This is a genomic window from Salinifilum ghardaiensis, from assembly GCF_054491345.1.
In genome coordinates this window covers 4,221,844-4,278,631 of record NZ_CM137101.1, presented here as the reverse complement: position 1 = coordinate 4,278,631, position 56,788 = coordinate 4,221,844, and the positions used below count along the sequence as shown (strand labels likewise).

The following is a 56,788-nucleotide window of genomic DNA, read 5'->3' as shown; positions in this document are numbered from 1 at the left end:
CTGTCCATGTCGGTGGACGAGCGGGTGGACCTCGACGACGTGGTCGACCGGGTCATCCCGGTGATGAGCGATGTGGCCACCGCGGACACCGGTGTGCAGGTCGCTCGGGAAGGCCGGTTCGGGGTGGTCGCGGCGGAGTTGGCCACGCCGCTGGTGATGGTGTTGACCGAGCTCGTGCAGAACGCGCTGGAGCACGCGTTCGCGGACGGTCAGGGCGGCGAGGTCGTCGTGCGGGCGGAGCGCTCGGCGCGTTGGCTCGACGTCGTCATCTCCGATGACGGGCGCGGGCTGCCGAAGGGCTTCTCCCTGGAGCGCGCCGAGCACCTCGGCCTGCAGATCGTGCGGACGCTCGTGGAGTCCGAACTGCGCGGCTCGCTGAGCCTGCGCACTCGGCAGCAGCAGAGCGGCACCGAAGCGGTGCTCCGGGTGCCGCTCAAGTACCGCCGGTGAGCGCCGCTCCGCGCGGGAACCCGGCGCCGGGTGCGGGCTCCGCCGGTGGATGCGCTGCTCGGTTGCTCCTCGACGGACCCTCGTCGAGGAATCCTCCGATGCAGCGCATCCGCGGGCGAGATCTCGGCTCCGCGGGTGCGGGGCCGGGCGCCCGTGCGTCCGGCGAAGCCCTGCGATGGCGGTCGCATCGCGGTCGGTGGTGCGTCGATGGCTGGTGCGCTCGGAACGGGGTGCGCACCGGAGACCGATCCGCCGCGGCAGCCGCGGCGTCGACGCTGATCGGCCGGGGGTGTGATCGGTTACGGGGGTTCGGTGCCGAGTTCCCTTCAGACGACGTGGGGTCGGGTGTGGACGTCGCGTCCGGCCCCACGTGGGGTGAAGGGACGGCTCAGGCGTTGCTCCGGGTGCGGGTGGTGCGCGAGTTGCGGCGCTTGAGCGCACGCCGCTCGTCCTCGCTCATGCCGCCCCAGACGCCCGCGTCCTGGCCGGTCTCCAAGGCCCAGGCAAGGCACTCGGAGACGACGGGGCAACGGCGGCACACGGCCTTCGCCTCGTTGATCTGCAGCAACGCGGGCCCGCTGTTCCCCACGGGGAAGAACAGTTCGGGGTCCTCGTCACGGCAAACCGCGCGGTCGCGCCAGTCCATCGTCCTTGCTCCTCGCTAGGCGCGCTTGCGCGCGCCGGTCGTCGTTCGGGGTGTTTGTGAATGCTTTCACGGAGTCCGTGCGCTTGTGAATGCTTTCACGAACTGCCGCGATGTCAAGGGGTCGATCTTGTCCGGTGAGCGAGCTCACTCGGATGATCGACGGTGCTTGACCAGGGGTTTGTTCGACGATGGTGCACACGTGGGAGCCCCGTGCGCACGTCGAAGCGCATCCGTTGCGGGAAGGTTATACGGCGACGCGGAGTGCGGCCGGTGCTGAGCGGAAGACCACCTCGGACCGCTCACCCGCGCTGTCGCCGTCGACCTGAAGCCGCGACGGCACATGACAGGTTACGCACAGACGTGCCACGTTCGCACGCCAAAATGAGTTTCTCCCGTGTGGTTTCCCTCTATCGCGGAGTGCTGTCGCGACACATGACAACACTGCGTGAGCACGCATGCTGCGCAGGCCGACGACACCGAGGCCGTCGTCAAAGCTCGTACCAGGAGAAATGCGCACAGGGCGGGAGCCGAGGTAGGTCCACGGGTCCGTGTTGGCCACGAAAACTGTGCGCAAGTCGTCCACCGGCGGAGTGTCATCAGCACGAACCGTGATCATCTCCGCGCGGCGGGCCACGTGGAAGTAGCGCTCCAGCGCGGTGCGCGCGTAGAGCCCGGGCGTGACCGGGCGTCCCCGCTCGCGGTGCCGTTCGACCGCGGCGACGACCTCGGCGTCCCAGCCGATGCCGGCGTTGAAGGTGAACCAGCGCTCGTCGGCGCGGCCCAGGCTCACCCAGCGGGTGCGGCCCTCGTGCAGCGCGCGCAGCAGCCAGTGCGTCGCCTCGATCGGATCGCGGGGCATGCCGAGCGCGCGGGCGAAGACGTTCGCCGAGCCACCGGGCACCACGCCGAGCAGCGGCAGCGCGGGGTCGCCCGGCTCGCGCTCGGCCAGCACGCCGTTGACCACTTCGTTGACCGTGCCGTCGCCGCCGTGGGCGATGAGCGCGTCCACGCCCTCGCGGGCGGCCGCCTGCGCCGTCTCGGCGGCGTGGCCCGCGCAGCGCGTCTCCACCACGTCCAGCTCGAGCTCGCTGGCCAGCGCGTGGGCGAGCACGTCGCGCCCCGCCGCGGTGGTGGCGGTCGCCTGCGGGTTGACCACGAGGATGGCACGCACGGGCAGCAGCCTATGCCAGCGCGCGTCGATCTCCGGGACCGGGAAGCGGGTGCCGGGGAAGCGGGCCCCGCAGACGGTGCTGGTGCCGGAGGGGCGGTGTCGGCGCGCGGCGGGCGGTGCACCCCGGAGCACGCCCGACGCGCGACACCCGACAACCCGGTCACGACGGTGCGGAACACCCCGAAAGCCCGCCTGTGCGCCGTGACCTTGCCCCCATCATGGACCGTGCGGACGCTCGCAGTCATGCGGCGTTCGGGCGTATTACCATCGAGGAGTGCGCACGTTCAGTGACCACCGGGCCCAGTGGTACCCGCGATCCAGTGGCCCCCGCGATCCAGTGGCACCCGGGCCCGGTGACCGCTGCGCCTCCCACCTCCGCGATGTCCGGAAAGGCGTGTTCCCGTGTCCGCTGAAGCATCCGCGCCCGGCCCCTCGATTCCGCGGAGCGTGCGGGTCGCCGGAGCGATCACGACCCTGCAGGCGCTCGTCGGGTGGGGGTTCGTCGTCGCCCTGCTGATCCGCGGCACGTCCGACGAGCTCGGCGCGGTCGGCACGCTGCACCGGCAGCAGACCTACGGCGAAGCCGGCTACTACGCCTTCCTCGCCGCCTGCGTGCTCGCCGCGGGGATCGGACTGCTCACGGGCAAGCACTGGGCGCGCACGCCCGCGCTGCTGCTGCAGCTGCTGCTGCTCGGCACGGCCTGGTACGCGATGGGGCCCTCCGACCGCCCGTCCGTCGCGTTCGCGCTGGCGGTGCCCGCCGTGGCGGTGCTGTACTTCCTGTTCAACCGCGACGGGCGCGCCTGGTCCTGGAACGCGGGGATGGCGCCGGACGCGGAGCGCTCCGAATCGGGGTAGGTGTTCGACGTGTCCGACCGGCACCTCCGCCCCGGCGCGCACGCCCCGGGGCGGCGCCACCCCGCACGATCGGGCCGCCCCGCGCGGGTGGGACCGCGGTGACCGCCCCCGGTTCGGACCTGCGCGTCGCGCGGCGGCTGGTGATCGCCCGCGGTGAGCTCGCCGAGCGGTTCACCCGCTCGTCCGGGCCGGGCGGGCAGGGCGTCAACACCACGGCCTCGCGCGTGGAGCTGTCGCTCGACCTCGCGCGTTCGCCGTCGGTTCCCGAGGACCTGCGGCAGCGGATCCTGGCGCGGTTGGCCCACCGGCTCGCCGGCGGGGTGCTGACCATCGCCGCGAGCGAGCACCGCGAGCAGCGGCGCAACCGCGAAGCCGCCAGGGCCCGCCTGGTCGCCGTGCTCCGCGAGGCCGCGGCGCCGCCGCCCCGGAAGCGCCGCCCGACGAAGCGCACGCGCGGTTCGCAGGAGCGGCGGATCGCGGCGAAGAAGCACCGCGGACAGCTCAAGCGCGGCCGCAGCGGCCGCTACGACGACTGACCGCCCTGCTCGGCGAACGCCTGCAGGGCCCGCCCGGTGAGCCGGTAGCCCGTCCACTCGTCGAGCGCGCCGGCCCCGGCGGCCTCGTAGAAGCGGATGGCGGGTTCGTTCCAGTCGAGCACCGACCACTCCAGCCGGGCGTAGCCGTGCTCGAGGCACTCGCGGGCGAGCGCCCGCAGCAGCGTCCGGCCGAACCCGTGGCCGCGGTGCTCCGGGCGGACGTAGAGGTCCTCCAGGTAGATGCCGTGCACGCCCTCCCACGTGGAGAAGTTCAGGAACCACAGGGCGAAGCCGGCGACCCGGCCCCCGTGCTCGGCGACGTGGCCGAACAGCGCCGCGTCCTCGGCGAACAGCGCGTTCTTCAGCGCCTCGGTGGTGAGGTGGCACTGCTCGGCGGCCCCCTCGTAGTGCGCGAGCTCGTGCACCAGCTCGACGACGGCGGGCGCGTCGGCCTCGGTGATCCGGCGAATCATGCTTCCCTCCGCGGTCAGTCCGCGCGTTCAGTCCACGGGCGGAACGTTGGCGTGCACGAGCTGCGGAACGCCGCGCTCGTGGCCGAGCACGGTGATGCAGGCGGCGTCGAGCGCGAAGCGGACCCCGTCGGGGACCGGGCGGTCCAGCCAGCGCGCGACCAGGCAGCGGCTGAAGTGGCCGTGCCCGACGAGGACGACGTCGGAGCCGGCGGTGCGGGCGCGGGAGAGCACCGCGTCGGCCCGCTGCGCGACCTGCTCGGCCGTCTCCCCGCCGGGCACCCCGTGCGTCCACAGCGTCCAGCCGGGCACCTCCTCGCGGATCTCCGGGGTGGTGCGGCCCTCGCAGTCGCCGTAGTCCCACTCCGCCAGCCGCGGTTCCACCGCGGAGGGGTCGAGCCCCGCCAGCCGGGCGGTCTCCTGCGCGCGCTGCCGCGGGCTCACCAGCACCAGCGCGGGGGCGGTGCCGCGCAGCGCGGCCAGGGAGTGGCCGGCGCGCTCGGCGGCCCGCTCGCCGGCGGGGGTGAGCGGGATGTCGGTGCGGCCGGTGTGCCGGCCGCTGCTGGACCACGCGGTCTCGCCGTGGCGCAGGAGGTAGATGCGGTGTTCTGCCACGCCCGGAGAGCGTAGAGAACGGCGCGGAGCGGAGCGTTCGGTGGCACCCGGTCCGCCCGCGGTGGTCCGCCGGGCGCGGTGCGAGGCGTCCCGCGCCGGCTCCGAACTCCGTCGCCAGTTCCTCCGGACGAGGGGCCGGAACGTGTTGACAGGTGCCCTCGTCCAAAGAGGACACTACGGGTGGTAGTCGGTTGCTACTGAGGGTGAGGCCCGTCATGACTACCTCCACTGCCCCGAATTGGCGGCTCAAGGGCGTGTGGTTCGACGCGTGCAAGTGCGAGATCCCCTGCCCCTGCTCCTTCGCCCAACCCCCCACCTACGGCGATTGCAGCGGCGTCCTGCTCTGGCACGTCCGTGAAGGCGCCTACGGCAGCACCGGGTTGGACGGTCTCAACGTCGTGATGCTCAGCTCGTTCGTCGGCAACGTCTGGAGCGGGGAGCACGAGGAGGCGTACGCGGCGGTGTTCCTCGACGAACGCGCGGACGAGGACCAGCGCGCGGCGCTGCACGCGATCTTCGGCGGCGAGGCGGGCGGCTGGCCCGCGCAGTTCGGAGCGATGTTGGGCCCGGAGATCCTGGGGATGGAAAGCGCGCCCATCGAGGCGGTGATCGAGGACGACCTCGCGCGGTGGAGCGTGCGCATCCCGGGCAAGGCCGAGGCCGCCGTCGAGGCGTTGAGCGGTCCGACCGCGACCGCGGGGGAGCGGGTGCAGGTGCACAACCTGCCCGGAGCCGAAGTGGGGCCGGGGCAGGGACCGGCGACGTGGGGCAGGGCCACCGCTGATCGCGCCGATGCGTTCGGCTTCTCGTGGGACCGCTCCGGCCGTTCCAGCAAGCTCATACCGTTCGAGTGGTCGGGTCCCGATACGCCGTGACCGCGCGGACGGGCGCGCGGCGGCCGCGTGCGCGGTCGGGCGCGGAACTGCTCCTGGTGGGAACGCTGCTCGTGCTCGCCGGGCTGGCCTGGCTGCTGACCAGCGACCTCGCCACGCCCGGCATGCGGCTCGGGATCCTCACCGGAGCTCGGCCCGTGCGGTCGCACGGGGCCGAAGGGATCCGGTTCGGCCTGTTCCTGGTGACGTGGGTGGTGATGATGGCGGCGATGATGCTGCCCGCCATCACGCCGTTCACCGTGGGCATCGGCCGCGTGATGCGGGCCCGGCGCGCGGGCACCGGCACCGCGGCCGCGTTGACCACCGGCTACCTGCTGGCGTGGGGCACGACGGGCCTCGTCGCGTACCTGCTGCTGCGCGGGTTCGACGCGGTCGCTGCCGCGGGCGGCACGACGGCCGTCCGGGCCGGTGCGGTGGTCCTGCTGGTCGCGGGCGCGTTCCAGTTCACCCGCTTCAAGCAGTGGTGCCTGGTGCACTGCCGATCGCCGATGGCCCTGCTCGTCCAGCACGGCGAGCGGGCCACCCGCAGCCGCGGCGGAGCGCTGCTGGTGGGTTCCGGTCACGGCGCTTACTGCATCGGTTGCTGCTGGGCGCTGATGCTCGTGCTGCTGGCCGCCGGGATGATGAGCCTCGTCTGGATGGCGGGCGTCGCGGCGCTGGTGACCCTCGAGAAGGTCCTCCCCCGCGGCCAACTGGTCAGTTTCGCGATCGGCGCGTTGCTGGTCGGCGCCGCTGTCGTCCTGCTCGCCGGCCCCGGGCTGGTGAGCGCCGCGAGCTAGGCGCGCTGTCCGGGCGCGTCGGGGCGGTCCGGCGCGCCAGTGGGGATCGTGAAACGGGTGAGGGCCTCCGGGGTGCCGGCGCCCCCACCGGGCCGGTGCGAGCAAGATCTCAGGCAATTGAGAAGAAGTTGCAATAATGTCTAACGTGCAGCTGTGCTGACTCGTCGAAGCCTGTTCGCCGCCCTCCCGCTGGCCGCCGGCGCCGTGGCCGCCGGTTGCTCGGCCCCCTCGCAGCCGGGCGCCCGGCGGGACTCGCTGCTGCTCGCCGACGGGTTCGAGCCGGAGAGCCTCAACCCGCTGCTGGGCTACGCGAGGCAGGGGGCCGCGAAGTTCTACGACGGCCTGCTGGCCTTCGACGGGAAGTCGCGGCTCGTGCCCGCGCTGGCGGCCGAACCCCCGCAGTCCACACCGGACGCCAGGACCTGGACGGTCAAGCTGCGCGAGGGCGTGCGCTTCCACGACGGCACCCCGTTCGACGCCGAGGACGTGGTGGCCACCTACCGCGCGGCCATCGACCCCGCCTACGCCTCGACGGTGAGCTCCGACTTCGACGTGCTCGCCGACGTCGAGGCGGTGGACCCGCGCACCGTGCGCTTCCACCTGACGATCCCGTACGCGGCGTGGCCGTCCAGGATGACCACGGGCATCGTGCCCGGCGAGGCGCTGGCCGGGCCCGCCGCGCTGGAGAACTCGCCGCTGAACACCGAACCGGTGGGCACCGGCCCCTACAAGCTCGTCGAGTGGCGCCAGGGCGACCAGATGGTCTGGGAGGGCAACCCGGACTACTGGGGCGGCGCCCCCGAGATCGGCAGGATCACGGTGGTGTTCGCCGAGGACGACAACACGCGCGCGCAGCGGCTGATCTCCGGCGAGTTCGACGGCACCGTGCTCCCGCCGGTGCTCGCCGAGCGCGTCGGCCGCGACGGCTACCGCACGGTGCACCACAGCACCGCCGACTACCGCGCGATCTCGCTGCCCAACGACCACCCGGTCGCGGGGGACCGCGCGGTGCGCACCGCGCTGAACCTCGCCGTCGACCGCGAGGGCATGATCAAGGCCCTGCTGGGCGGGCACGGCACGCCCGCCCACACGCCGATCCCGGCGATCATGGGCGACAACCACGAGCCGCGGGCCCGCTTCGCCTTCGACCGGGACCGGGCCCGCGAGGTGCTCGACGAGGCCGGTTGGCGCGCCGGGCCCGACGGCATCCGCGAACGCGACGGGCGGCGCGCCAGGTTCACCGTGCTGTACTTCGCGGACCGCTCGTTGCGCCGCGACCTGGCCACCGCGTTCGCCTCGGACGCCCGCTCCGTCGGCATCGAGGTCGAGCTCGCCGGGGTGGACACCTCCGCGGTCGAGGGCCGGCTGGGCACCGACGGCCTGGTGCTCGGCGACGGCAACCCGATCGACCCGGATCCGCAGGCCTACAGCAGCCTGCACTCCTCGATGATCGGGACCGGCACGTACAACAACCCCGGCCGGTACCGCAACGCCGAGGTCGACGCCGCTCTCGACGCCGCCCGGCAGGAGCTCGACCCGGCGAAGCGCGCCGAGCACTACCGGCGGATGCAGCGCGCCTACGTCGCGGACCCGGGCCTGGTGTACCTGGCCTTCATCGACCACAGCTACGTGCTGCGCGAGGGCGACTGGACCGGGTACCGCGGGCCGGTCGAACCGCACACGCACGGCACCACCTGGGGACCGTGGTGGAACATCGAGGACTGGAAGCGGCGGGACGCATGAGCGCCGCGATCGGACGTCTGGTGCTGCGCCGGCTGGCGTTCGCGGTCCCGGTGCTGCTGATCGTCTCGCTCGGGGTGTTCCTGCTGGCAGCGGCCTCCCCGTTCGACCCGATCACGCAGTACTTCGGGGTGCAGCTGTTCGACGCCTCCGCCGCCGACGTCGCCCGGGTCCGCGCCGAGCTGGGGGTGGACGAGCCGGTGCTGCTGCAGTTCTGGCACTGGCTGACCGGGGCGCTCAGCGGCGATCTGGGCGTGTCGCGGTCGATGCGGCAGCCGGTCGGCCAGGTGGTCGCCGAGCGCCTGCCGTGGACGGCGCTGCTGGCCGTCACCGGTCTGGCGCTGGCGGTGCTCATCGCCCTGGTGCTGGGCACCGCGGCGGCCTGGCGCCAGGGCGGGGTGCTCGACCGGTTCGTGACCGCCGTCGGGCACGCCCTGGAAGGGGTGCCGCCGTTCGTGCTGGCGCTGCTGGCGATCGCCGTGTTCTCCCTGGGGCTGGGCTGGCTGCCGGTGGCCGGGCTGACCGACGGCGGCGCGGCGGTCTCGGTCGGCGAGGTCGCCGAGCACCTGGCGCTGCCCGCGCTGGTGCTGGGGGTGTCGCAGTCGCCCTGGCTGGTGCTGCACGTGCGGCAGTCGATGCTCGCCTCGCTGGCCGAGGACCACGTGACCGGTGCGCGGTCCCGCGGGCTCGCCGAGCGCGTCGTCGTGCTGCGGCACGCGCTGCCGACGGCGCTGCTGCCGTTCGTCACCCTCATCGGCGCGCGCATCCCGGAGCTGGTCACCGGTGTCGTGCTGGTGGAGGAGGTCTTCTCCTGGCCCGGCCTGGCCGGGGCGGTCGTCACCGCTGCGACCGCCGTGGACTACCCGCTGCTGGCGACCGTGACGCTGGTGGCGACGGCCGCCGTGCTGCTCGGGTCGCTGCTGGCCGACATCGCCGCGATCCTCCTCGACCCCCGGGTGGCGACCGATGGCTGAGCCCACCGCGGCGCGCACCACCGCGTCCGACGAGCCCGGCCCCTGGCGGCCCGCGGGCCGCGCGCGGCGCACGCGCGCGCATCCGCGGGCGCGGTTGTGGGCCTCGGTGGCGGTGCTGGCCGCGCTGGTGGTGGGCGCGATCGCGGTTCCCGCCCTGCTGGGGGCCGAGTCGGTGCGCTACGACGCGATCCGGCTCGCACCGAGCCCGGCCCACCCGTTCGGCACCGACTCCGGCGGCCGGGACGTCTTCGTCCGCTCGCTGGCCGGGCTGCGGGTCTCCCTGCTGGTGGCCGGGTTCAGCGCGCTGGTGTCCACCGTGCTCGGTTCCGCGGTCGGCGTGGCGGCGGGCGGCCTGGGCGGCTGGCCGGACCGGCTGCTGATGCGCCTGGTCGACACCGTCAACTCGGTGCCGCACCTCCTGCTGGGCGTGGTGATCGTCGCGCTGTACCGGGGAAGCCTGACCGCGGTGGTCTGCTCCATCGCCCTGACCCACTGGACCACGGTGGCGCGCCTGGTGCGTTCCGAGGTGCTGTCCCTGCGGCAGCGGCCGTACGTCGACGCGGCGATCGCCGGCGGGTCCTCGCGGTGGCGGATCCTCGTGCGGCACCTGCTGCCGGCGGTCGTGCCGCAGGCAGCCCTCTCGGCGGTGCTGCTGGTGCCGCACGCGGTGTGGCACGAGACGGCGCTGAGCTTCCTCGGGCTCGGGCTGCCGCCGCACCTGGCCAGCATCGGCAACATCCTGGGCGACGGCCGCGAGGCCGTGCTGCTGGGCGGCTGGTGGATCGTGCTGTTCCCCTCGGCACTGCTGGTCGCGACCACGCTGGCGGTCTCCGGGCTGGCGGCGACCTGGCGCGACCGGATCGTGCCCCGGAGGCGATCGGAGTTGGCGCTGTGACGGAAGCGGACGTGCTGACCGGACCGACCGCCGCGACCGGGTCCCTGCTGTCGCTGCGGCGGATGTCGGTGCGGTTCCGGCTCCGGCGGCGCGCCGTCGTGCGCGCGGTCAGCGACGCGACGCTGCGGCTCGAGCGGGGCCGGGTGCTGGCGCTGGTCGGCGAGTCCGGGTGCGGCAAGTCGGTGCTCGCCTCCGCGCTGCTGGGGCTGCTGCCGGACAACGCCGAGGTGCGCGGCAGCGCGCTGCTGGCCGACGGCACCGACCTGCTCGCCGCGCCGGAGGGAGCGCTGTCCGGGCGGATCCGCGGCCGCAGGATCGGTCTGGTCCCGCAGTCCGCGAGCACCCACCTCACCCCGGTGCGCACCGCGCGCAGCCAGCTCGCGGAGACCGTCGCGGCGCTCGGCGGGCCCAGCGGCGCCGACGAGCTCGCCGAACGGGTCGGCCTGGCGCCGGCGGACCTGGACCGCTACCCGCACGAGCTCTCCGGTGGCATGGCGCAGCGCGCGGTGCTCGCGCTGGCGCTGGCGGGTGATCCGACGGTCCTCCTCGCCGACGAACCGACCACCGGCCTGGACCGGCCGCTGGTGCACCGCACCACCGACCTGCTGGCCGAGGCCGCCGCGGAGGACCGCGCCGTGCTGCTGATCACCCACGACCTGGCCGCGGCGCGGCGGGTGGCCACCGACGTCGCCGTGATGTACGCCAGCCGCCTCGTGGAGGGCGGACCCGCCGAGGAGGTGCTGGCCGACCCCTGGCACCCCTACACCGCGGGGCTGCTGGCCGCGCTGCCCGAGGGCGGGTTCACGCCGATCCCCGGCCACCCGCCGGCGTTGACCGAACTGGACCGCATCGAGGAGGAGTGGGGCTGCGTGTTCTGCCAGCGATGCCCGGACGTGCCCGGGTTCGCCCCGTGCACCGGCGATCCGGAACCGATCGAGCACGGCGACCGGTGGGTCGCCGCCCACCCGCCGTGCTGAGCGGCGCGGGCCTGGTCGCCGGTTACCGGCGCGGCGCGCCCGTGCTCGACGGCGTGGACCTGGACGTGCCTGCTGGGGAAGTCGCCGGTCTGGCCGGACCGAGCGGGTGCGGGAAGTCCACCCTGGGCAGGGTGCTGGGCCTGCTGCACCGGCCCTGGTCCGGGCAGGTGTCGCTGGACGGCGAACCGGTCGCGGAGTTCCGGCACGCCACGCCCAGGGGAGTGCGCACCGCGGTCGGTCTCGTCTTCCAGCACCCCCGGCCCGCGGTGGACCCGCGGTTCACCCTGCGCGAGGCCATCGCCGAACCGCTGCTGGCCACCGGCTCCGCGGGCGAGGTCGCCGAGCTGGCCGAGGAGACCGGGGTGACCACCGAGGTGCTGAGCAGGCGCCCGCACGAGGTCAGCGACGGCCAGCTCCAGCGGGCCTGCCTGGCCCGCGCGCTGGCGCCGGGGCCGCGGTACCTCATCTGCGACGAGTTCACCGCGATGCTGGACGCCTCGACCACCGCGGCGCTGGTCCGGGTCGTCGACCGGCGGGTCCGCGAGCAGGGGCTCGGCGTCCTCGCCATCAGCCACGACGAGGACCTGCTGGGGCACTGGGCGGGGCGCACCGTCCACCTCGACGGGGCCGGTCCCGGCGGGTCCCCGTGATGCGGGGCCGGCTCACTCCCAGGTCACGTCCGACTCCCCGAGCACGTCCGCGAGATCTTCGTCCCGCTCTCCTCTCCAGCGTCTCCTGCGGGCCCGCCGTTCACGCGCTCGGAGCCGGCGGGAGGAGCACCAGCTTTCCGGGGTGGGCCTTGTCGAGGAAGTCCTGCTGCGCGCGCGTGATCTCGTCCAGCGGATACGTCCGGGAGACGACCGGTCGCACCTCGTCGCGTTCGACGTAGGAGACCAGGTTCTCGAACACCGCGTCCTCCTGGAACGTGCAGCCGAGCAGGGACAGGTCCTCGAGGTAGAGCGTTCGCAGGTCGAGTTCCGCGAGCGGGCCTCCGATGGCGCCGGAGATGGCGTACCGGCCACCGGGTCGCAGCAGTTCCAGCAGGTGCGGGAACTGGGGACCGCCCACGAGGTCGATGACCACGTCGACGGATCCGCTCCCGAGGGCGCTGACGAGGTCCTCACCGCGGTCCACGGTCCGATCGGCGCCCTGCGCGATCACGTCGGCGGACTTCGCTGCCGAGCACACCGCGGTGACCGTCGCCCCGCGGCGTTTCGCCAGCTGCACCGCGGCGAGCCCCACGCCGCCCGAGGCGCCCGTCACCAGCACCCGCTCCGCGGTGGCGGCGGCCCGGTGCAGCATGTTCTCCGCGGTGGAGTAGGCGCACGGTACCGCCGCGAGTTCCGCATCGCTCCAATCGTTGCGGACGGCGTGCGCTTCCCGGGCGGGGGCGACGGTGAACTGGGCGAATCCGCCGTCGCACTCGCTGCCGAGGGTCCAGCACTCGAACGGCCGGTAGTCGACGGGGGTGCGCAGCATGTTCCGCACGAGGACCCGTTCACCGACGCGCTCGGGCGGAACTCCCGCGCCCACGTCCACAACGCGGCCGCAGACGTCCGCGCCCTGGATGCGCGGGAACTCGAGCGCGGCGCCCGACCACGTGGCGTCCCCCTCGTCGACGGCGTCGAAACCCGCTGCTCCGCCGTCGCCCGTCCCCGAGGTGACGGCCTTCGAGTACCACCCCACTCGGGTGTTCACGTCCGTGTTGTTGACCCCGGCCGCGGCGACCTGGATCAGCACCTCGTCCGGTCCGGGCCGCGGAACCGGCACGTCCGTGCGGTACTCGAGCTTGTCCAGTCCACCGTGGCCGGTGAGGAGAACAGCGGCCATCGTCCTCGGCAGCAAGTGCGAGCCCCCTTCTACTGAGTCGAGTCGGGTGCGGGCGCGCTCGTCCGGTGAAGCTCGATCGGCCCCGGAGCACCCCACGCCCACAGCGTGCCGCACAGGGCTGAAAAAACGATCAAACGACGTTCCGAGGATTCGTGCGAAGGCGCTGCACGGTCGAACGTGGCTGTTCCCTCCGCCCGGCGCTCGCTGCCGGGCGGGTCCGTCAGTCCGCTTTCGGCCGGGTGCGGCGGGTGTAGGCGCGGGCTGCGCGGGCGCGGTCGCCGCAGCGGGTGGAGCACCAGTGGCGGCGGCCGCGGCGGATCAGGAAGCGGTTGCAGGGGCTGGAGTCGCAGGCGGTGAGGCGTTCGGCGTCGGGGGAGGTGAGCAGGTCGGCGGCGTCGGCGGCCAGCGTCGCCAGGGCGTGGTCGACGACCTCGGTGGTGGGGTGCGGGCTCGCGCGGTACGGGCCGCCCTTGTCGTCCCAGCACAGCAGCGGGGCGGTGGGAACCCGGGTCAGGGCGTCGTTGATGGCGGACAGGGCCGCGGGCAGGGCGGGCAGTCCAGCGGTGCGGGAGGCGAACAGCGCCCGGATCTGCTCGCGCAGCGAGCGCAACTGCGCCGCGCACATCTCGCGCATGTCGATCTCGACCGATGTCAGGCCGTGCTCGGTCAGCCACTGGTTCGTCTGCGCGGGCGTGCCGAGAAGGTCGATCGTGTGCCCGCCGGGAAGGGCGAGGGCGCTGTTGGCCAGGGCGAGGGCGGGGTGGTGCTCCTCGCCCGGTGCGGGCGGGAGGGCGGTGTCTGCGGTCGTGGTCTCTCCCATGGTTCTCATGGTACTGCTTGCGCGCATCCGTGAGAACAGCTAGCGTGACTTCACGGATTAACCCATTAGAAACCGTGAGGAGCACTGCCATGTCCGCTGTCCCCACCGACCAGTTCCCCGTGCGCGTCTTCGGCGGCCCGACCGTCCTGTTCGAGTACGGGGGCCTGCGCTGTCTGACCGACCCGACCTTCGACGAACCCGGCGACTACCCGGCGGGCAACGGCTCGGTCCTGACCAAGACCGCCCCTGCTGCCGGCACCCCCGCCGACCTGGGTCGCGTCGACGTGGTGCTGCTCTCCCACGACGAGCACCCCGACAACCTCGACACCTCCGGCCGCGCGCTGCTCGCCGACGTCCCGCTCACGCTGACCACCCCCGGCGGCGGGCGACGCCTGGGCGAACGGGCCAAAGGACTGGACGACTGGGAGTCGATCGAGCTGGAGCGTCCCGACGGCGGCACGCTCACCGTCACCGGTGTGCCCGCCCTCCACGGCCCCGGAGCGCGCGAAGAGGTCGAAGCGATCACCGGTGAGGTCGTCGGCTTCGTGCTGACCGCCGAGGATCTGCCCACGGTCTACGTCAGCGGCGACAACGCGCAGCTCGCCCTGGTCGAACAGATCGCCGAGCGCTTCGCCCCGGTGGACACCGCCATCCTCTTCGCCGGCGCACCACGCTTCTCCGCCGTCTACGACGGCGAACCGATCGTCCTCGACAGCGCCCAGGCCGCGGAGGCGGCGACGATCCTCGACGCCCGCCGCGTCGTGCCCGTCCACTGCGACGGCTGGGCCCACTTCACCGAAGGCCGCGACGAGCTGGCGAGCACCTTCACCCGCGCCGGCCTCGCCGACCGCCTCGACTGGGGCCGGACCACCTGAACCGGCCGGCGTTTTCCGCCGCGCGGAGATCGATGACGTGCGCGGCGCGCAGCGCCTCCGCACGGGGTCGGTGAGCTCATCGGACGCGGGGTGCCCGTCGCGGCGCAGGGGGCCCGCCGGGCAGCAGCCGGGGGATGGCTCGCACGTAGGTCACCATGCCGATGACCTCGACGAGCGTCTGGGTCACCACGATGACAGCGGCGATGGCGAGCCCCTCCGGCAAGGCCAGCGCCAGGGGGAGCACGACGAGGGAGTTGCGCGTCGCTCCCGTGAAGACGATGGCTCGGCCGTCCGGGGCGTTCAAGCGGAACAGGCGGGCGACGAGGCGTCCAGCGACCGGCATGACCAGCAGGAAGAGCACGTAGAACGGAACGACGCGGGCGACGTCGCCCAGGTTGTCGCCCACCTCGGGCACCTGGGACGCGACGACGGTCAGCAACGTCGCCGCCAAGAGCGGGACCATGGCCGCGCCCACCGCATCAGCGGTCTTCCGCCCGCTCGGCCGACGAGCGGCCCAAGCCTGGGTCAGCCAGGCCAGCGTGAGCGGGATGACGATCAGCACGAGGAACGCCTCGAGGAACGGTGCCGGCTCGACGACGTCGGCCAGCGCCGAGCCCATGAACAGGTAGAGGTAGCCCGGCAGGAGAACCACCTGGGAGAGCAGCAGCAGCGGTGTAGCCGCCAGCAGTCGTTGGCTGCTGGCTCCGGCCAGGGAGCTGAAGACGATCACGTAGTCGACGCACGGCGTCAGCAGCACCAGCAGCACGCCCATCCGCACCGCCGGCTCGGCGGGGAGGAACGCGAACATCGCCGCCACGACCAGCGGCACCACGAGGAAGTTGACCACCAGGGCGGCGGCCATGAACCGGCCGGCGCGCAGCGAGCGGCCCAGCTCGGCAACGGGCACCTGCAGGAAGGTCACGTACAGCAGAGCCGCGAGCACCGGGTTGATCGCGTGCTCCAGGCCCGGCCCGAGACTCGGGGCGGACCACCCCGCGATGCCCCCGACCGCCATCGCCGCTACGTAGATGGCGACCTGGTGCCGCTCCATCCCCGCCACCAGTCGCGCGCCTGCCGCGGTCACGCGGTGTTCGCGGGTTCCTCGCGGCCGAACGCGGCGGCCAGCTCGGCGAGTGCGGGTGCCCCTTCCACCCCGCCGTCGGCGTGCGCGTAGAGGCGGCAGGCCAGGCCGAACGGTTGCCCCTCCCGCGCGAAGGGGTCGCGGCCGTCGACGAGCAGCGTGGGGGAACCGCGCATGCCCCAGCGCCGCGCCTCGGCGTCGTCTTCCACGATCCGGTGCGCGACGGCGACTTCCGCCCTGCTGGCCAGGACTCGGTCCAGCCGTTCGCGCAGCAGCTGAGCGTTCGGGCACCCCGGCACGGACAGCACGGTCACGGCAGGTGCTTCTCCGGTGCTCATACCTCGCCAGGGTAGACCCCGTACCGCGTGCGTCGTGGGCGCAGCAGCAATCCCGCGCAGAGGTGTTCGCCGCGGAGTTGCCGGGCCGACGCGGCGCTCCGAGCGGGGGAGGGGGGCGACCGCCCCGGCGCGTGCCGCGCGTGGGCACCACGTCAACCGGTCGTCGGTCCGTTCCGCCGGAGCGTGGACTGCAGCGTTTCGATCAGGTACTCCACCAGCTCGCGGAGCTCGGTGTCGCAGGCGCTGACCTGCAGGAGCCGGCGAGCCCGGAGGAGGTGGTCAGCAGCCGTGGTCGTCTGCCGCGCGGACACCGACGACTCCAGGTGGGAGGGGAGGATCCCGGTGGGGGTCAAGCCGACGCGTTCGATCCTGCGCAGCGACTCGACGATGGCTTGACCGAGGTAGGCGGCGTTGTACTCCACGTGGAGCGCGCCGCCCTCTTCGGATTCCCGGCTCGTCCACAACGCGTTGCTCCCGCCCGCCCGCAACGCGTCGAGGCTGCAAACTTCGACTTCTTCGCCGGTGTACACCGTGAACCGATGCAAGGACATCGCGGCCTTCTCGTGCTGTTGCGACCGGCGGCCAACGGAGTGCGCTCGGTCGGATCGCTCGGCGACACGGGTGCACGAACCCACTTTAAGCCGGACGGGGCCCGGGCGTCGGGTCTTTGTGCTCGGTCTGCGCGGCGTCGGCGAATCCCCATCGCTCGGTCGCCCGGTCGCAGCGGCGGGGTCCCTCCACGCGGGACGACCCCAGGTCGTCCGTGGCCGTCCGGGCCGTCTGCGGGCCGTCTCGGGACGCCAAACGACGAAAAAGGCGCTGACCGGCGAAGGGTCGTCCCCGCCGGTCAGCGCCCTGAAGAAGGCTGGTTCGCTCAGCCGTTCTTGGTCTCCCAGAAGATCTTGTCGATCTCAGCGATGTAGTCCAGGAGCTGCTGGCCGGTCGACGGGTCCATGGAACCCTTCGTGCCGGCGGCACCCGCGGCCTTGGTGGCCTTGTTCACCAGCTCGTGCAGCTGCGGGTACTTCTCGAAGTGGTGCGGCTTGAAGTAGTCCGTCCACAGCACCCACAGGTGGTGCTTGACCAGCTCGGAGCGCTGCTCGGCGATGTTGATCGCCCGGGTGCGGAACTCCTGGTCTTCGTTGTTCTGGTACTTCTCCTGGATCGCCTTGACCGATTCGGCCTCGATCCGGGCCTGCGCCGGGTCGTAGACACCGCACGGCAGGTCGCAGTGCGCGGTCGCCTCCAGGCGCGGGCCGAGGATCCGCGACAGTAGCCGCATTGTTCCTCCCTCACAGTGAGTGCTCCGACACCGCAGACCTTACTCTCAAAGATCTACGTTGACCTAGTGGAGGTGCCCCTTGAACTCCCTCGGGTGGCTGCCCTGGCGCAGGCTCCGCGTCCGCGGTCCCTCCATGGCCCCCGCCCTGCGGGACGGGGACGTGGCGTGGGTGCGGCTGCGCGACTTTCCCCGCTCGGGTGATGTCGTGCTGGTGCGCTGGGTCGGACGCCCGGGGCAGCTGTCGGTGAAGCGCGCGGTGCGGCGGGACGGCGCGGGCTGGCACGTGGAGGGCGACAACGCCGCGGGGTCGACCGACTCGCGCCAGCTCGGCCCGGCCGAGGTGCTCGGGGTCGTGCGGTGGCGGCTGTGGCCGCGCCCCGGGCGCGTGCCCTCACCCCTGCCGTAGCTGCGCGTACCGCGCCCGGCAGCTCTCGTAGTCGGGCAGCAGCCCCCGCTCGGCCGCGGCGCGCAGCCCGGGCGCGGCGCGGTCCTTCGCGGACAGCACCGGCTCGCCGCGCAGCCAGTCCGGCCAGGGCAGGCCGAGCTCGGGGTCGAGCGGATCGATCCCGTGCTCGGCGGAGGGGTCGTAGCCGGTGGAGCACAGGTAGACCACCGCGGTGTCCGGGGCGAGGGCGAGGAAGGCGTGGCCGAGGCCCTCCGGGAGGTAGACCGCGCGGTGTTCCTCCGCGTCCAACCGCACCGCGTCCCACCGGCCGAAGGTCGGTGAACCGGTGCGCACGTCCACGACGACGTCGAGGACCTCACCCCGCGCGCAGTAGACGTACTTCGCCTGCCCCGGCGGGACGTCGGCGAAGTGCACCCCGCGGATGACGCCGGTGGTCGAGACGCTGTTGTTCACCTGGGCGATGGTGAGCGGGTGGCCCGTGGCCGCCGCGAACGGCTCGTGCTGGAACGGCGCCACGAACTTCCCGCGGTGGTCGGGGAAGGACGGCGGGGTGAACTCGAGCGCGTCGTCGATGGTGAGTCTCCGTGTCCGCACGGCCCGAGCCTATTAGCGGGCGCCGCCCGACGGCCGGTCCGCTGACTCCTGGCGCCGGGTGCGGCGCGTGCGAGGTGGATGCTTTCAGCGGTGCGCACCGGCGGATTCGCGGCGCGTTGCGGGGGTTTTCGAGAACGCGGCCACCGTCCATGAGGTTGACAAAATGTTGAATAACCTGGTGATATGTGACATCGGTCGCAGACAGCGGGCGGCGCGCGTGTGGCAGACTGGCCGAACCGCAGCGTCCACCCGAGCCGTTGTCCCGCACCAGGGACGGCTGGTCTCGGAAACTCGACGCCCACCGCGCCGCCTACGCCCGGCAGGTCGGCCGCGTCGAGGGCGGTCCCCGGACCGCCCGTCCACCCGGGCCGGGGTCGCCCCGGTCACCGGCATGGCTATAGGAGGGACGCCGTGACCACCGTGAACGAAGGCACCAGCACGTCCGAATCCACCGGTGCCGAACTGACCAACGAGGAAATCTTCGCCGCCCACGAAGGTGGCAAGCTGGACGTCGAGCTCAGCGCCCGGCTGGACACCTCCCGGGACCTCTCGATCGCGTACACCCCCGGGGTGGCGCAGGTCAGCCGGGCGATCGCCAGCGACCCCGAGCTCGCCGACCGCTACACCTGGACCCAGCAGCTGGTCGCCGTGGTCAGCGACGGCACCGCGGTGCTGGGGCTCGGCGACATCGGCCCGCGCGCCTCGCTGCCCGTGATGGAGGGCAAGTCGGCGCTGTTCCGCAAGTTCGCGGGCCTGAACTCGATCCCGCTGGTGCTCGACACCAACGACGTCGACCAGACCGTGCAGACCCTGGTGAACCTGCGCCCCTCGTTCGGCGCGGTGAACCTGGAGGACGTCGCCGCGCCGCGCTGCTTCGAGCTGGAGCGGCGCCTCGTCGAGGCGCTCGACTGCCCGGTGATGCACGACGACCAGCACGGCACGGCGGTGGTCACGCTCGCCGCGCTGCGCAACGCCTGCCGCCTGACCGGCCGGGAGCTCTCCGAGCAGCGCGTGGTCATCTCCGGCGCGGGTGCTGCGGGCGTGGCGTGCGCGCGCATCCTGCGCGCGGCCGGGGTGAGCGACATCGTCGTCGGTGATTCGCGCGGCGTGCTGCACGAGGGGCGCGAGGGCCTGACCCCGATCAAGCAGGAGCTCGTCGAGTACACGAACCCGCGCGGTGTCACCGGTTCGGTCGCCGATGCGCTGCACGGCGCCGACGTGTTCCTCGGGCTGTCCACGGTGCAGGTGCCGGAGGAGCACCTGGCGCGGATGTCGCCGGAGGCGATCGTGTTCGCGCTGTCCAATCCGGACCCCGAAGTTCACCCGGAGGTGGCCGCGAAGTACGCCTCGGTGGTGGCCACCGGGCGCAGCGACTTCCCGAACCAGATCAACAACGTGCTGGCGTTCCCGGGCATCTTCCGCGGTGCGCTGCAGGCGGGTGCGCGGGAGATCACCGACGGCATGAAGGTGGCGGCCGCGGAGGCCGTCGCGGCGGTGGCCGCCGACGACCTCGCGTCCGACTACATCGTGCCGAGCCCGCTGGATCCGCGGGTCGCCCCCGAGGTGACCGAAGCGGTCGCCCGGACCGCGCGGCGGGAAGGCGTGGTGCGGTAAGCGGTTCCGCGGGGACATGTGACCTGATCGGGTGTACCCGGTCACCGCGCGCTGTCCTCCGTTGGGCGACGCCCGGTGATAATTACCCAAAATTGATCACACCGTCAGCGTAGATTCGGCGACTGGGACGCGCGTCCCAGTCGCCGAATGTGTTTCGGGTCCTACCGGTGGGTCCCTCGACAACCCGATCCGGGTGCGACGCGTCATACCCGGGTGCGCGGTTCGTCTCGTCCGGTGCGGTGCGCGACGCGTGGAGCGCGTCGTCGCCGTGGCGAGTATTCCGATGTGTACCGCCGGTAAGGTCACGCGACGGGGCGCTGTGTTGCTGGTCACGGGTCTGGGGATCCGCGGCCCCGGTCGACGTGACCCGGAGCGCAGGAGGTGCTGTGACCGAACGGAGCGAGCGGATGTGGCGTGCGGAGGACGGACCGCGGGGGGAGGCAGCCGGTCCCGCCGGGGGAGCGTACGACGTGCTGCCCGCCGCGCCCGCCCTGCTCAGCGCCGCTGACGGCGCCGTGCTCCGCGCGACGGGCGAACTGGCCGGCCTGGCCGGAGTGCCCTCGGCCGACGACCTCGTCGGCAGGAACCTCAGCCGTCTGCTCAGCGAGGACGGACCGGTCTCCTGGCTGCACGGGGAGCGGCGCCGCGTGCCGGTGCGCGTGGTCAGCTGGCCGCGCCCCGGGAACGCGGGGCAGCGGATCTCGGTGCTGGCCGACGTCTCCGACCTCGCGGTGCACCCGCCGGACGAGGACTCGACCGCGGACGCGCGCGAGCTCTCCGGGGTGGGGCGGTGGATGTACGACCCGCAGGCGGGGGAGATCCACCCCAGCCCGATGGTCGCCGAACTGCTCGGTTCGGACTCCTCGCGCCCGAAGTTCGACGTGCTGCTCGAGGTGACGCACCCCGCCGACCGGGGCAAGGCCGAGGAGTTCTACACGCGCCTGCTCAACGCCACCGAGGGCGTGCTCATCGAGGTCGAGCTGCGCGATCTCGCCGGCGAGCGCGTGTACCTGTGCACCGGCCGGGTCGAGTGCGGACCGGACGGCTGGATCGAGCGCGTGCAGGGAACGGTGCAGGACATCACCGAGCACCGCGTGCTGAAGCGCCAGCTGCACGACGAGCGCCGCAAGCTCGAGGACGCCGAGCGCATCGCGCGGCTCGGCACTTGGGAGTGGGACCCCCGCAGCGATGTCATCCGGCTCTCGGACACCCTGCACGCGCTGCTCGGGCGGCCGCCGAAGACGCACACCACGTTCTCCGGCTATCTCGAGCGGGTGCACGCGGAGGACCGCGAGCGGGTCAGGGAAGCGTGGATGCCGCTGCTGCAGCGGCACGAGACGGTCGAGGTCGAGCACCGCTACTTCTGCGGGGTCACCGGGAAGATCCTGGTGCTGCGGCTGCGCGGCAGCGCCGTGCGCGATGCCGACGGGCGCACCCTGCTGGTGGGCACCGCGCAGGACGTCACCGAGCAGCGGGCGGCCGCCACGCGGCTCGAGCGCTCCAGCCAGCGCTTCACCGACCTCGTCTCGGTCACCCCCGTCGGCATCGGCCTGTTCGACACCGGGGGGCGCCTGGTGGACGTGAACGAGGCGCTGTGCGACCTGTTCGGGTTCCGGGCCGAGCGGTTGCAGGGCAGGTCCATGGACGAGCTGGTGCATCCGGACGAACCCGCGCGCGAGCTCCCGGTTCCCGCGGAGGCGGAGGGGCGGCTGCGCGTGCCGCAGCGGGCGTTCCGGCGCTCCGACGGGGAGGCGGTGGACTGCGAGCTGCACGTGTCCTGGTCCGTGCAGGACGACGGCAGTCAGTTCTGGCTGGTGGTGTTCCAGGACATCACCGAGCGCCGCCGGGCCACCGAAGCGCTGCACTACCAGGCCACGCACGACGAGCTGACCGGGCTGCCGAACCGGGCCGCTGTCAAGGCCATGCTGTCCGGGCTGCTGCCGGCGACGACCGGTGGCGAGCTGCCGGACATCGCGGTGCTGTTCTGCGACATCGACAAGTTCAAGCGGATCAACGACGGCCTCGGTCACGACGCGGGCGACGAGCTGCTCGTGGCCCTGGCGCGCCGCCTGGAGCGCGGTCTGCCCGAGGGGTGCGTGGCCGCGCGCATGTCCGGCGACGAGTACGTCGTCATCTGCCGCGATCTCACCGCCGTCGGCGGGTTGGACGCGCTGGCCACCCGGGTCTCCCGACTGCTGCGCACGGCGGTACCGGTGCACGGCCAGCTCATCCGGGTCTCCGCGTCGATCGGGGCGGTGACCCCGCGCGGGGCCGCGGAGTCCGGTGCCGCGGGCTCGCTCGGCGCCGCGCTGCTGGGGCAGGACCTGCTCCGGTTCGCCGATGCCGCGATGTTCGAGGCCAAGAGCCGCGGGGTGGGCAAGGTGTCGTTGGCCAGCCCGGCGCTGATGGCTTCGGCCGACCGGCAGTTGCAGCTCGAGGGGCAGCTGCGGGAAGCGCTGCACAACGACGGCCTGTCGCTCGTGTACCAGCCGGTGGTGGCCACCGACGGCCGCGTGCTGGGGGCGGAGGCGTTGGTGCGGTGGCCGCACCCGGAGCGGGGGATGCTGGCCCCGGACACGTTCCTGCCCGTGGCCGAGCAGGGCGACCTGCTGCAGGAGCTGGACCGGTGGGTGCTGCGCACGGCGCTGCGGGAGGCCGCCTCGTGGCCCGGGTCCGGCGGGTGCCCGGTGTCGATCTCGGTGAACCTGGGCGGGATGGTGCCGGGGGCGCCGGATTTCGTCCGCAGCGTCACCGAGATCGTCGCGGAGACGGGCATCCAGTGGAACCGCGTGGTGCTCGAGGTGGTGGAGACGGCGCTGGTCGACCTGCCCGCGCACCCCAGGCAGGAGATGGCGGACCTCTCGGCGCGCGGTGTGCGGTTCGCCGTCGACGACTTCGGCACCGGGTACTCCTCGCTGGCCCGGTTGAAGGACCTGCCCGCGCAGATCATCAAGGTCGACCGCCGGTTCGTCTCCGGCGTGGGCGGCGACGCCTCGGACTTCGCGGTCACCCGTGCCGTGGTCGACATGGCGCGTGCGATGGGGCGGCGCTGCATCGCCGAAGGGGTGGAGCACGCGACCCAGTTCCACGTGCTCTCCGGGGTCGGCGTCGACGCCTACCAGGGGTGGCTGTTCTCCTACCCGCTGCCGGCGGCGCGGTTCCGGGAGTTGCTGGAGCGCAGTCCGCTGTCCACGCCGTGACTCGGCGGTGGGGCTCCGCAGCTGCTGAGCCGGGCGGTTGCTGAGCCGGGCGGCTGCTGAGCTGGGAGAGAACCGGGCGAAGTGCGTGCGCGGAACGTGATCAACTTGGCTGGTTTCACACGACCGGGTGATTGAGGGTGGAAGGGGCGGCTCATGCGCACAGCGCTCGGCATGCTGGTCGCCATGTGGGTGACGGCGGGCCGGGACGTCCTTCCGCGCGGCACCGCTCGTGCGACCCGCGGCGCCCTGACGGAGAAGAGGGAGCGAGTCCGTTGCCACGATGGATGGCCGGCGCGGACGAGGACGTGTGGCACAACCCGGTGTCCGGGGGAGAGCACCCGCGTACCGCGTGCGGCAAGAGCCTGACCACGCCGGTGCGCGCCCAGCGCGGTGATCTGCCCCTCGCCTCGGCTGAAGCGCCTCCCGGTGCCGGCGGTGCGGTAGCCGACGCGGGCGGTGCCGTCGTGTGCCCCGTCTGCGCGCGCAAGCTCGGTGTCGACCCGGTCGGTGAGCGGCGCACCCTGCGCGACGCGCGCCTGCAGCGCGCGCTGCAGCAGGCCGAGCACCGCCCCTACGGCCGCGAACGGCCCTGAGCGGCAGCGGTTCCCCGAGCCTGCGCAGCGCGCGCCCGCAGTCGTTGCCCTGGCGCGCGACCAGCGGTGCGGCGTGGGGCACCATGATCGTGATTTCTCCGCGCCCCGGAAGCGGTCAGACCGAGCAGTGGATGTGAGGAACGGCGTGCGCGAATCCGAAGACAGCCGCGAACGCGAGAGCGGTCGCGAACCCCAGGACCGCGACCCCGCGGGCAGTCGCGGAACCGGGCGCAGCGGTGCCACCGTGCGGTGGCACGCCTACGTGGAAGTCCGCGACGAGCTCGGGCTGGAGGAGGCCAGCACGCGCGCCGACCGGCTGGCCCGCACCCCGGAGGCCGTGTTCACCACGCCCGAGCAGGCGGCCCGGTGGGTGGCGGAGGAGACCGCGCAGCGGCTCGTGCCGCGCGCGGTGCACCTGTTCGGTTCCGAGGGCGGTACCGGGGAGCTCGGCGACGAGGCCCACCGCCGCCGCGACTACCGCCGCAACCTCGACGTGCTGGAGCGGGGCGACTCGCTGTACTACGAGTTCCCGAGCAACGGTGAGAGCGTGCGGCTGTGGCTGGAGGCGATCCACAGCGTTGCGGCGGTGCGCCTGCACCCGGACGGGCAGTCGGAGTCCTCGCCCCCCAGCACTCCCTGAGCGCTCCCCTCCCCGGAGCGGCGCTCCGCAGCCTCCCCGGGGACCCCGGGGCGGAAAGCCCGCAGCCTCCCCGGACCCCGGGGCGGAAAGCCCGCAGCCTCCCCGGACCCCGGGGCGGAAAGCCGGAGCGGTCCCCTGCTCGCCATGCCCTCGTCGCGCAAGAACCGTGTCCACACTCGATCGTGTGGGGACAGTTTGCCCCGCGGAGGTGTGGGGACGGAGCGCAATTTTCATGAAAATTGCGCTCTCTGGAAAGGTTCCAGAGAAGTCAGGGGCGTGTGCCCAGGGACGTGAGGAGCTCGGCGAGCCGGTGGCGCGGCAGGTCGACGACACGCAGCTGCGCGTCGTCGGCGGTGGGGAGCAGTTCGGCGGCGCGCTCCTTGGCCTGCCGCTTGGTCAACGGCTCCGCCGCGTGCGCGATGAGCGCCTCGCGGACGGTGTTGCCGAGCTTGCCGTGCGCCCGGCTGAGCACGTCCCGCGCCGCGGAGGGCTCGCCGGCCCGTTCGGCGAGCACCACCGCCGTGCGGTGCTCCGGGAAGCTGCGCAGCATCCGCAGCGCGTACTTCGCTCCGACCAGCCCGGTGAGGTCCTGCTGCGCCGCGGCGCTGGTGATGTCCGGGTGGTTGTTGTCCACCACGCAGGCGAGGCGCGGTGAGTTGCACGCCAGCAGCATCCGCAGCAACCAAGCGCCCGGGTCCGCGCGCAGGTCGAACACCGGGTCCCGCCCCCGGACCGGCTGGGACCAGTCCGCCTCGCGCAACTCCTCCACCGCCGTGCCCAGCCGCTCGCCGAGGCGGGCGCGGAACTCGGCCGACACCTCCGACGCGCCGCCTTCCACCGAGCGGGCGCCGTGCGTGTAGATCGCGGCCTGCTGGTGCCGACCCTGGCGCCGCCCCCGCGAGGTCGGTTGGCACACGTACAGGTCGCTGGCGCTGCCCACGGCCTCCGCACCGCGGTAGCGGTGGAAGTCCGGCAGCACCGCGGTGAACACGAGGCCCAACCGCAGCAGCTCCTGCTGCACCTTGTGACCCAGGGCGGGAGTGCGCTCGCTGAACCCGTAGGCCAGGTGCAGGCGGCTGTGCGGCCCGGCCGCGCTCTCCAGCCCGCGGGCCGCGAACAGCGCCATGCCCTCCGGCGTGTACGGCGGGTCGCTGAACACCAGGTCGGCCCACCCCTCCAGCGCGGGCGGCAAACCTCGGCGCAGGTCGGCGTGCAGCGTGCGCACCGGCAGGCCGTGCTCGGCAGCGGTCGCGTCGATGTGCCGCAGGATGCGGTCGTCCACATCGGCCACGGCCATCACCGCCTCCGGGGCGAGCAGCCCGACCGCCAGCGAGGTCAGGTCGTGGTCGCCGAGGCAGAGCAGGCGGGCCCCGGTGAGGTCGTAGGTGCCGTGCAACCAGCGCGCGCGGGCCAGCACGGTCTCCGCCGTCGCGGTGACGTGGTCCAGTTCCCGGTCGGGAGGCGGCCCCGCGGTGATGAACCCGCGCAGCAGCTCCAGCGGATCGCCGGCCTGCCCCGGACGACCCGCCGCCGCGGCCTCGGCGGACGCCCCGGAAGCGTCCGCCGCCGCGGCGTCCGCGGCCTCCGCGGTCGCTCCGGACTCCCCGGGAGGAGCGGCCTTCGCACCCGCCCCGGAGCCGCTCGCCGCCGCGGGCGAGGCCGGTCCGCCGGCCACCCGCGGGTCGTCGAGGCCGAACCGCGCGCGGTAGCGCCCCACCTGGTCGGGGTGCAGGAGCACCGCGTCCCCGTCGCAGCTCAGGTGCCCGTCCGCGGCGGCGAGCAGCTCGTCCACGGTGCGCCGGGGAGTGGCGGTGCACCGGACCAGTTCGGCGCGCGTGCGCCCGCCCGCGGCGAGCAGCGCGAGCACGCGGCGCAGCGCGAGGGCGTGCACCCCTGCCGCGGCGAGCCGGGCCTCGACCGCGTCGCACGGGTCGGTGGAGGTGCTGCGCCCGCCCGGCTCGGGCTCGCGCTCCGGCGCTCGGTGGGGCCGCTCAGGCTGGTGTGCTGCGGAGTCCATTGCGAGCAGCTTACGAGCCCGACGCCGCTCGCACGTCGGCGCACGGCGGGTGTGGGTGATCACGCGTCGGCTCCGAAACGTCGCACGCGCCGCCCGGGCGAACTAGGGTGTTCTCCCGTCCCGTGGCGGAAAGCAGCTCGCACCGCCCCCGCGGCAGCGGTGGGCGCCGGAGATCCAGGAGGAACCCGCGTGATCGAGTTCCGGGCCGTGAGCAAGGAGTACCGCGACGGCACGGTCGCCGTCGCGGATCTGGACCTGACCGCCGCTGCGGGCGAGATCACGGTTCTGGTGGGACCGTCCGGCTGCGGCAAGACCACCCTGCTGCGGACGGTCAACAGGATGATCGAACCGTCCTCCGGGGTGGTGGCCGTCGACGGCGTGGACGTGCGCGAGCGCGATCCGGCCGCGCTGCGGCGCGGCATGGGCTACGTCATCCAGCAGGCCGGGCTGTTCCCGCACCGCACGGTGCTGGACAACGTGGGGACGGTGCCGGTGCTCGCCGGGCTGACGCGGCGGCGGGCGCGGCGCCGGGCCACCGAGATGCTGGAACTGGTGGGGCTGCCCGCCGAGCTCGGCGACCGCTACCCGGCGCAGCTGTCCGGAGGGCAGCAGCAGCGCGTCGGCGTGGCGCGCGCCCTGGCGGCCGATCCGCCGGTGCTGCTGATGGACGAACCGTTCAGCGCGGTCGACCCGATCGTGCGCGAGTCGCTGCAGGACGAACTGCGCCGGCTGCAGGACGAGCTGCACAAGACGGTCCTGTTCGTCACGCACGACATCGACGAAGCGGTCCGGCTCGGGGACCGCGTCGCGGTGCTGCGCCAGGGCGGGCGGCTCGCCCAGTGCGCCGCGCCGGACGCGCTGCTGGCCGAACCGGCCGACGACTTCGTGGACTCGTTCGTCGGCAGGGACCGCGGTTTCCGCCGGCTGTCCTTCGTGGAACCCGACGGCGTCGCGCCGGAACGCGCCGCGACCGTCCGCATCGGACACCCGGTGCGCCCGAGTCCGCAGTGGCGACTCGCCCTGGACGGCGACGACCGCCCGCGCGGCTGGCTCGCCCCGGACGCGCCTGCCGGCACCGCGCTCACCGAGCAGCACCTCGTGGCGGGCGGCTCGTTGTACACCGAGCGCACCCCGCTGCGGGGGGCGCTGGACGCGGCGCTGTCCTCGCCGTCCGGTCTGGGCGTGGTCGTCGACGAGGCGGGGCGCTACGTGGGAGTGGTGACCGCCCGGCACGTGCTCGACGTGCTGGACCAGCGGCGGCCCGTTTCCGGAGGCGCGCGGTGATCGAGGCGCTGGCGCACTTCTTCAGCAGCCCGAGCAACCGCGAGATGCTCGGCGCGCAACTGGTCGAGCACGCCTACCTGGCCCTGCTCCCGCTGCTGCTCGGCCTGCTGGTGGCCGTGCCGCTCGGGCGGTTCGCGCTGCGCACGCCGTGGCTGCGCGGTCCGCTGCAGGCCGCGGCCAACGCCGTGTACACGATCCCGTCGCTGGCGCTGTTCGTGCTCATCCCCGGCATCGTGGGCACCCCGCTGCTCTCCCCGGTCAACGTGGTGCTGGCGCTGGGCCTGTACACCGCGGCGCTGCTCCTCCGCCCCGTGGTGGACGCGCTGGAGGCCGTGCCCGCGCACGTGCTCTCCGCCGCCACGGCACTGGGGTACCGGCCGGTGCGGCGGTTCTTCGCGGTGGAGCTGCCCCTGGCGCTGCCCGTGCTGGCCCCCGGGGTGCGGGTGGCGTCGGTCAGCAACATCAGCCTGGTCAGCGTCGGCGCGCTCGTGGGCGTCGGCGGGCTCGGCCGGCTGTTCACCGACGGGTACCAGCGCGACTACCTGGTGCAGATCGTCATCGGCATCCTCGGCGTCGTGCTGCTGGCGCTGGTCGTGGACCTGGTGCTGGTCGCGGTGCGGCGGGTGCTCACCCCGTGGGCCCGGTGCGCGGGTGGATCCGGGAGGGACGGCGGATGATCGGCGAACTCTGGGCGTGGCTGGCCGCCCCGGAGCACTGGCGCGGCCCGGACGGGGTCCCGGCGCAGGCCCTGCTGCACCTGTACTACTGCGTGCTCGCGGTGCTGGCCGCCTCGGCCGTCGCCGTGCCCCTCGGCGTCTACCTGGGGCACACCGGCAGGGGCGGGGTGTTCGTCCTCGGGGCGAGCAACGCGATCCGCGCCCTGCCCACGTTGGGGTTGGTGACCCTGCTGGTCCTGGTGTTCGGCCTGGGCACCGGCCCCGCCCTGGCCGGGCTGGTGGTCCTGGCGGTGCCCCCGGTCCTGGCCGGCACCTACACCGGGGTGAGCAGCACGCCGGCGGACGCGGTCGACGCGGCCAAGGGCATGGGGATGACCCCGCTGCAGCGCCTCTGGCAGGTGCGGCTGCCGAACGCGACGCCGCTGATCCTCGGCGGGGTGCGCAGCGCGATGCTGCAGGTCGTCGCCACGGCGGCCGTCGCGGCCTACGTCGGCCTCGGCGGGCTGGGGCGGTTGCTGCTGGACGGTCTGAAGATCAGCGACTACGCGCAGATGGCGGCGGCCGCGATCGCGATCGCCGTGCTCGCCGTGGTCCTCGACCTGGTGCTGGCCGGCCTGACGCGGCTGTGCGTGCCGCGGGGCCTGGTGGTCGCGACCCGGGGCGACCGGCGGTCCACCGGCCGGGCCCGGCCTGTGCGCGCGAAGGGGGTCCGCCCGTGAAGCGCTTGATCGGATGCCTGGCCGCGGCGGTGCTCGTGCTCTCCGGCTGCGCCGGGCACGACCCGTTGCGGGCCAGCAACAGCTCCGACGGCACGCTCGTGGTGGGCTCGGCGGACTTCGCCGAGAGCGAGCTGCTGATGAACATCTACGCCGAGGCGCTGGCCGAGACCGGTGTCGACGTGCAGACGCGTCCCCGCATCGGCGCCCGCGAGTTCTCCGTGCCCGCCGTCCGCCAGGGCGAGCTCGCGGTGATGCCCGAGTACACGGGGAACCTGCTCGAGTACGTCGATCCCGGGGCCGGGGCGACCGCCAGCGGTCCGGTCTACGCCGCGCTGTCGCGGGAGCTTCCGCGGGGGCTGCGGGTGCTGCGGCAGTCCCCGGCGGAGAACTCCGACGTGCTCACCGTATCGCGGGAAACCGCTGCGCAGGGCATCCACTCGCTGGAGGAGCTCGGGCCGCACTGCGGGCGGATGGTGCTCGCCGCTCCCGCGGAGTGGAAGTCGCGGTGGGCCGACACGATCGCCGAGGAGTACGGGTGCCGGTTCGCCGAGATCCGCGCGGTGGAGTCCTCGACGGTCACCGTGGACGCCCTGCTCTCCGACCAGGTCCAGGTGGCGAACCTGTTCACCACCTCGGCGCAGATCCGGCAGCACGACCTGGTGGAGCTGGCCGATCCGCGCGAGATGTTCCCCGCGCAGCACGTGGTCCCGCTGGTGCGTTCGGGGGTGCTGAACGAGCGGCAGGTGGCCGCGTTGAACAGGGTTTCGGCGCGGTTGGACACGGCCACGCTGACGGAGCTGAACCGGCGGCTCGAAGTGGACAAGGCCAACCCGCGGGATCTGGCCGAGGAGTTCCTCGCCGGGATCCGCTGACCCGCCGCGCGCCGGACCGGCTTCGCGGCGGGTGCGGTGCTGACCGCGGCCCGCGGTGAAGACGAGGCGGTCCGGCGGGTGTCGGTGCACCGCGCTCGCCGGTGGTGTGTGGCAGGGTTCCTGGTACCGGGGTGGTCGACGCTCGGTGGCCGGTCGAGCGCGGTGCGGAGCGGGAGCGCCTCGCGGCGGAGGAACGAGCGGGTCCGCGCCGGAAGCGAGCTCTCGCGGAGAGGAGTCCGTTGTGGCCACACCAGACGAGTTGCTGGCGGAGATCGCCGAGGTCGGTGCCGACCCGCGGCGGGGCGGCTACTCGCGGCACGCGTTCGAACCCGCCGAGCGGGAGCTGCGCGCGTGGTTCACCGCGCAGGCCCGCGCCCGCGGCATGCACGTGACCACCGACCGCAACACGAACATCTGGGCCTGGCTGACCGAGCCGGGCGACGACGCCGTGGTCACCGGCAGCCACCTCGACTCGGTGCCGGGCGGCGGAGCCTTCGACGGCGCGCTCGGCGTGGCGAGCGCGCTGGCGGCCGCGGACGTCCTCCGCGCCGAGCAGCTGCGACCGCGCCGGCCGATCGCGCTGCTGGTGTTCACCGAGGAGGAGGGCAGCCGGTTCGGCGCGCCCTGCCTCGGGTCGCGGCTGCTGACCGGTGCGCTGCCCGCCGACCACGCGAGCAAGCTCCGCGACGCCGACGGCACCGCGCTCGCCGAGGTGCTCGAGGACTTCGGTGCGGACCCCGGCGCGATCGGACGCGACGAGGACGCGCTGCGCCGCATCGGCCACTTCGTCGAGCTGCACGTGGAGCAGGGCCGGGCGCTGGCGGACCTGGCACGCCCGGTGGGCGTGGCCTCGTCGGTCCTCGCGCACGGCCGGTGGCGGTTCCGCTTCCGCGGCCAGGGCAACCACGCCGGTGCCACGCGGCTGGAGGAGCGGTGCGACCCGATGCTGCCCGCCTCCCGCCTCGTTTCGGCCGCCCGCCGCGCCGCGTCCCGGGTGGACGGTGGGCGGGCGACCGTGGGGCGCCTCGTGCCCACGCCGGGCGGGACGAACGTGATCCCCTCGAGCGTGGAAGTCTGGCTGGACGCGCGCGGCGCAGGCGACCGCGACGCCCGCGGGATCGTGCGCGAGCTGAGCCACCTGGCCGGCGAGTTCGCGGACGGCGAGGGCGCCACGGTGGAGATCAGCGAGGAGTCCTACGAGGACGCGGTCACCTTCGACGCGGATTTCCGCTCCCGGCTGTCCACCGTGCTCGACCAGGCCCCGCTGGTGCCTTCCGGGGCCGCGCACGACGCGGGGGTGCTCGCCGCCGAGAAATCCGCCGGCATGCTGTTCGTGCGCAACCCCACCGGGATCAGCCACGCACCGGAGGAGCACGCCGAAGCCGAGGACTGCCGGATCGGGGCGCAGGCGCTCGCCCGCGTGCTGACGTGGTTGGCGGGGTGAGGGGTGCCGACGTTCTGGTGCGAGTGGGCGTGGCTGCCCGGCGGTCCCCGCCGTTCCACCGTCTGCGAGGTCGACCAGGGCCGCATCGTCTCCGTCCGGCCGGAGGCCCCCGCTCCGGAGGGTGCCGAACCCCTGCACGGGCTCGTGCTGCCCGGCCTGGCCAACGCGCACTCGCACGCGTTCCAACGCGCGCTGCGGGGACGCACCGGCGCGGCGGCCGCGTTCGGCACGTGGCGGGAGACCATGCACCACCTCGCCGGGCAGCTCGACCCGGACAGCTACCACCGGTTGGCGCGGGGAGCGTTCGCCGAGATGGCGCTGGCCGGGTTCACCAGCGTCGGCGAGTTCCACTACCTGCACCACGCGCCCGGTGGCAGGCGCTACGCCGATCCGAACGCGATGGGCGAGGCGCTCATCGCCGCGGCGCGGGAGACCGGCATCCGGTTGACGCTGCTGGACACGTGCTACCTGCGGGGTGACTTCGACGGGGAGCTCGGCGAGGCCCAGCGGCGGTTCGCCGACGCCGACGTCCAGGCGTGGCTCGACCGCATCGACCGGATCAGCACGGACGGCCGCACCGTGCGGTTGGCGGCGGCGGTGCACTCGGTGCGCGCCGTGCCACCGGCGGCCATCCGGAGCGTCGCCGCGTGGGCGGAGGAGACCGACTCGCCCCTGCACGTGCACGTGTCCGAGCAGCGCTCCGAGAACAAGGACTGCCTGACCGCCTGCGGCCGCACGCCCACCCGGGTGCTCTCCGACGCGGGCGCGCTCGGTCCGCACGTGACGGCGGTGCACGCCACGCACGTCACCGACGCCGACATCGCCCTGCTCGGCAGCAGCGGCACGACCGTGTGCCTGTGCCCCACGACCGAGGCCGACCTGGCCGGCGGGATGGGTTCGGCCGAGGCGCTCAGCGCCGCGGGCGCACCGCTGTGCCTCGGTTCGGACGCGAACACGGTGATCGACCCGTTCCTCGAGGCGCGCACCGTGGAAGGGCTGCAGCGGTTGCGCCACGAGACCCGCGGGCACTTCGCCACCACCGAACTGCTCGCCGCGATCGGCGAGAACGGGCACCGCAGCCTCGGCTGGCTCGACGTGGGCTGGCTCGAAGTGGGGGCCCGCGCCGATTTCGTCGTGCTGGAGCTGGGCGTGCGGCACGCCGGGGTGCCCGTCGCGGAGGTTCCGGCGGTCGCCCGCGGCGACGACGTCCGGCACGTGTACGTCGACGGGCGGTGCGTGGTCCGCGGCGGCCAGCACCGCCACGTCCCCGACGTGGCCGGGGCGCTGTCCGAGGCGGTGGGTTCCCTGTTCGACGGCCCAGGCTGACTGCTCGACGGCCCCGCTGACCGGGCGGCCCGGCTCCGGGGAGCGAGGTGCTCGCCAACGGGGCCCGCCGGTTCGGCGGCACCGGGTGACCGCTCGAAGGTCGCCGGCTCGGCGGGCCCGTCGGCTCGGGGTGCTGGAGGCCCGCGGGTGCTGGGGCCCGCGGGCTCAGAACGGGTACTGGGCGTGGTCCTCGCGGAAGGTGATCCACCGGGTGTCGGTGAACGACTCGACGCCGTGCCGGCCGCCGAAGCGCCCGTAGCCGGAGTCCTTCACCCCGCCGAACGGCGCCTGCGGCTGGTCGCCGACCGACTGGTCGTTGATGTGCACGATCCCGGTGTGCAGGCGTTGGGCCACCGACCAGCCGCGGCGCGTGTCCTCGGTGATCACGCCGGCCGACAGCCCGTACGGCGTGTCGTTGACGACGTCGATCGCGGTCTCCTCCGAGTCGTAGCCGAGCACCGTGGTGACCGGCCCGAAGATCTCCTCGGCGTAGATCCGCTGCTGCGGGGTGACGTTGCTCAGCACCGTCGGCGGGTACACCGTTCCCTCGGCCTGCCCGCCGCCGCAGTGCACCACCGCGCCGTGCTCCACCGCGTCCGCGACGAGCTCGGCGACCCGGTCGGCGGCCGAGCGGTTGACCAGCGGGCCGATGACCGTGCCCGGGTCGGTCGGGTCGCCGGTGGCCAGCCCCCGCACCTTCTTGGCGAAGCGCTCGGCGAAGTCCTCGACCCGGTCGGCGGGGACGAGCACGCGGTCGGCGGACATGCAGATCTGGCCGGCGTTCATGAACGAGCCGAAGGCCACCGCGTCGACGGCGTAGTCCACGTCGGCGTCGTCGAGCACGAGGATCGAGTTCTTGCCGCCGAGCTCCAGCACGGCGGGTTTGAGGTGCTGCGCGGCCTGCACCCCGATCGCGCGGCCCACGCCCGTCGAGCCGGTGAAGTTCACCCGGCGCACCCGGCGGTCGGCGATGAGCGCGCCACCCACCTCGGCGCCGTCCTCGCGGGCGTTGGTGACCACGTTGAGCGCGCCGTCCGGCAGCCCCGCCTCGTGCATGACCTCGGCGAGGAACAGTCCGGCGGAGATCGGCGCCTCCTCGCTGGGCTTGAGCACCACCGTGTTGCCCGCCGCCAACGCGGCAGCGAAGGAGCGCGCGCCCAGGATCAGCGGGGCGTTCCACGGGGCGAACGCGGCGACCACGCCGGCCGGCTGGCGCACCGCGAAGCTCCACTCGCCGGGGTCGGAACCGGCCAGCACCTCACCGCGCGGGGCGGTGAGGCCGCCGGCGGCCTCCCGGAGGACGTCCGCGGCCAGCGCGGCGTTGAACATCGCCCAGGGGCGGGTGCCGCCGACCTCCTGCGCCAGCAGGTCGCAGGCCTGCTCGGTGCGCTGCTCCAGCAGTTCGGCGGCGCGGAGGAACACCCCGCGCCGGGTGGCGATGTCGGAGCGGGACCACTCGGTGAACGCGGCCTCCGCCGCGTCGACGGCCACCGCCGCGTCGGCGGTCGACGCGGCGGCCACCTCCGCGTAGACCTCGCCGGTGTAGGGGTTGATGTCCTGCTCCGCGCGCCGCCCCTCGGCGGGGCGCTGCGCACCGGCGATCAACAGCTGCTTCGTCAGCGGCGCCATGACACCCACTTCCCCGGGCCGCTCGGCCCGGTCGTCTCAGCAATGTGCGTGATGCGCACGCAACGCCGGCATGCGCACCGTTCTCCCGGGAGGCTACGCCGGTTCACAGGTTGAAGACCTTGCGCGCGTTCTCCCCGAGGATGTTCTGCTTGCCCTGCTCGGACAGGAACGGGATGCCCATGATCCGGCCCGGCACGTCGAAGTCCCAGTGCGGCCAGTCCGAGGAGTACATGAGCGTGTGCTCGGCGTCCATCGCCTTGAAGGTGCTCTCCAGCAGCGACATGTCGGTGATCTCCATCGGCTGGGAGGTGTAGTACATCTCGCGCATGTAGTCGCTGGGCAGCTTGGTCAGCAGCGGGGCGTCGGACTGGCGCATCAGGTACTGGTGGTCCAGCCGCTGCATCAGGAACGGGATCCAGGCCAGCCCGCTCTCGATCCAGATCGTCTTCAGCTCGGGGAAGCGCTCCGGGATGCCGTTGATGACCCAGTTCGTCAGGTGCGTCATGTTGCAGGTGGCGAACGACAGCGCGTGGGCCGAGAGGAACCGGTTCATCATCGAGGTCATCGAGTCGCCCTGGTTCGGCCCGGCGTGGAAGCCGATCGGCATCCCGCGCCGCTCGAGCTCGGCGTAGACCTTCATGTAGGAGTTCTGGTGCACCCGCACCGAGCGCTGGCTGGTGACCAGGAAGCCGATCACGCCCGGGTGGTCGGCGTACTCCCGGATGGTCTCCAACGAGGCGTCCGGATCGTCGAACGGCAACCCCAGCATCGTCTTGATCCGGCCGTCCGCGGACAGGATCGTCTCGGTGAACCAGCTGTTGTAGGCCTTCATCAGCTGGGTGGCCACCGACTGCTGCGGGTGCAGCCCGACTTCCAGCATCGGCTGCGGGAACACGACCTGGACGTTGATGCTCATCGCGTCCATCGCGCGGCGGACCAGCGTGACGTCCCGGTGCACCTCCTCGTCCGTCACCGGCTCGGCGAGGCTGGCCTGGTGCAGGATCCGGCCGCTGACGTCCTGCTGGGTCAACCCGGGCGGGTGGTTGCTCAGCGCGACGTTGCTCGCGTTCGGCCAGTTCCGCATCATCTGCTGGCCGCTGTCGCGCAGCACCGGGTCCTCGATGCGCTCGATGATCTGCGGCCACGAGTCGAGTTCGACGTGGTGCGAGTCCACGTCGACGATGAAGTAGTCGTCCAGCCCGTACCGCTCGGTGTCCAGGCGGGCGTTGGCCAGGATCTCCCGCGAGTCGGTGCGGGTGGTGATCTCCTGCGTCGCGCGCGGCTGCGCGGTGTTCGCGTCGGTCACGGCTCCTCCTTCCACCAGTCAGCCGGCCGTGCGGCTGCGGGAGAACCACAGCGCGAGGTCGAACGGGTTGAGGTCCTGGGCCTTGAGCAGCGCGGTGGCGAGCACGACCGCTTCGGTGGTGCTCACGCCGTCCTCGAGCGGGGGAGTCGCCTCGTCGGCGTCCTCGTTGGCCGTGGCGTACAGCCGCGTGGCCGCGCTGACGAGCGCGCGCAGGTCCTCCGCCGGGACGTCGGCCACCCCGCCGGTGCGGAGGAGCTCGTCGGCTCCGTCGCGCACCCGGCGGCACAGCTCGCCGAACTCGGACGCCGGCGCGGAGCCGGATTCAGACGGTGACATAAACGCGGCCCTCCTCCTCGGCGACCGGGACGTCGTGCAGGCGGATCTGCTGCTTGCCCGGGTGGCTGCCGGTGGTGACGTCGTACTCGAAGCCGTGCCAGGGGCAGACGATGTGCAGCTCGTCCTCGTCGAAGTCCATGCCCCGGCTGCGCCGCTCGTCGTCGAGCACTTCGCGGACGCGGGAGACGAGCCGCCCCTGGCACACCGGCCCGCCCTGGTGCGGGCACCGGTTCTCGTAGGCGTAGAGAGCTCCCTGGAAGCGGAAGATGCCGATGGTGGTGCCCGCGACGTCGACGACGTAGCGCCCCCCTTCGGGGACGTCCTCGCTGGTGCCCACCGGATACCGCGTCGCTGCGGTGGTCATGTGGCCTCCGGTCTTCGGGTCGTGCGGCAGTCTTCGGGTTGCCGGGCCCAGCGGGCCCGGTCCTCAGTCTGCGTCGCGGGTGAGGCAGGTCGCATCAGTCGGATGACTGGTCACCGCGGCGGTCCCCGCAGATCGCACGGGTGGGCTAACGTGTGCGCCCGGGAGGTCCTGCGATGAGCACCTTCGGTGACGAGATCCGGTACGCCCGGGACGCGCTCGCCGCGCCCGGCGGCGGTTGGCTCGTCGCCGGCGGCAGGGCGGTCGGCAAGACCGCGCTGCTGCGCGACGTGGCCGAGCACGCCCGCACCGCGCGCGGAGCGGAGGTGCTGTGGGCGGCGGGCGGCCCCACCGAGGCGCGCGCGCCCGGCGCGGTGGCCGGCGCCCTGCTCGGCGCTGAGGTGCGCCCCGGGGACCCGGTGCGGCAGCGGCTGGCCGAGCGCGCACCCGTGCTGCTCGCCGTCGACGACGCGCACCGCGTCGACAGCGCCTCGGCGGAGCTGCTGGCGCACCTCGCGCGCGGCGCGCGGGGCCGGCGCGTGTGGGTCGTGCTCGCCGCCGACGCGCGCTCCCGGCTGCCCGCCGGGCTGGCCCGCCTGCCGCGCCGCGAGCTGTCCGGAGTGGACGAATCCGGGGCCGCGGGGATCGTGCCCGCGGCGAGACCGGCGGTGCGCACCGAGATGCTGCGCCTGGCCCGCGGGAACCCGCTGGTGCTGCGGGAGTTCGCCGCGGAGCTGGGCGAGGCCGAACTCGCCGGGTCCGCGCCGCTGCCCCGGCAGGTCCGGCTCGGCCCGGCCGGGCGCGCCGTGTTCGCCCCCGACTGGGACGTGCTCGACGGGTCCGCGCGCACCTGGTTGCTGCTGCTGGCGCACGGCCCGCCCGAGTACGGCGCGTGCGCGCGGGCGGCGGCGGAGCTCGGGCTGGGACCGGACGAACTGGCGCCGGCCGAACGCGCCGGCGTGGTGCGCGGGGCCGAATGGGCGGAACCGCTGACCGCCGCCGCGGTGCGCCACGCGGGGACCACCGCCGAGACCGAGCGGGTCTGCAGCGCCCTGGTGCGCGCGCTCGACGCCGACGAGTGGCCGGTCGCCCGCGCCCGCGCCCTGGCGGGGGCGGTGCGCGCGCCGGAGCGGGCGGCGACCGAACTGGCCGCGGCGACCGTGCCGCTGGCGCGCGGCGGCCACCTGCTGGACGCCCACGCCGCGGCGGTGCGCGCGACCGAACTGGCCGCCGAGCGGTCCGACCGCGACCGGTACCGCATCATCGCCGCCGAACTCGCCTGGCTGGCGGGCTACAGCGAGCACGCGCTGCGCCTGCTCGACCGCGCGGAGCCGCGCGGCGCGGACGCGCGCACCTCCGCGGCGGTCATCCGCGCGGTCATCCACGGTTTCCGCGACTCGTGGACCCGCGGTTGGTGGCTGCTCCCCACCGAACCCGACCCGGAGCCGGGCGGGGCGGAGCACGCGTTCCGGCTGCTGGTCACCGTCATCAACGCCGGGTGGAACACGGTGTCGGTGGATTCGCTGCACCGGGCGGTGCGCCGCCTGCGCGGTGCCGTGGAACCCGGGTTCGCCGCTGCCGTCGGCGCGTTGGAGCAGGTGCTCGACGGCAACAGCGCACCGGTGCCGGAGCACAGCGCTGCGCTGCGCGAACTGGCCTGGTGGGCGCGCCCGTCGGATGCGCTGCACCCGAAGTCCTGGCCGCCGCCGCTGCTGCCGATGTTCCTCGGCGAGGAGGAGGACTACGCGCGGTTGTTCTCCGCGCTGCTGGACAGCGAGGCGGTGCTGGGCGCGCCGAGCACGCGGGCGCTGCTGCTGCTGAAGACCGCCGCGGCGGAGCTGGCGCTGGGGCGCTGGGACCGGGCCGCGGAGCACGCGGTCGCCGGCGCCGAGCTGGCCGAGGAGCTCGGCCACCACGCGCTGCGGGCGGATTCGCTGCTGTGCCGGGCGTGGATCGCGGCCGCCCGCGGTGCGGAGGAGCACTGCACCGGACTCGTGGACGCAGCGCTGCGCTGCGGCGAGGACGACGCGAACGTGCGCGAACCCGCCATGGTGCCGTGGGTCCGCGGACTGGCCGCGCTGACGCGGGGACGTCCCGGTGAGGCCTGCGAGCACCTGCGGTGGGCGGTGCGGGACCCGGCAACGCCGCAGCGGGCGACGCTGCGGCGCCTGGCCACCGCGGACTACGTGGACGCGGCGGTGCGCGCCGGCGCCGGGGACGAGGCCGCGGCGGCCGTGGAGGACTTCGCGGGCTGGGTGGAGCGCGGCGCGGCCGCGTGGGCGCGGCAGGACCTGGCGCTGTGCCGGGCCCTCCTCGCCGGCGATGACGCGGACGAGTGGTACGCCCGGGCCCTGGAGCTGGCCGCGGACAGCGGTCGGGTGCTGTGCACCGGGCGGGTGGAACTGCGCTACGGGGCGTGGCTGCGCCGCAGGAAGCAGGAGCAGCGGGCCCGCGCGTACCTGCGCGCCGCGGAGGGGCGTTTCGAGCGGCTCGGGGCGGAGGAGTGGCGCCGGGCGGCGCACGCGGAGCTGCGCGCCTCCGGCGAGACGCACCAGTCGGACCCCGGGGCCCCGCTGACCCCGCAGGAGCGGGAGATCGCGCTGCTGGCGGCGGAGGGGATGACGAACCGGCAGATCGCGGCGAAGCTGGCGCTGAGCCCGCGGACCGTGGGCTACCACCTGTACAAGGTCTTCCCGAAGCTCGACATCACCTCGCGGGCGCAGCTGGCGCACGTGCTGGACCGGGACTGAGAGCTCGTTCCTCGACCTCGCGTACCTGCTGCGCGGGGCCGGCGCGGCGCCTCGCAGCGCTGTCGCCGGTCACCGCGGCTCCGCCACGCTTCCCCCCTCCGCCTCGCGAGGCATCCACGCTGAACCCCGCTCGCAACGGAGGGGGTTCAGGAACAGGCTCTGGGGGAGTCCGCGGAGGGGAACCGGTCGCCCGACGCGGAACGGGCCGCCGGTCGCGGTGACCGGCGGCCCGTGCGGTCGCATCACCCGCCGCGCAGCGCGGGGCTCGGCGGCGGTGCGGTGCGGGTCAGGCGAAGGCGTTTTGCACGACCTCGGTCTGCTCGACCTCGTGCACCTTCGCCAGACCGGTGGCCGGGGCGGCCATCGGACGCCGCGACACCCGCTGCAGCTTGCCCTGCAGCTCGGGGAACAGCTCCGGCAGGGACAGGCCGAGGAACGGCCACGCACCCTGGTTGGCCGGTTCCTCCTGCACCCAGCGGACCACGTCGGCGTTGGAGTAGCGCTCCAGCATCTTGCCGATCTTGCGGTGCGGCAGCGGGTAGAGCTGCTCCAGCCGCACGATCGCCGTGTCGGTGATGCCCTGCTCGTCGCGGTGGGCGGCCAGCTCGTAGTAGAGCTTGCCGGAGCACATCACCACGCGCCGCACCTGCGCGGGGTCCGGCTGCGCCGGGTCGTCCAGCACGGAGGTGAACTTGCCCTCGGTGAAGTCCTCCACCGGGCTCGTCGCCGCCTTCATGCGCAGCATCGACTTCGGCGTGAACACCACCAGCGGCCGGTGGATGCCGTCGAGGGCGTGCCGGCGCAGCAGGTGGAAGTAGTTCGCAGGGGTCGACGGCAGCGCCACGGTCATCGAGCCCTCGGCGCACAGCTGCAGCCACCGCTCGATGCGCGCCGAGCTGTGGTCCGGGCCCTGGCCCTCGTGGCCGTGCGGCAGCAGCAGCACCACGTCGGAGCGCTGCCCCCACTTGGCCTCACCGGAGGAGACGAACTCGTCGATGATGGGCTGCGCACCGTTGAAGAAGTCGCCGAACTGCGCCTCCCAGGCCACCAGGGCGTTCGGGTGGGCCACGGAGTAGCCGTACTCGAAGCCGACGGCGGCGAACTCGGACAGCGCCGAGTCGTAGGCGAGGAACTTCGCCTGGTCGGCGGAGAGGTTCTGCAGCGGCGTGTACTCCTCACCGCTCTTGCGGTCGATGAGCACCGAGTGCCGCTGGCCGAACGTGCCGCGCCGCGAGTCCTGGCCGGCCAGCCGCACCGGGCGGCCCTCCACGGCCAGCGAGCCGAACGCGAGCAGTTCGCCGAAGGCCCAGTCGATGCCGCCCTCGCGGCCCATCTTGGAGCGGCGCTCCAGCACGGGCTTCACGCGCGGGTGCGGGGTGAAGCCCGCGGGCAGCTCGGTCTGCGAGTCGGAGATGTGCTCCAGCGTCTCCCGGGAGATCGCCGTGGACAGCCCCGTGGGCACCTGCTGCTCGGACTCCACCGAGGGGCTCGGTTCCGGCGGCTGCTTCTCCAGCTCGCGCACCTCGTTGAACACGTGCTCCAGCTGGCTGGCGTAGTCCTTCAGCGCGGTCTCGGCCTCGTCCACGGTGATGTCGCCGCGGCCGATGAGCGACTCGGTGTAGACCTTGCGGACGCTGCGCATCTGGTCGATCGCGTCGTACATCCGCGGTTGGGTCATCGACGGGTCGTCGCCCTCGTTGTGGCCGCGGCGGCGGTAGCAGACCATGTCGATGACGACGTCCTTGCCGAACGCGCGGCGGTACTCCACGGCCAGCCGGGCGACCCAGACGCAGGCCTCCGGATCGTCGCCGTTGACGTGGAACACCGGCGCGCCGATCGTCTTGGCCACGTCGGTGCAGTACTTGCTCGACCGGCCGTACTCCGGCGCGGTGGTGTAGCCGACCTGGTTGTTGACGATGACGTGCATGGTGCCGCCGGTGCGGTACCCGCGCAGCTTCGACAGGTTCAGCGTCTCGGCGACCACGCCCTGGCCGGCGAACGAGGCGTCGCCGTGCAGCAGGACCGGCAGGACGGTGAAGCCGTCGTTGCCCTTGTCGAGGATGTCCTGCTTGGCGCGGACGATGCCCTCGAGCACCGGGTTGACCGCCTCGAGGTGCGAGGGGTTGGAGGTCAGCGAGACCTTCGTCTCGCCGTCGCCGAACATGCGGAAGTACTTGCCCTCGGCGCCGAGGTGGTACTTCACGTCACCCGAGCCGTGCGCCTGGCCGGGGTCGAGGTTGCCCTCGAACTCGCGGAAGATCTGCGAGATCGGCTTGCCGACGATGTTGGCGAGCACGTTCAGCCGCCCGCGGTGCGGCATGCCGACGACGACCTCGTCCAGCTCGTGCTCGGCCGAGGCGTCGAGCACCGAGTCCAGCAGCGGCACGACGGTCTCCGCGCCCTCGAGGGAGAACCGCTTCTGCCCGACGTACTTCGTCTGCAGGAACGTCTCGAACGCCTCGGCGGCGTTGAGCTTGGACAGGATGTACTTCTGCTCGCTCTGGTCCGGCTTGTGGTGGGGCTTCTCCACCCGCTGCTGGATCCACTCCCGCTCGTCCGGCTCGAGGATGTGCATGTACTCCACGCCGACCGAGCGGCAGTAGGAGTCGCGCAGCACACCGAGCACGTCCCGCAGCTTCATGTACTCCTGACCGGCGAAACCGCCGACCGCGAACTCGCGGTCGAGGTCCCACAGGGTCAGGTCGTGCGAGAGGACGTCGAGGTCCTCGTGCCGCCGCTGGCGGTAGTTGAGCGGGTCGATGTCGGCCATGAGGTGGCCGCGGGTGCGGTAGGCGTCGATAAGCTCCAGCACCCGCGCGGTCTTGTCGACCGCGCCCTCGGGGATGTCCTGGGTCCAGCGCACCGGCTCGTACGGGATGCGCAGCGAGGCGAAGACCTCGTCGTAGAACCCGTCCTCGCCGAGGAGCAGTTCGTGCATCTTGCGCAGGAACTCGCCGGACTCGGCGCCCTGGATGACCCGGTGGTCGTAGGTGGAGGTCAGCGTGACGATCTTGCTGATCCCCATGTCGATGAGGGTCTTCTCGCTGGCGCCCTGGAACTCGGCCGGGTAGTCCATCGCGCCCACGCCGATGATGGCGCTCTGCCCCTTGGTCAGCCGCGGCACCGAGTGGTTCGTGCCGGACGGGCCCGGGTTCGTCAGCGAGATCGTCGTGCCGGCGAAGTCCTCGGCGGTGAGCTGGTTGTTCCGGGCCTTGCGGATGATGTCCTCGTAGGCCTGCCAGAACTGCTGGAAGCTCATCTCCTCGCAGCCCTTGATGGAGGCCACGACGAGGTTGCGCGAGCCGTCCTTGCCGGGCATGTCGATCGCCAGGCCCAGGTTGACGTGCTCGGGGGTGATCGCGGCGGGCTTGCCCTTGGCGTCCTCGCCGTAGTGGCGGTTCATGTTCGGGAAGTCCCGCAGCGCGCGCACCAGCGCGTAGCCGATCAGGTGCGTGAACGAGACCTTGCCGCCCTTGTTGCGCTTGAGGTGGTTGTTGATGACGATCCGGTTGTCGAACAGGAGCTTCGCCGGAACCGCCCGCACGCTGGTCGCGGTGGGCACGGTCAGCGACTGGTCCATGTTCTTGGCGATCGCGGCGGCCGGACCGCGCAGGGTTTGCACATCTTCGCCGGCCGGGGCCTCCTTCACCGGTGCGGCCTTGGCCGCCTCGGTGGGCGAGGGCTTCGCCGCGGACTGGGACGCCGCAGGCTGGGATGCCGCGGACTGGGACGCCGCGGACTGGGAGGGGGATGCGGATTCGCTCGACGCCGCGGACGGGGCGGTCCGGGCCGACTGGTCGGCGGGCTTGCGGCCGTCGGTCGACGTGCCCGTCGAGCCGGTGCTGCCGGCCGCACCGGAGTCGGCCGGACCGGAGGTCGTCGACGTCGAGGGAACCTGACCGTTCGTCCCCGTGCTGGCGGCGGTCGCTGTCGCGGTCTGCGCGCTTTGCTGCGTTGCCGAAGCGCTGGCCGCGGCTTGGCCGGCGGATTTCTCGGTGGATGCTTGGCCCGGCTTGTAGTCAGCGAAGAACTCGTGCCACGCAGAGTCTACGGAGGCGGGATCGCGGAGGTACTGCTCGTACATCTCCTCGATCAACCACTCATTGGGGCCGAACTGTGACGCAGGGCTGCTGCTGGACACGGCTGGCGTTCGCCTCGATCCATATGCTCGGGATTGACAGACACTCACGTACCAGGCTAACGGTCCGATCCGGGTGCGTGTCACACCGCGGCCACCGGGGCCGGGTGGTGCCGACGGAATCGTTCAGGAAACGGGACGTGTCGGGTTGCGCCGTTCTCCGCCTCGCGGAGCCGCGACGGGGAGCCGTCTGCTGTGCGAATCCTGCGCATGACCTCGATCACGTCGGCTGCTGGTACGCGCTGGTGTCCGATTATCGGCCATTCTGGGGGAGGGGTTTCAACAGCGCACCGGTGTGAGCCGGGCCTCCGCTCGGGTGAGGGGCGCACATGCCCGCCGGAATCGGTCCAGCACCCGTTCGGAGTACTGCTTCCGCCTCGGACGTGCCGGCGCGCCGGCACCCGCAGCGAGGCGACGCGGCGAGGCGACGCGGCGAGGCGACGCGGCGAGGCGACGCCGGAGGTTCCTCCCAGCTACCCATCCACCCGCCCTCAACAGCCGATCCGCGGGATCCCGAGTCCCCGGCTCCCGAGTCCCCGGCTACGCGATGTGGGACTCGTCCGCGGCCTCCTCGCCGGCTCCGGCGGTGTCGCTGCCGGAGGAGCGCCACAGCTGCGCGTACCGCCCCCGCCGCCGCAGCAGCTGCTCGTGCGTGCCCTGCTCGGCGATCCGGCCGCCGGCGACCACGACGATGCGGTCCGCCCGCGCCGCAGTGGCCAGCCGGTGCGCCACCAGGAACGTCGTGCGCCGCTGCGTCACGCGCCTGCTCGCGTCGGTCACCAGCGCCTCCGTGGCCGGGTCCAGCGCGGCCGTGGCCTCGTCCAGCAGCAGCACGTCGGGCTCCACGAGCTCGGCCCGGGCCAGCGCCACCAGCTGCCGCTGGCCCGCCGAGAGCTCCCTGCCGCGCTCCCCGGTCCGCTGGCGGAAGCCGCGCTGCAGCTGCGCGATGCCGGGCAGCGCGCCCACGTCGCGAGCGGCGCCCTCGATCCGCGCGGCGGGTGCGCCGGGCCGCCCGTAGGCGATGTTGTCGGCGACCTCCCCGGAGAACAGGTGCCCCTCCTGCGGCACGATCGCCGTCCTCCGGTGGAAGGCGTCCGGGTCGTAGCGCCGCACGTCCACCCCGTCGGCGAGCACCGCGCCCGCGGTGGGGTCGTAGAAGCGGGCGAGCAGCTTGATCAGCGTGGACTTGCCCGCACCGGTGGCCCCCACGAACGCCACCGTCTCGCCGGGGGAGACGTGCAGCGACACCTCGCGCAGCGCCTCCTCCGAGCTGCCCGGGTAGCGGAAGGACACCCCGCGCAGCTCGATCTCGCCGCGCAACTGCTCCGGCACGGGCACCGGGTCCCGCGGCCGCGGGACGGACGTCGGGGTGCGCAGCAGCTCGCCGATGCGCCGCAGGCCCACGCTCGCCTGCTGGTACTGGTCGAACACGCCGGACAGCTGCTGGATCGGGGAGAAGAACTGGGTCAGGTACAGCATGAACGCCACGAGCACCCCGGCCGTCATCTCGCCCGCGGCCACCCGCGTCGCGCCCACGCCGAGCACGACCGCCTGGGCCACCTCGGACAGGAACGCCACGAACGGGAAGTACGTGGCGATGTAGCGCTGCGCCCGCAGGCGGGAGCGGCGGTAGGCGTCGCTGCGCCGCGAGAACTGCCTGGCCGAGTGCTTCTCCCGGCCGTGCGACTGGGCGACCCGCAGCCCGGCCACGTTCTCCTGCATGTCCGCGTTGACCGTGCTCACCCGCTCGCGGGCCTCCGCGTAGGCCACCGAGGACAGCCGGCGGAAGATCACCGTGGCCACCACCAGCACCGGCAGCACCGCCATGGCCACCAGCGCCAGCTCCAGGTCCGTGACCAGCAGCGCGACCGCGATGCCCACCAGCGTGAACAGGCTGACCACCGCCGTGGCCAGACCGGTCTGCAGGAACGTCGACAGCGCGTCGACGTCGGTGGTCATCCGCGTCATGATCCGCCCGCCGAGCTCCCGCTCGTAGTAGTCGAGCCCGAGCCGCTGCAGGTGGGCGAAGCTGCGCAGCCGCAACGTGTACAGCAGGGTCTCCCCGGCGCGCGAGGCCGCGACCGTCTGCAGCTTGACGAACAGCCAGCCCGCCGCCACGAGCACCGCCCCGATCGCGGTGACCAGCCACACCACGTCCGCGTTGCCGCTGGTGACCCCGTCGTCGATGCCCACGCGCACCAGCGAGGGCAGCGCCACCGCTGTCAGCGCGTCGGCGGCGACGAGCAGCACGGTCAGCAGCAGCCCCCACCGGACCAGGCGCAGCGTGCGGCTCAGGCGGAAGTGCGGGTCGGGGGCCGTCGGGTCGGCACCGGGCAGCCGCGGCTCGTCGGTGGCCGCGGGCAGGCGGCGCAGCCCCCGCTCCAGCTCCTCGGTGGAGTGCCCGTCCGCCCCGGGCGCGCCGTGCCCGGAGGAGCCCCCGGCCCCGGCCGCACCCGCGGCCCGGACGGCCTCGACGGTCTCGTCCGGTTCCGGTTCCGGCCACAACCGCGGCGTCGTCCCGTCCGGCCCCGGCTCGTCGAGGCCCGCGGCGTCCTGGTCGTGGCGCGCGTCGAGCGCGCCGTGCGGGGAGGCGAGCAGCGAGCGGAACAGCGAGCACCGCTGCTGGAGCTCCTCCTGCGTGCCCACGTCGACGACTCGGCCCGCGTCGAGCACGGCGATCCGGTCGGCGAGGGCCAGCGTGGACCGGCGGTGCGCCACGAGCAGCGTCGCCCGCGTGCGCATGACCGAGCGCAGCGTGCTGTGGATGGCCGCTTCCGTCGTCGGGTCGACCGCCGAGGTGGCGTCGTCGAGCATGAGCACGCGCGGGTCGGACAGCAGCGCGCGGGCCAGGGCCACGCGCTGGCGCTGCCCGCCCGAGAGGGTGTGCCCGCGTTCGCCGACGACCGTGTCGTATCCCTCGGGCAGGGCGCTGATGAACTCGTGCGCCTCGGCGGCCTCGGCCGCGGCGCGGACCTCGGCGTCGGTGGCCTCCGGCCGCCCGTAGGCGATGTTGCCGCGCACCGAGTCCGAGAACAGGAACGCCTCCTCGAACACCACGCCCACCGCCGAGCGCAGCGAGGCCAGGCGCAGGTCGCGCAGATCACGGTCGCCCTCGCCGGGCGGGCCGAGGCGCAGCGCGCCACCGTGCGGGTCGTAGAAGCGGGGGAGCAGCAGCGAGACGGTGGACTTGCCGGAGCCCGCCGGCCCCACCAGCGCCAGGGTCTCGCCGGGGCGCACCCGCAGCGACACGTCGCGCAGCACCGGCTGGTCGCGGGTGTAGCCGAAGGTGACGCCGTCGAGCCGGACCTCGAGCGGTCCGTCCGGCACGTCGACCGCGCCGGGTCGGTCGGTGACCTCCGGCTGCGAGTCGATGATCTCGTGGATGCGCTCCACGCCCGCCCGGGCCAGCTGGGTCTGGATGATGATGCTGGACAGCATCCGCGCGGGCCCGGCCAGCATCGACACGTAGCCGGCGAAGGCGACGAACGTGCCCAGGCTGACCTGTCCCTGCAGCGCCATCCAGCCGCCGAGGCCGAGCACGCCGATCTGCCCGGCCGAGGGAAGCGCGGACAGGCTCGCCGCGGGCAGGGACGTCATGCGCGCGGCCCGCAGCCGCTCGGCGAACAGCCGCCGGGCGCGGGACTCCAGCGCCCCGACTTCGCGGGCCTGCTGCCCGAAGCCCTTGACCACGCGGACGCCGGTGACGTTCTCCTCGACCTGCTGGGCGATCTCGGCGGCGCGCTGCTGCGCCGACCAGGTCGCGGGGAACAGCGTCTTCTTGCTGCGGGCGGAGACCACGGCGATCAGCGGCGCCACGGTCAGCGAGACCACGGTCAGCAGCGGTGACAGCCACAGCATGGCCCCGAGGGAGATGACGCCGAGCACCAGCGAGCCCAGCGCCATCGGCAGCATGGACAGCAGCGCGTTGATCAGCTGCAGGTCGCTGATGGACCGGGACACGACCTGGCCGGTGCGCATCGCGTCCTGCTTGCCGCCGTCGAGGCGCTGCACCGCGCCGAACACGGCGCGGCGCAGGTCGTGCTGCACGTCGAGGGCGAGCCGGCCCGCGCTGTAGCGGCGGACGAAGGCCGCGCCGAAGCGGAACAGCCCCAGGCCGAGCAGCGCGCCGACGATCCAGGGCAGGCTCCCGGTGGAGCCGCGGACGGCTTCGTCCACGGCGCGCTTGGTCAGCAGCGGGACGAGGGCTTCCAGCCCGACCGCGGTGCCCGCCGCGCCCAGCGCGAGCACCAGCGCCGCGGGGTGGCGCCAGCAGGCGGCGGACAACCGGCGGATCCAGCCCCCCGCCGCCCGGCGCGGGGAAGCGGGTCCGCCGGACTCGTCCTGCGTGGTGTTCGTCGCCTCGATCTGCGCCGTGCCGGAATCCTTCACCTCGCCAGGTTAGGCCGCTTCGCCGACATCGGCGGCCGGCCCGCCGCGGCGGTGTGAGCTCGCCGACCGCGCGCAGCGGCACGGGGGTGCCGCTGGTCCGGGCAGCTGGGCCGCGGAAGCGGTGCGCGGGGAGGAAGTGGCAAACGCTTTTCAGAGGACGTCGCGGCGGCGGCTGGCGGCCCAGCCGAGCAGGACGATCGCCGCGGTGTAGGCGGCGAAGGTCAGCAGGCTCGCCCACCACGGGTGCCCGCTGCTGCCGCCGGCGAACAGGTGCAGCGTTTCGACGACCCCCGGCGGCACGGAGCCCCGCGCGGATCCGGGGAGCTCCGCGGTTCCGGAGAGCTCCGCGAGGAAGACCGGCACGGCGATGTTGCCCACCACGCCGCCCGCCGCGGAGGCGGGCAGGTACGCGCTGATCGCGTTCGCCGTGACGTTGCCGGAGCTCGTCAGGAACGAGGCCAGCATGGACTCCACCGGGAACCGGTACAGCAGGAGGACGAAGATCGAGGCCACGGAGTTGGCGATCAGCGCGCCGAGGCCGACGCCGAGCAGCGTCCACAGGATCATCACCAGCACGCCCGCGCCGCCGACGGTGAACCAGTCGAGCGGGCGGCCGAAGCCCTCCAGGCCCGCGCCGACCAGCGCGCCGATGCTGGAGCACAGGACGTTGACCAGCCCGTAGACCAGACCTGCGCCCGCGTAGACGAGCAGTTTGGCGCCGAGGACGGCGCCGCGCGGGTTGCCGGTGAGGAACGTGGTGGTGATGCTGCGGTTCCAGTGCTCGCCGGAGACGGCCATCGCGCCGAACAGGGCGGCGAAGATCGTGCTGAAGTTCGTCGCCATGGACACCGTCAGCAGCCCGAGCGGCAGCGTCCCCCCGAACGCCTGCTCCAGCTCGTTGAGCGTGCCGAGGGCCGTGCCGAGCCAGCCCGCGAGGAAGCTGAGCACCGTCACCGGGACGAGCAGCGCCCACCACAGGTGCGTGGTGGCGATCTTGCGGATTTCGGCGCGGACGAGCCCGCCCATCACGCGTTACCTCCGATACCGGGACCGTGCGGGGACTGGCCGGACGGGGGCGGTCCGGGAGGTCCCCACGCCCCGGCTCCTCCCTGCGGTGGCTGTCCTCCGTGCGGGGGCGGCCCGTGCGCACCTCCCGGCGGTTGGTCCCCCGCGTACTGGCCGCTGGTGAGCTGGAAGAACAGCTGCTCCAGGTCCACCTGCTCGGTGGCGGCCTCGTGCAGCGCGACTCCGGCGCCCAGGGCGATCTCGGCGATGGTGCGGGAGTCCGCGCCGGTCACGGCGATCCGCCCGTCGGGCAGCTGCTCCTGGCCCAGGCCGTGCTCGGCCAGCGCGGTGACGAGCGCGGCCGGGTCGGAGGCGCGCACGAGCGCGCGGGTGCGCTGCGCGGCGCGCAGCTGGTCGAGGTGCCCGTCGTAGACGCACTGGCCGCGGCTGATGATGACCACGTGGTCCACGGTGTGCTCCATCTCGCGGAGCAGGTGGCTGGAGGCGAGCACGGTGCGGCCGCTGGCGGCGAACGTGCGCAGGAAGTTCCGCAGCCACGCGATGCCCTCGGGGTCGAGGCCGTTGGCGGGCTCGTCGAGCACGAGGATCTGCGGGTCGCCGAGCAGTGCGGTGGCCAGCGCCAGCCGCTGCCGCATGCCGAGGGAGAAGCTTCCGGCCTTGCGCCGGGCGGCGCTGCTGAGCCCGACGAGGTGCAGCGCGTGCCGGGCCTGCTCGTCCGGGACGCCCATGGCGGCGGCGTAGCAGCGCAGGTGGTCGAGCGCGGTGCGCCCGGGGTGGAAGCTCTGCGCGTCGAGCACCGCGCCGACGACCGAGGCGGGCCGCGGCAGCCGGTGGAAGGGCAGCCCGTTCACGGTTGCGGTACCCCCGGTCGGGTTGACCAGGCCGAGGATCATGCGCAGCGTCGTGGTCTTGCCGGAGCCGTTCGGCCCGAGGAAGCCGGTCACGAGGCCGGGGCGGACGGCGAAGCTCAGGTCGTGCACCGCGTGGATCGGACCGAAGCTCTTCGTGAGTCCCTGCACCACGATCCGGCCGCTGTTGTCGTGCACACGCCCCTCCTTGTCCGGACCGGCCCGCGCAGCGGTGCGGGCCGGTGCCCATCCTGCCGGACCGCCGCGGAGTTCCCGGCGGGTGGCGCCGGTGTGTGACGTGCGCCTCACGGGAGGGGGCGCGTTTTCACCCGATAGAACCTGTATCGATTCTGAAGCAAAATCACGCCCCCGAGCGGTTGCTGATTCTCGGCAAACGCCGCCACGTGACCTACACTGAGTGGTGGCGGCCCGCTCCCGGTGACCCCCAGGCCGGTTGAGCGGGCCGCCCTCTTCGTTCCCCGCGTGTTCCCTCCGCAACTGCCGGAGGGGCGACATCACCCGGTGCCGGTGGGGCCCTGCGGTGCGCGCCCGCCGGCGCGGCGGGCCCCTACTCGAGCACGTCGCCCACCGCCGTCGCGGCGATCCCGTGGGCCGTTCCCACCGCCTCGTTCGTCAGCACGCCGTCGTGGGCGTTGAGGCCGTCGGCCAGCGCCGCGTCCTCCAGGCAGGCCTGCCGCCATCCCTGGTCGGCCACGCGCAGCACGTACGGCAGGGTGACGTTGGTCAGCGCGTGCGTGGAGGTGTTCGGCATCGCGCCCGGCATGTTCGCCACGCAGTAGAACACCGAGTCGTGCACCCGGTAGGTCGGCTCGTCGTGCGTCGTCGGGTGCGAATCGGCGAAGCAGCCGCCCTGGTCGATGGCGATGTCCACGAGCACGCTGCCCGGTTTCATCGCCGCCACGAGCTCGTTGGACACGAGCTTCGGCGCCTTCGCCCCCGGGATGAGCACGGCGCCGATGACCAGGTCCGCCTCGCGCACCGCCTGCTCCACGGCGTAGCGGTTGGAGGCCACCGTCGTGATCCGGCCGCCGAACGCCCTGTCGATCTCGCGCAGCTTGGCGACGTTGGTGTCCAGCAGTTGCACGTCCGCGCCCATGCCGAGGGCGATGCGCGCGGCGTTGAGCCCGGCGACCCCGCCGCCGATGACGACCACGCGGGCCGGCGGGACGCCCGGCACGCCGCTGGGCAGCATGCCGCGCCCGCCGCTCGGCCGCATCAGCGAGTGCGCGCCGACCTGCGGCGCGAGGCGCCCGGCCACCTCGCTCATGGGGGCGAGCAGGGGCAGGGTGCCGTCGGCCAGCTGCACGGTCTCGTAGGCGATGCCGGTGACGCCCGCGGTCAGCACCGCCCGGGTGAGCTCCTCCGACGCGGCCAGGTGCAGGTAGGTGAACAGCACCTGGCCCCGCCGCAGGTGCGGGTACTCCTCCGGGATCGGCTCCTTGACCTTGAGGACGAGCTCGCCCTCCGACCAGACGTCCTCGTGCTGCCGCAGCACCTTCGCGCCCGCGGCCAGGAAGTCGTCGTCCGGGATGGACGAGCCCGCCCCCGCCTCGGCCTCCACGAAGACCTCGTGCCCGCGGGTGGTCAGCTCGTGCACACCCGCCGGGGTGAGCGCGACCCGGTACTCGTTGTTCTTGATCTCGCGCGGTACAGCGATGCGCACGGTCGATCCTTTCCCTCGGTGTCGCGTGTCACGATCCGTCGCACCGCTGGGCGACGCATCATTCCCACACGATGAGCGTGCCCGCCTCCGTTTGTGCCGTCAGCACAAAACGCCTGCGCAAGGCGATGTGGGACCGCACGGGCGATGGCGTCGAAGAGGAGCGCGGACCGCCGGTACCGGTCCGCCGAGCGGCCGGTGCACCCGGTGGCGGTCCTCGTGGGGACCGGGGGACACGCGCTCCGCTGCGCACCTCCAGCGCGGAACACCTGCGCAAGAGCGGTGTGGGGCATGATCGGGGGGAGGCCGCGCGTCCGGGGCGCGTCCGCGCGAAGCGCTCGAGGAGGGTGACGATGGCAGAAGCAGGCCGAGGGTTCCGCGTCCGGCAGCCGCGCCCGTCCGACCTGGAAGCCCTCCTCGCCATCCACGGCGATCCGCGGACGAACCGGCACAACCCGCGCGGGCCGCTGCGCGACCGCGAGGAGGGCCGAGCCCTGCTGGAGGAGTGGATCGACGACTGGCGGCGCTGCGGCATCGGTTACTGGACGGTGACGGCCTCCCCGGATGTTCCGGGAGAGACCGGTGCGCCGGGAGAGGTGGGTGCGCGGGGGAACCCCGGAGGGGGAGGTCCCGGGAGCATCGCCGGTTTCGGCGGCCCGCGGTACCTGGCGGCCGGATCGGCGCGGGTGTTCAACCTGTACTACCGGTTCGCCCCGGACCGGTGGGGGCGCGGGTGGGCCTCGGCCCTCGCGCGGCACGCGGTCGGCGCAGCGCACCGCGCCGACCGCGGGACACCGGTGATCGCGCGGATGGAACCCGCCAACCGGGCGTCCGAACGCGTCGCGGAGAAGGCGGGGCTGGCCTTCGCCGGCCACGACCGCAACGGGCGCCGCGTCCTCGCCGACCGCCCGGTCGCGGAGGGGTTCCTCGCGGACCTGCCCCCGTGAGCGCGGGGGGTCAGCGGTCGCTCAGTCGTGCTGGGCCCACGCGCCGGCGAGCAGCTGGACGAGCAGCGCCGCGCGCACGTCCGGGTCGTCCAGGTCGAGCTGCAGGACCTCCTCGACCCGCCGCATCCGGTACCGGAAGGTGTTCGGGTGCACCCGCAGCTCGCGGCTGGCCCGCCGCGGCTCGGCCGGGTGCCGCAGCCAGGCGTGCAACGTGGCCACGTAGTCCGAGCCGTGCCGCTGGTCGTGCTCGCGCAACGCCGCGAGCGGCCCCAGCGCGCCCACGCCCGCGTCCGTGGCGGCCCCGGCCATCCGCGACAGCACCAGCGCTGGCCAGTGCTCCTCGTACACCACCACCCGCGAGCGGGTGAGCCCGCCGCGGGACAGTCCCACGAGCTCGTCGGCCTGGCCGCGGGAGGCGGCGAGATCGGCGACGCCGACGGCCGTGCCCACGCCGATGAGCGGACGCGGGTCGATGTCCCACCCGGCCAGCGCCTCCCGCAGCGTGCGCCACCCGCCGGGACCGGAACGGTCCGGAACCACCGCGTACAGCAGGTTGCCGATCTCCGTGACCAGCGGGTGCGGCCCGATCCCGCGGGTGATCCACTCCCAGATGCCCAGCCGGTGCCCCTCGTCCGGCCCCTCCGGGGCGGGCACCTCGATCGCCACCACCCGGTGCGGTTCGTTCGACACGGCCAGCTCCGTGGCGGCCGCGCGCCAGCCCTCGCCTCCCTGCAGCAGCAGGTGCACCTGCTCGGCCGAGCGCTGCCGCTCCGCGTCGGACACCGCGCGCCAGCGCAGCAGGCGCAGCGCCACGAGCGGGGCGGTGTCGGCGAAGGCGGTGGCGCGCTCCTCGGAGACCTCCTCCGGCACTACGGCCCACATCGATCCCAGCAGCTCGCCGCCCATCCGGATGGGCACCACCAGCCGTGGCAGCGTGCCGTCCTGCTGCGCGGGCACGAACACGGCCGAGCCGGACTTGCTCAGCTGCCGGAACGTGCCGCGGGCGCGGAACTTGGCCAGCACCTCGTCCGGCTGGCGCCGCCCCATGATCGTCGACACGCGCGCCGGGTCGATCCGGTCCTGCCGCGCCGAGTGCGCCAGCACCTGCGAGTGCGCGTCCTCGATCGTGACCGGTGCGTCGACGACATCGGCGACCGCGTCGGCCACGCGGAACAGGTCCCCCAGGCCCGGCAGCCCGGTGAACTCCCGCGCGGAGCCGCCGGCCGCGGGCACCTCCGGCTCCTCCCGGCGGCCGCCGGCCTCCGCCAGCGCGGCGCGCACCAGCCACACCAGTTGCGCCCACGAGGTGCCGGGCAGCACTTCCACGAGCGCGAGCCCGGCCTCCCGCGCGGCCGCGCGCACCGGTTCCTCGTCGGGCCACGGCGCCTTGCACAGCAGACCGGCCGCACCCCGCTCGGCGCACTCGGCGACGAGGTCGAGCGCCTCGCTGCGGTCGTGGCACGCCACACCGAGAACCAGATCACCTTCGGTGATCGTGATGTCGGCCTCAGCGACGACGACGTCGCCCACGCACGGGGTCGCGTCCGGCAGAACCGCTGCGCGCAGCAAAGTCGGGCCCACCCGCTGGACGAGCGCGGGGAGTTCCAACATGAGCTGCCTCACTGGTGCGCGGCCGGTGGTGCGGTGGGGCGTGTTGACAGCCCGCTGCGTCCGTTTATCGTGACCACACCGACAATCGCATAAGCCGATGATCCCGAGCGGGAGAGACCCCGAGTGCCCCTGGGCACCGGGGCGCCGAAGGAGCAAGACTCCCCGCAAACTCTCAGGCCCAGTGACCGCTCGGAGGAGGTGACTCTGGAAAGCGGCATCACCGCAGGTGCCGCACCCACGGTGCAAGTCGCGCACGCGGCGAAGCTCTCAGGTTCCGCAACAGAGGGGGAGGCCCATCCCGGGCAGTGCACTGACCGCGGCCTGCCCGGACGACGAACGGACGGAGCCTCCCGACATGACGTTGCCGAGCGAACTGCACTACACCGAGGAGCACGAGTGGCTCTCCGAGTCCGGTGAGATCACCCGGATCGGCATCACCCAGCACGCCGCCGACGCCCTCGGCGACATCGTCTACGTCCAGCTGCCCGAGGTCGGGGAGCAGATCGAGGCGGGGCAGTCCTGCGGCGAGCTCGAATCCACGAAATCGGTGAGCGACCTCTACGCGCCGGCGACCGGGGAGGTCACCGCCGTCAACGAGGCCGTGGTCGACGATCCTGCGATCGTCAACTCGGACCCGTACGGTCAGGGGTGGCTGCTGGAGGTGCGCGTCACCGAGATGGGCAAGGTGCTCACCGCCGAGGAGTACCAGCAGCTCATCGGTTAGGGCCTGTTCCGGAACCTCCTCCGTTGTGCGCGGGGGTCAGCGTGGATGCGCCGCGAGGCGGCGGAGAACGGCGTGGCGGAGTCCCCTCCGAAAGGGGCGGACGCTGCCCCGCGAGGCGCCACGCTCCCCGCGCAGCAGGTGTGCGAGGTTGCGGAACAGGATCTTGGATCCTGAGGGAGTCCGGGCGGGCGGCCGCCCGCCCGGAGCGACGAGCCCACCGGCCGCCGGTGCACCGTTCCCGCCCGCGTTCACCGCGGTGCCGCTGCACGGGAATGACCAGTGAGACGACACCGCGGTCGCTGGCAGGGCGCGGTCCCGCGGCCTGACAGCACACCAGGGGGACCGATCAATGGCGATCAGCGTCTTCGACCTCTTCTCCGTGGGAATCGGACCGTCGAGTTCGCACACCGTCGGCCCGATGAGAGCTGCCCGCATGTTCGCCGAACGGCTGGAGCGGGACGGCGCGCTGCCCGCGGTCGCGCGGGTGCGGGCCGAATTGTTCGGATCGCTCGGCGCCACCGGAACCGGCCACGGCAGCCCGAACGCGGTGCTGCTCGGCCTGGAGGGCAACGCCCCCGAAACGGTCGACCCGGCCGTCGGCGGCGAGCGCGCGGCGGAGATCCGGCAGAGCGGCAGTCTGCGGCTGGCCGGTTCCCGCGAGATCCCGTTCCCGGTGGACGACGACCTGGTGCTGCACCGGCAGGAATCGCTGCCGGTGCACCCCAACGGCATGCGGTTCTCCGCCACCGACTCCTCCGGTGCGGAGCTGGCCAGCGCCGACTACTACTCCGTGGGCGGCGGTTTCGTCGTCGACGAGCAGGCCAGCGGCACCGACCGCATCGCCCCGGACGCGACCGCCGTGCGGCTCCCGTTCCACAGCGGCGAGCAACTGCTGCACACGGCCGTCGAGCTGGGGCTGCCGATCAGCGAGGTGATGCGGGCCAACGAGATGTCCTGGCGCAGCCCGGAGGAGGTGCGCGAGGGCCTGCTGCACATCTGGCACGTGATGCGCGAGTGCGTCGACAACGGGTGCCGCGCCACCGGCCACCTGCCCGGCGGGCTGAAGGTGCGCCGCCGCGCGGCGGACCTGCGGGCGAAGCTGTCCGACGAGGACGACCCGACCGAGTGGGCGGGGCTGTACGCGCTGGCGGTCAACGAGGAGAACGCGGCCGGCGGCCGCGTGGTGACTGCGCCGACCAACGGCGCGGCGGGGATCGTGCCCGCCGTGCTGCACTACTACGCGCGGTTCGTCCGCGGTGCCGACGAGGACGGCATCGTGCGCTTCCTGCTCACCGCGGGCGCCATCGGCGCGCTGTTCAAGGAGAACGCGTCGATCTCCGGTGCCGAGGTGGGCTGCCAGGGCGAGGTCGGCTCGGCCTGCTCCATGGCCGCCGCCGGGCTGACCGAGGTCCTCGGCGGCACCCCGGCGCAGGTGGAGAACGCCGCCGAGATCGCCGTCGAGCACAACCTCGGACTGACCTGCGACCCGATCGGCGGGCTCGTGCAGATCCCGTGCATCGAGCGCAACGCGGTCGCTTCGGTCAAGGCGATCACGGCGGCGCGCATGGCGCTGCGCGGCAACGGCACGCACTTCGTGTCCCTGGACAAGGCGATCAAGACGATGCGCAACACCGGGCGCGACATGAAGGACAAGTACAAGGAGACGGCGCGGGGCGGCCTCGCGGTCAACGTCATCGAGTGCTGAAGGCCCGCTCGCAACGGAGGAGGTCGCGCACGGGCTCTCAGAGCACGATGTACAGCAGGGCAGCGGCGCCGGTGAGCACCACCGCCGCGGTGACCGCCGCGTGCAGCCCCGCACCGGGCAGCGGGCGGGCGGCGTGCAACCGGCGCTCCTCCTGCAGGTTCCGGCGCCAGGTCAGCCACGTGCTGCCCGCGACCAGCGGCACGAGCACCACCGCGCAGACGGCCGCGGCGAGCACGCTGTGCCAGGCGAGCAGCCGCAGCAGCACGAGGACGCCCACGGTGAACGCCAGCGTGGTGCGCAGCCAGGCCAGGGCGGTGCGCTCGGTCTGCAGCCCGGGGTCCCAGGGCTGCCGGGGGCGCGGTCCGTTCGCCGTCATCGCGGTGCTCCCTCCGCGGCGGGCGCCCTCTCCGCGTCGGGTGTCCGTTCCCTCGCGGTGCGCATCTCAGACGCCGGGCAGGAACATGAGCACGCAGGCGAGCACACCGGCCGCGACGAGGCCGTAGCCGAGCACGGGTCCGAGCCGCGGGGCGGGCAGGGTGCGTCCCGCGCGCAGCGCCCGCTCGGTGGCGAACCAGCGGTGGAACGCCCCACCGGCGCAGGCCACCCCGCCCGCCACGAGGAGCACCGCGAGGATCGTCCGCAGTGGACTCGCGGGTGAGTGCGGTACGACGTTGAGGGCTTCCACGCCGACGCCCGCCGCCATCAGCGCCAGCGCGGTGCG

At 73.4% G+C, this 56,788-nt stretch carries 50 protein-coding genes and 2 riboswitches (2 of these 52 running past the window's edge); of the genes, 26 read left to right on the top strand and 24 right to left on the bottom strand.

Translation table 11 applies throughout. The features are described 5' to 3' along the window. Positions 1–450 carry the final stretch of a histidine kinase N-terminal domain-containing protein gene (locus ACVGV0_RS19480; RefSeq protein ID WP_459157137.1) on the top strand. Its footprint begins 1,044 nt before the window's first position, so 450 of the gene's 1,494 nt are visible here — the last part of the coding sequence; its start codon lies beyond the left edge, outside the window; its stop codon occupies positions 448–450. A 388-nt stretch (positions 451–838) separates the two neighbouring features. On the opposite strand, the gene ACVGV0_RS19475 is transcribed toward ACVGV0_RS19480, so the two are convergent. After that, positions 839–1,096: a WhiB family transcriptional regulator gene (locus ACVGV0_RS19475; protein WP_459157136.1), complete on the bottom strand. Its 258-nt coding sequence runs from the start codon at positions 1,094–1,096 to the stop codon at positions 839–841. A 244-nt stretch (positions 1,097–1,340) separates the two neighbouring features. Then, complete coding sequence (locus tag ACVGV0_RS19470; protein ID WP_459157135.1) at positions 1,341–2,267, bottom strand: diacylglycerol/lipid kinase family protein; 927 nt, start codon at positions 2,265–2,267, stop codon at positions 1,341–1,343. Between the two features lie 402 nt (positions 2,268–2,669). Between ACVGV0_RS19470 and ACVGV0_RS19465 the strand changes: the two genes are divergently transcribed. Both ACVGV0_RS19465 and arfB read left to right on the top strand, forming a co-directional pair. Beyond that, a complete protein-coding gene (locus ACVGV0_RS19465; RefSeq protein WP_459157134.1) occupies positions 2,670–3,125 on the top strand; it encodes a hypothetical protein in 456 nt (151 codons plus the stop codon). 98 nt (positions 3,126–3,223) lie between these two features. Next, positions 3,224–3,661: an alternative ribosome rescue aminoacyl-tRNA hydrolase ArfB gene (gene arfB, locus ACVGV0_RS19460; protein WP_459157133.1), complete on the top strand. Its 438-nt coding sequence runs from the start codon at positions 3,224–3,226 to the stop codon at positions 3,659–3,661. Here arfB and ACVGV0_RS19455 read toward each other — a convergent pair. Together ACVGV0_RS19455 and ACVGV0_RS19450 are read right to left on the bottom strand one after the other, a co-directional pair. Continuing rightward, entirely contained in the window at positions 3,649–4,134 is a 486-nt protein-coding gene (locus tag ACVGV0_RS19455) for a GNAT family N-acetyltransferase (protein ID WP_459157132.1), read from the bottom strand. The genes arfB and ACVGV0_RS19455 overlap by 13 nt on opposite strands. 27 nt (positions 4,135–4,161) lie before the next feature. Continuing rightward, positions 4,162–4,746, bottom strand: a complete 585-nt coding sequence (locus ACVGV0_RS19450) for an acid phosphatase (protein WP_459157131.1) — start codon at positions 4,744–4,746, stop codon at positions 4,162–4,164. A gap of 215 nt (positions 4,747–4,961) precedes the next feature. Between ACVGV0_RS19450 and ACVGV0_RS19445 the strand changes: the two genes are divergently transcribed. From ACVGV0_RS19445 to ACVGV0_RS19415, 7 genes are all read left to right on the top strand, one after another. Further along, positions 4,962–5,621, top strand: a complete 660-nt coding sequence (locus ACVGV0_RS19445; RefSeq protein ID WP_459157130.1) for a DUF1326 domain-containing protein — start codon at positions 4,962–4,964, stop codon at positions 5,619–5,621. A 56-nt stretch (positions 5,622–5,677) separates the two neighbouring features. Further along, complete coding sequence (locus tag ACVGV0_RS19440; RefSeq protein ID WP_459157129.1) at positions 5,678–6,418, top strand: DUF2182 domain-containing protein; 741 nt, start codon at positions 5,678–5,680, stop codon at positions 6,416–6,418. Between the two features lie 153 nt (positions 6,419–6,571). Further along, positions 6,572–8,161 carry an ABC transporter substrate-binding protein gene (locus ACVGV0_RS19435; RefSeq protein WP_459157128.1) on the top strand — a complete coding sequence of 530 codons (1,590 nt, stop codon included), beginning with the start codon at positions 6,572–6,574 and terminating at the stop codon, positions 8,159–8,161. Next, positions 8,158–9,132, top strand: a complete 975-nt coding sequence (locus ACVGV0_RS19430) for an ABC transporter permease (RefSeq protein ID WP_459157127.1) — start codon at positions 8,158–8,160, stop codon at positions 9,130–9,132. Before ACVGV0_RS19435 ends, ACVGV0_RS19430 begins: the two co-directional genes overlap by 4 nt. After that, positions 9,125–10,027, top strand: a complete 903-nt coding sequence (locus ACVGV0_RS19425) for an ABC transporter permease (protein WP_459157126.1) — start codon at positions 9,125–9,127, stop codon at positions 10,025–10,027. The genes ACVGV0_RS19430 and ACVGV0_RS19425 overlap by 8 nt, the downstream gene beginning before the upstream one ends. Further along, positions 10,024–11,004, top strand: a complete 981-nt coding sequence (locus tag ACVGV0_RS19420; protein WP_459157125.1) for an ABC transporter ATP-binding protein — start codon at positions 10,024–10,026, stop codon at positions 11,002–11,004. Before ACVGV0_RS19425 ends, ACVGV0_RS19420 begins: the two co-directional genes overlap by 4 nt. After that, entirely contained in the window at positions 10,977–11,654 is a 678-nt protein-coding gene (locus ACVGV0_RS19415; RefSeq protein ID WP_459157124.1) for an ABC transporter ATP-binding protein, read from the top strand. The genes ACVGV0_RS19420 and ACVGV0_RS19415 overlap by 28 nt, the downstream gene beginning before the upstream one ends. Before the next feature lie 100 nt (positions 11,655–11,754). On the opposite strand, the gene ACVGV0_RS19410 is transcribed toward ACVGV0_RS19415, so the two are convergent. Further along, on the bottom strand, positions 11,755–12,834 hold the full coding sequence (locus tag ACVGV0_RS19410; RefSeq protein WP_459157123.1) for an alcohol dehydrogenase family protein: 1,080 nt from the start codon (positions 12,832–12,834) through the stop codon (positions 11,755–11,757). Between the two features lie 220 nt (positions 12,835–13,054). After that, on the bottom strand, positions 13,055–13,654 hold the full coding sequence (locus ACVGV0_RS19405; protein ID WP_459157122.1) for a CGNR zinc finger domain-containing protein: 600 nt from the start codon (positions 13,652–13,654) through the stop codon (positions 13,055–13,057). 89 nt (positions 13,655–13,743) lie between these two features. On the opposite strand from ACVGV0_RS19405, the gene ACVGV0_RS19400 reads away from it, so the two are divergent. Then, a complete protein-coding gene (locus tag ACVGV0_RS19400) occupies positions 13,744–14,529 on the top strand; it encodes an MBL fold metallo-hydrolase (RefSeq protein ID WP_459157121.1) in 786 nt (261 codons plus the stop codon). A 76-nt stretch (positions 14,530–14,605) separates the two neighbouring features. Here ACVGV0_RS19400 and ACVGV0_RS19395 read toward each other — a convergent pair whose 3' ends face one another. The 4 genes from ACVGV0_RS19395 to sodN all read right to left on the bottom strand — a co-directional run bounded on the left by ACVGV0_RS19395 (position 14,606) and on the right by sodN (position 17,230). After that, on the bottom strand, positions 14,606–15,580 hold the full coding sequence (locus ACVGV0_RS19395) for an arsenic resistance protein (RefSeq protein ID WP_459160066.1): 975 nt from the start codon (positions 15,578–15,580) through the stop codon (positions 14,606–14,608). Positions 15,581–15,609: 29 nt separating this feature from the next. Further along, positions 15,610–15,948, bottom strand: a complete 339-nt coding sequence (locus ACVGV0_RS19390) for a thioredoxin family protein (RefSeq protein WP_459157120.1) — start codon at positions 15,946–15,948, stop codon at positions 15,610–15,612. Between the two features lie 152 nt (positions 15,949–16,100). Continuing rightward, on the bottom strand, positions 16,101–16,499 hold the full coding sequence (locus ACVGV0_RS19385; RefSeq protein WP_459157119.1) for a hypothetical protein: 399 nt from the start codon (positions 16,497–16,499) through the stop codon (positions 16,101–16,103). A 323-nt stretch (positions 16,500–16,822) separates the two neighbouring features. Continuing rightward, positions 16,823–17,230, bottom strand: a complete 408-nt coding sequence (gene sodN / locus ACVGV0_RS19380; protein WP_459157118.1) for a superoxide dismutase, Ni — start codon at positions 17,228–17,230, stop codon at positions 16,823–16,825. A gap of 79 nt (positions 17,231–17,309) precedes the next feature. Between sodN and ACVGV0_RS19375 the strand changes: the two genes are divergently transcribed. Beyond that, positions 17,310–17,636: a S24/S26 family peptidase gene (locus tag ACVGV0_RS19375; RefSeq protein WP_459157117.1), complete on the top strand. Its 327-nt coding sequence runs from the start codon at positions 17,310–17,312 to the stop codon at positions 17,634–17,636. Here the strand turns inward: ACVGV0_RS19375 and ACVGV0_RS19370 are convergent. Next, positions 17,622–18,230: a dTDP-4-dehydrorhamnose 3,5-epimerase family protein gene (locus ACVGV0_RS19370; protein ID WP_459157116.1), complete on the bottom strand. Its 609-nt coding sequence runs from the start codon at positions 18,228–18,230 to the stop codon at positions 17,622–17,624. The genes ACVGV0_RS19375 and ACVGV0_RS19370 overlap by 15 nt on opposite strands. Positions 18,231–18,641: 411 nt before the next feature. Between ACVGV0_RS19370 and ACVGV0_RS19365 the strand changes: the two genes are divergently transcribed. The 4 genes from ACVGV0_RS19365 (at position 18,642) to ACVGV0_RS19350 (ending at position 24,277) form a co-directional block, all read left to right on the top strand. After that, a complete protein-coding gene (locus tag ACVGV0_RS19365; RefSeq protein ID WP_459157115.1) occupies positions 18,642–19,844 on the top strand; it encodes an NAD(P)-dependent malic enzyme in 1,203 nt (400 codons plus the stop codon). Positions 19,845–20,230: 386 nt separating this feature from the next. Further along, on the top strand, positions 20,231–23,044 hold the full coding sequence (locus ACVGV0_RS19360; protein WP_459157114.1) for a sensor domain-containing protein: 2,814 nt from the start codon (positions 20,231–20,233) through the stop codon (positions 23,042–23,044). Between the two features lie 272 nt (positions 23,045–23,316). Beyond that, entirely contained in the window at positions 23,317–23,637 is a 321-nt protein-coding gene (locus ACVGV0_RS19355) for a hypothetical protein (RefSeq protein ID WP_459157113.1), read from the top strand. A 145-nt stretch (positions 23,638–23,782) separates the two neighbouring features. Then, a complete protein-coding gene (locus ACVGV0_RS19350) occupies positions 23,783–24,277 on the top strand; it encodes a hypothetical protein (protein WP_459157112.1) in 495 nt (164 codons plus the stop codon). A gap of 268 nt (positions 24,278–24,545) precedes the next feature. On the opposite strand, the gene ACVGV0_RS19345 is transcribed toward ACVGV0_RS19350, so the two are convergent. Then, positions 24,546–26,294, bottom strand: coding sequence for a bis-aminopropyl spermidine synthase family protein (locus tag ACVGV0_RS19345; protein ID WP_459157111.1), 1,749 nt, complete (start codon positions 26,292–26,294; stop codon positions 24,546–24,548). 189 nt (positions 26,295–26,483) lie between these two features. Here ACVGV0_RS19345 and ACVGV0_RS19340 point away from each other — a divergent pair, with 189 nt between their 5' ends. The 6 genes from ACVGV0_RS19340 (at position 26,484) to ACVGV0_RS19315 (ending at position 32,616) form a co-directional block, all read left to right on the top strand. Further along, the gene (locus ACVGV0_RS19340) at positions 26,484–27,578 is read left to right on the top strand and encodes an ABC transporter ATP-binding protein (protein WP_459157110.1); all 1,095 of its coding nucleotides are present in this window, start codon (positions 26,484–26,486) and stop codon (positions 27,576–27,578) included. Positions 27,579–27,622: 44 nt separating this feature from the next. Then, on the top strand, positions 27,623–28,255 hold the full coding sequence (locus ACVGV0_RS19335) for an ABC transporter permease (RefSeq protein ID WP_459160065.1): 633 nt from the start codon (positions 27,623–27,625) through the stop codon (positions 28,253–28,255). Beyond that, positions 28,252–28,974, top strand: coding sequence for an ABC transporter permease (locus ACVGV0_RS19330; RefSeq protein ID WP_459157109.1), 723 nt, complete (start codon positions 28,252–28,254; stop codon positions 28,972–28,974). Before ACVGV0_RS19335 ends, ACVGV0_RS19330 begins: the two co-directional genes overlap by 4 nt. After that, positions 28,971–29,846 carry an ABC transporter substrate-binding protein gene (locus ACVGV0_RS19325; RefSeq protein WP_459157108.1) on the top strand — a complete coding sequence of 292 codons (876 nt, stop codon included), beginning with the start codon at positions 28,971–28,973 and terminating at the stop codon, positions 29,844–29,846. Before ACVGV0_RS19330 ends, ACVGV0_RS19325 begins: the two co-directional genes overlap by 4 nt. Before the next feature lie 241 nt (positions 29,847–30,087). Then, positions 30,088–31,290 carry an allantoate amidohydrolase gene (locus ACVGV0_RS19320; RefSeq protein ID WP_459157107.1) on the top strand — a complete coding sequence of 401 codons (1,203 nt, stop codon included), beginning with the start codon at positions 30,088–30,090 and terminating at the stop codon, positions 31,288–31,290. Positions 31,291–31,293: 3 nt separating this feature from the next. Next, positions 31,294–32,616, top strand: a complete 1,323-nt coding sequence (locus ACVGV0_RS19315) for a formimidoylglutamate deiminase (RefSeq protein WP_459157106.1) — start codon at positions 31,294–31,296, stop codon at positions 32,614–32,616. A 165-nt stretch (positions 32,617–32,781) separates the two neighbouring features. On the opposite strand, the gene ACVGV0_RS19310 is transcribed toward ACVGV0_RS19315, so the two are convergent. The 4 genes from ACVGV0_RS19310 to ACVGV0_RS19295 form a co-directional block, all read right to left on the bottom strand. Next, positions 32,782–34,245 (bottom strand): aldehyde dehydrogenase family protein, encoded by a 1,464-nt coding sequence (locus ACVGV0_RS19310; protein WP_459157105.1) that lies wholly within the window; start codon positions 34,243–34,245, stop codon positions 32,782–32,784. Between the two features lie 103 nt (positions 34,246–34,348). After that, positions 34,349–35,551, bottom strand: coding sequence for an amidohydrolase family protein (locus ACVGV0_RS19305; RefSeq protein ID WP_459157104.1), 1,203 nt, complete (start codon positions 35,549–35,551; stop codon positions 34,349–34,351). An 18-nt stretch (positions 35,552–35,569) separates the two neighbouring features. Further along, positions 35,570–35,887, bottom strand: a complete 318-nt coding sequence (locus ACVGV0_RS19300) for a hypothetical protein (protein WP_459157103.1) — start codon at positions 35,885–35,887, stop codon at positions 35,570–35,572. Next, on the bottom strand, positions 35,874–36,251 hold the full coding sequence (locus tag ACVGV0_RS19295; RefSeq protein ID WP_459157102.1) for a Rieske (2Fe-2S) protein: 378 nt from the start codon (positions 36,249–36,251) through the stop codon (positions 35,874–35,876). Before ACVGV0_RS19295 ends, ACVGV0_RS19300 begins: the two co-directional genes overlap by 14 nt. Positions 36,252–36,424: 173 nt before the next feature. Between ACVGV0_RS19295 and ACVGV0_RS19290 the strand changes: the two genes are divergently transcribed. Beyond that, entirely contained in the window at positions 36,425–38,998 is a 2,574-nt protein-coding gene (locus ACVGV0_RS19290) for a helix-turn-helix transcriptional regulator (protein ID WP_459157101.1), read from the top strand. 286 nt (positions 38,999–39,284) lie between these two features. Here the strand turns inward: ACVGV0_RS19290 and ACVGV0_RS19285 are convergent, their stop codons facing one another. The 5 genes from ACVGV0_RS19285 to ald form a co-directional block, all read right to left on the bottom strand. Further along, on the bottom strand, positions 39,285–43,082 hold the full coding sequence (locus ACVGV0_RS19285; protein WP_459160064.1) for a multifunctional oxoglutarate decarboxylase/oxoglutarate dehydrogenase thiamine pyrophosphate-binding subunit/dihydrolipoyllysine-residue succinyltransferase subunit: 3,798 nt from the start codon (positions 43,080–43,082) through the stop codon (positions 39,285–39,287). A gap of 594 nt (positions 43,083–43,676) precedes the next feature. Further along, positions 43,677–47,501 carry an ABC transporter ATP-binding protein gene (locus tag ACVGV0_RS19280; protein WP_459160063.1) on the bottom strand — a complete coding sequence of 1,275 codons (3,825 nt, stop codon included), beginning with the start codon at positions 47,499–47,501 and terminating at the stop codon, positions 43,677–43,679. Positions 47,502–47,675: 174 nt separating this feature from the next. Next, on the bottom strand, positions 47,676–48,551 hold the full coding sequence (locus tag ACVGV0_RS19275) for an ABC transporter permease (protein ID WP_459157100.1): 876 nt from the start codon (positions 48,549–48,551) through the stop codon (positions 47,676–47,678). Then, positions 48,551–49,597, bottom strand: a complete 1,047-nt coding sequence (locus ACVGV0_RS19270) for an ABC transporter ATP-binding protein (protein WP_459157099.1) — start codon at positions 49,595–49,597, stop codon at positions 48,551–48,553. Before ACVGV0_RS19270 ends, ACVGV0_RS19275 begins: the two co-directional genes overlap by 1 nt. 370 nt (positions 49,598–49,967) lie before the next feature. Further along, entirely contained in the window at positions 49,968–51,083 is a 1,116-nt protein-coding gene (ald, locus tag ACVGV0_RS19265; protein WP_459157098.1) for an alanine dehydrogenase, read from the bottom strand. Between the two features lie 350 nt (positions 51,084–51,433). On the opposite strand from ald, the gene ACVGV0_RS19260 reads away from it, so the two are divergent. Further along, a complete protein-coding gene (locus ACVGV0_RS19260; RefSeq protein ID WP_459157097.1) occupies positions 51,434–52,027 on the top strand; it encodes a GNAT family N-acetyltransferase in 594 nt (197 codons plus the stop codon). 21 nt (positions 52,028–52,048) lie between these two features. Here the strand turns inward: ACVGV0_RS19260 and ACVGV0_RS19255 are convergent, their stop codons facing one another. Then, a complete protein-coding gene (locus ACVGV0_RS19255; RefSeq protein ID WP_459157096.1) occupies positions 52,049–53,638 on the bottom strand; it encodes a helix-turn-helix domain-containing protein in 1,590 nt (529 codons plus the stop codon). A 98-nt stretch (positions 53,639–53,736) separates the two neighbouring features. After that, positions 53,737–53,836, top strand: a riboswitch (glycine riboswitch). Beyond that, positions 53,837–53,931, top strand: a riboswitch (glycine riboswitch). Between the two features lie 62 nt (positions 53,932–53,993). Between ACVGV0_RS19255 and gcvH the strand changes: the two genes are divergently transcribed. Further along, positions 53,994–54,362, top strand: a complete 369-nt coding sequence (gcvH, locus tag ACVGV0_RS19250; protein WP_459157095.1) for a glycine cleavage system protein GcvH — start codon at positions 53,994–53,996, stop codon at positions 54,360–54,362. A 349-nt stretch (positions 54,363–54,711) separates the two neighbouring features. After that, positions 54,712–56,067: an L-serine ammonia-lyase gene (locus ACVGV0_RS19245; RefSeq protein WP_459157094.1), complete on the top strand. Its 1,356-nt coding sequence runs from the start codon at positions 54,712–54,714 to the stop codon at positions 56,065–56,067. Positions 56,068–56,104: 37 nt separating this feature from the next. Here ACVGV0_RS19245 and ACVGV0_RS19240 read toward each other — a convergent pair whose 3' ends face one another. Next, on the bottom strand, positions 56,105–56,443 hold the full coding sequence (locus tag ACVGV0_RS19240) for a DUF202 domain-containing protein (RefSeq protein ID WP_459157093.1): 339 nt from the start codon (positions 56,441–56,443) through the stop codon (positions 56,105–56,107). A gap of 66 nt (positions 56,444–56,509) precedes the next feature. After that, positions 56,510–56,788 carry the 3' portion of a YidH family protein gene (locus tag ACVGV0_RS19235; protein WP_459157092.1) on the bottom strand. The gene runs 111 nt beyond the window's last position, so only the last 279 of its 390 coding nucleotides appear in the window; the start codon falls outside the window, past its right edge; its stop codon occupies positions 56,510–56,512.

Coding starts and splice junctions, on each gene's coding strand:
- ACVGV0_RS19475 (WP_459157136.1), bottom strand. CDS start 1,096: ATGGACTGGCGCGACCGCGCGGTTTGCCGTGACGAGGACCCCGAACTG.
- ACVGV0_RS19455 (WP_459157132.1), bottom strand. CDS start 4,134: ATGATTCGCCGGATCACCGAGGCCGACGCGCCCGCCGTCGTCGAGCTG.
- ACVGV0_RS19445 (WP_459157130.1), top strand. CDS start 4,962: ATGACTACCTCCACTGCCCCGAATTGGCGGCTCAAGGGCGTGTGGTTC.
- ACVGV0_RS19430 (WP_459157127.1), top strand. CDS start 8,158: ATGAGCGCCGCGATCGGACGTCTGGTGCTGCGCCGGCTGGCGTTCGCG.
- ACVGV0_RS19425 (WP_459157126.1), top strand. CDS start 9,125: ATGGCTGAGCCCACCGCGGCGCGCACCACCGCGTCCGACGAGCCCGGC.
- ACVGV0_RS19410 (WP_459157123.1), bottom strand. CDS start 12,834: ATGGCCGCTGTTCTCCTCACCGGCCACGGTGGACTGGACAAGCTCGAG.
- ACVGV0_RS19405 (WP_459157122.1), bottom strand. CDS start 13,654: ATGGGAGAGACCACGACCGCAGACACCGCCCTCCCGCCCGCACCGGGC.
- ACVGV0_RS19400 (WP_459157121.1), top strand. CDS start 13,744: ATGTCCGCTGTCCCCACCGACCAGTTCCCCGTGCGCGTCTTCGGCGGC.
- ACVGV0_RS19395 (WP_459160066.1), bottom strand. CDS start 15,580: ATGGAGCGGCACCAGGTCGCCATCTACGTAGCGGCGATGGCGGTCGGG.
- ACVGV0_RS19390 (WP_459157120.1), bottom strand. CDS start 15,948: ATGAGCACCGGAGAAGCACCTGCCGTGACCGTGCTGTCCGTGCCGGGG.
- ACVGV0_RS19385 (WP_459157119.1), bottom strand. CDS start 16,499: ATGTCCTTGCATCGGTTCACGGTGTACACCGGCGAAGAAGTCGAAGTT.
- sodN (WP_459157118.1), bottom strand. CDS start 17,230: ATGCGGCTACTGTCGCGGATCCTCGGCCCGCGCCTGGAGGCGACCGCG.
- ACVGV0_RS19345 (WP_459157111.1), bottom strand. CDS start 26,294: ATGGACTCCGCAGCACACCAGCCTGAGCGGCCCCACCGAGCGCCGGAG.
- ACVGV0_RS19335 (WP_459160065.1), top strand. CDS start 27,623: ATGCTCGGCGCGCAACTGGTCGAGCACGCCTACCTGGCCCTGCTCCCG.
- ACVGV0_RS19330 (WP_459157109.1), top strand. CDS start 28,252: ATGATCGGCGAACTCTGGGCGTGGCTGGCCGCCCCGGAGCACTGGCGC.
- ACVGV0_RS19310 (WP_459157105.1), bottom strand. CDS start 34,245: ATGGCGCCGCTGACGAAGCAGCTGTTGATCGCCGGTGCGCAGCGCCCC.
- ACVGV0_RS19300 (WP_459157103.1), bottom strand. CDS start 35,887: ATGTCACCGTCTGAATCCGGCTCCGCGCCGGCGTCCGAGTTCGGCGAG.
- ACVGV0_RS19295 (WP_459157102.1), bottom strand. CDS start 36,251: ATGACCACCGCAGCGACGCGGTATCCGGTGGGCACCAGCGAGGACGTC.
- ACVGV0_RS19290 (WP_459157101.1), top strand. CDS start 36,425: ATGAGCACCTTCGGTGACGAGATCCGGTACGCCCGGGACGCGCTCGCC.
- ACVGV0_RS19285 (WP_459160064.1), bottom strand. CDS start 43,082: ATGTACGAGCAGTACCTCCGCGATCCCGCCTCCGTAGACTCTGCGTGG.
- ACVGV0_RS19275 (WP_459157100.1), bottom strand. CDS start 48,551: ATGGGCGGGCTCGTCCGCGCCGAAATCCGCAAGATCGCCACCACGCAC.
- ACVGV0_RS19260 (WP_459157097.1), top strand. CDS start 51,434: ATGGCAGAAGCAGGCCGAGGGTTCCGCGTCCGGCAGCCGCGCCCGTCC.
- ACVGV0_RS19255 (WP_459157096.1), bottom strand. CDS start 53,638: ATGTTGGAACTCCCCGCGCTCGTCCAGCGGGTGGGCCCGACTTTGCTG.
- gcvH (WP_459157095.1), top strand. CDS start 53,994: ATGACGTTGCCGAGCGAACTGCACTACACCGAGGAGCACGAGTGGCTC.
- ACVGV0_RS19245 (WP_459157094.1), top strand. CDS start 54,712: ATGGCGATCAGCGTCTTCGACCTCTTCTCCGTGGGAATCGGACCGTCG.
- ACVGV0_RS19240 (WP_459157093.1), bottom strand. CDS start 56,443: ATGACGGCGAACGGACCGCGCCCCCGGCAGCCCTGGGACCCCGGGCTG.